Annotated in this window: 21 protein-coding genes, 3 tRNA genes and 1 pseudogene (1 of these 25 only partly in view); 15 read left to right on the top strand and 10 right to left on the bottom strand. The window is 63.2% G+C overall.

The window, feature by feature from the left end:
• From IEX85_RS20545 to cfa, 5 genes and pseudogenes are all read right to left on the bottom strand, one after another.
• Positions 1 to 27132, bottom strand: a pseudogene (locus IEX85_RS20545) (LEPR-XLL domain-containing protein); its annotated part reaches 5520 nt to the left of the window's first position; the annotation flags it as partial.
• 226 nt (positions 27133 to 27358) lie between these two features.
• On the bottom strand, positions 27359 to 28135 hold the full coding sequence (locus IEX85_RS20540; RefSeq protein ID WP_188862506.1) for a SapC family protein: 777 nt from the start codon (positions 28133 to 28135) through the stop codon (positions 27359 to 27361).
• Between the two features lie 391 nt (positions 28136 to 28526).
• A complete protein-coding gene (locus IEX85_RS20535; protein WP_229722036.1) occupies positions 28527 to 29291 on the bottom strand; it encodes a M90 family metallopeptidase in 765 nt (254 codons plus the stop codon).
• A gap of 26 nt (positions 29292 to 29317) precedes the next feature.
• The gene (locus tag IEX85_RS20530; RefSeq protein WP_188862505.1) at positions 29318 to 29575 is read right to left on the bottom strand and encodes a DUF2164 domain-containing protein; all 258 of its coding nucleotides are present in this window, start codon (positions 29573 to 29575) and stop codon (positions 29318 to 29320) included.
• A gap of 440 nt (positions 29576 to 30015) precedes the next feature.
• Positions 30016 to 31182, bottom strand: coding sequence for a cyclopropane fatty acyl phospholipid synthase (gene cfa / locus IEX85_RS20525; protein WP_188862504.1), 1167 nt, complete (start codon positions 31180 to 31182; stop codon positions 30016 to 30018).
• Positions 31183 to 31436: 254 nt separating this feature from the next.
• Here cfa and hmuQ point away from each other — a divergent pair, with 254 nt between their 5' ends.
• Positions 31437 to 31739 (top strand): heme-degrading protein HmuQ, encoded by a 303-nt coding sequence (gene hmuQ, locus IEX85_RS20520; RefSeq protein WP_188862503.1) that lies wholly within the window; start codon positions 31437 to 31439, stop codon positions 31737 to 31739.
• Between the two features lie 241 nt (positions 31740 to 31980).
• Here hmuQ and IEX85_RS20515 read toward each other — a convergent pair.
• The 4 genes from IEX85_RS20515 to gltX all read right to left on the bottom strand — a co-directional run bounded on the left by IEX85_RS20515 (position 31981) and on the right by gltX (position 34327).
• Positions 31981 to 32056: transfer RNA gene (locus IEX85_RS20515), tRNA-Ala, on the bottom strand.
• Between the two features lie 31 nt (positions 32057 to 32087).
• A tRNA-Glu gene (locus IEX85_RS20510) sits at positions 32088 to 32163 on the bottom strand.
• A gap of 22 nt (positions 32164 to 32185) precedes the next feature.
• Positions 32186 to 32261 (bottom strand) — tRNA-Ala (locus IEX85_RS20505).
• Between the two features lie 572 nt (positions 32262 to 32833).
• Complete coding sequence (gltX, locus tag IEX85_RS20500) at positions 32834 to 34327, bottom strand: glutamate--tRNA ligase (RefSeq protein ID WP_188862502.1); 1494 nt, start codon at positions 34325 to 34327, stop codon at positions 32834 to 32836.
• A 378-nt stretch (positions 34328 to 34705) separates the two neighbouring features.
• Between gltX and IEX85_RS20495 the strand changes: the two genes are divergently transcribed.
• The 9 genes from IEX85_RS20495 to IEX85_RS20455 all read left to right on the top strand — a co-directional run bounded on the left by IEX85_RS20495 (position 34706) and on the right by IEX85_RS20455 (position 50157).
• Positions 34706 to 36124: a CmpA/NrtA family ABC transporter substrate-binding protein gene (locus IEX85_RS20495; protein ID WP_188862501.1), complete on the top strand. Its 1419-nt coding sequence runs from the start codon at positions 34706 to 34708 to the stop codon at positions 36122 to 36124.
• A 117-nt stretch (positions 36125 to 36241) separates the two neighbouring features.
• On the top strand, positions 36242 to 37159 hold the full coding sequence (locus tag IEX85_RS20490; RefSeq protein ID WP_229722040.1) for an ABC transporter permease: 918 nt from the start codon (positions 36242 to 36244) through the stop codon (positions 37157 to 37159).
• A 10-nt stretch (positions 37160 to 37169) separates the two neighbouring features.
• The gene (locus IEX85_RS20485) at positions 37170 to 38051 is read left to right on the top strand and encodes an ABC transporter ATP-binding protein (RefSeq protein ID WP_188862499.1); all 882 of its coding nucleotides are present in this window, start codon (positions 37170 to 37172) and stop codon (positions 38049 to 38051) included.
• 171 nt (positions 38052 to 38222) lie between these two features.
• Positions 38223 to 39692 carry a NarK family nitrate/nitrite MFS transporter gene (locus IEX85_RS20480; RefSeq protein ID WP_188862498.1) on the top strand — a complete coding sequence of 490 codons (1470 nt, stop codon included), beginning with the start codon at positions 38223 to 38225 and terminating at the stop codon, positions 39690 to 39692.
• 138 nt (positions 39693 to 39830) lie between these two features.
• Positions 39831 to 41564 carry a bifunctional protein-serine/threonine kinase/phosphatase gene (locus IEX85_RS20475; RefSeq protein WP_188862497.1) on the top strand — a complete coding sequence of 578 codons (1734 nt, stop codon included), beginning with the start codon at positions 39831 to 39833 and terminating at the stop codon, positions 41562 to 41564.
• Positions 41565 to 42145: 581 nt separating this feature from the next.
• On the top strand, positions 42146 to 43402 hold the full coding sequence (locus tag IEX85_RS20470) for an NAD(P)/FAD-dependent oxidoreductase (protein ID WP_188862496.1): 1257 nt from the start codon (positions 42146 to 42148) through the stop codon (positions 43400 to 43402).
• 64 nt (positions 43403 to 43466) lie between these two features.
• Entirely contained in the window at positions 43467 to 46013 is a 2547-nt protein-coding gene (gene nirB, locus IEX85_RS20465; RefSeq protein ID WP_188862495.1) for a nitrite reductase large subunit NirB, read from the top strand.
• A gap of 12 nt (positions 46014 to 46025) precedes the next feature.
• The gene (nirD, locus tag IEX85_RS20460) at positions 46026 to 46370 is read left to right on the top strand and encodes a nitrite reductase small subunit NirD (protein ID WP_188862494.1); all 345 of its coding nucleotides are present in this window, start codon (positions 46026 to 46028) and stop codon (positions 46368 to 46370) included.
• 1132 nt (positions 46371 to 47502) lie between these two features.
• Positions 47503 to 50157, top strand: a complete 2655-nt coding sequence (locus IEX85_RS20455; RefSeq protein ID WP_188862493.1) for a nitrate reductase — start codon at positions 47503 to 47505, stop codon at positions 50155 to 50157.
• A gap of 345 nt (positions 50158 to 50502) precedes the next feature.
• Here the strand turns inward: IEX85_RS20455 and IEX85_RS20450 are convergent, their stop codons facing one another.
• Positions 50503 to 53151: a bifunctional diguanylate cyclase/phosphodiesterase gene (locus IEX85_RS20450; protein ID WP_188862492.1), complete on the bottom strand. Its 2649-nt coding sequence runs from the start codon at positions 53149 to 53151 to the stop codon at positions 50503 to 50505.
• 331 nt (positions 53152 to 53482) lie between these two features.
• Between IEX85_RS20450 and IEX85_RS20445 the strand changes: the two genes are divergently transcribed.
• The 5 genes from IEX85_RS20445 (at position 53483) to IEX85_RS20425 (ending at position 57231) form a co-directional block, all read left to right on the top strand.
• Positions 53483 to 54394: a DMT family transporter gene (locus IEX85_RS20445; protein ID WP_188862491.1), complete on the top strand. Its 912-nt coding sequence runs from the start codon at positions 53483 to 53485 to the stop codon at positions 54392 to 54394.
• A gap of 3 nt (positions 54395 to 54397) precedes the next feature.
• The gene (locus IEX85_RS20440; RefSeq protein WP_188862490.1) at positions 54398 to 55417 is read left to right on the top strand and encodes a CobW family GTP-binding protein; all 1020 of its coding nucleotides are present in this window, start codon (positions 54398 to 54400) and stop codon (positions 55415 to 55417) included.
• Between the two features lie 72 nt (positions 55418 to 55489).
• Complete coding sequence (locus IEX85_RS20435; RefSeq protein WP_188862489.1) at positions 55490 to 55957, top strand: hypothetical protein; 468 nt, start codon at positions 55490 to 55492, stop codon at positions 55955 to 55957.
• Positions 55954 to 56559, top strand: coding sequence for an SCO family protein (locus IEX85_RS20430; RefSeq protein ID WP_188862488.1), 606 nt, complete (start codon positions 55954 to 55956; stop codon positions 56557 to 56559). The genes IEX85_RS20435 and IEX85_RS20430 overlap by 4 nt, the downstream gene beginning before the upstream one ends.
• A 192-nt stretch (positions 56560 to 56751) precedes the next feature.
• Positions 56752 to 57231 (top strand): copper chaperone PCu(A)C, encoded by a 480-nt coding sequence (locus IEX85_RS20425; protein WP_188862487.1) that lies wholly within the window; start codon positions 56752 to 56754, stop codon positions 57229 to 57231.
• Positions 57232 to 57671 lie beyond the last annotated feature (440 nt).

Raw genomic sequence — 57671 nt, 5'->3', positions numbered from 1 at the left:
CACCGTATAGGTGCCATCATTGTGGACGCTGCCGCTGACGGTGATAACGTCGCCGGCCAGGAAGCCGTCCAGGATCCAGCTACCGTCCATGTCGAAGCGGGTGATGCCGTCCGGCGAGTCGTAGATGGGGTCGTCGCTAGTGAAGCTGTGCTGGATGCGCACGATCTGGCTGTTGGCCGCCAGGTTATTTTCGACCGCACGAATCGTCAGCGTGACCCAGTCGTCCCAGTTGCCGACGTTGAAGGTCAGCGAGGTCACTTCGACACCGTCCTTGTCGAACAGCGCCAGCTGGCTCGAATCGAAGTCGAACTCGACCGTCACATCGGCGGTCGGCAGAGTGGAGAGGCGCACCCGGTAGGTATCGCTGATGGCGCTATTGGCGATGAGGTTGCCGTCGCCGTCGTAGATATCGACGCCTTCGAGCACCTGGGTGAAATTGTCGACCTTGCCTTCGGCGTTGAGCTGCTCGATCAGCAGGGTGCCGAGGTCATCGTCGATCACCTGCACTTCGACGTTGGAGATGGCGACCGAGTCGAAGGCGTCGATATCGGCCTGGCTGTCGCTCTGCACCTTCAGGCTGTGGCTGATCATCACCTTGCGCTCGCCTTCGATGGCGTCATCGTGAAGGGCGCGTACCAGCACCCGCTGCGGGGTATCCCAGGTCGCTGCGGTGAAGGTCAGCACGCCGGCGGCCTGCCAGGTAAGTCCGCCGTCGAGGGAGATCTCGATGGACTCGGCGACGTGGGGAGCGGTGCCCTCCGGACCCGGGTCGTCACCGACGAACGGGCGCGTCGGCAGGCGTCGGTCGTAGCTCGACGACTGCGCCGCCGAGATCGTCAGGTACGCCACGGTGCTGCTGTCGAGATCACCCGGATCGAACAGCGAGATCCAGTACTCGTCGAAGTCGCCGACGCGGTCCTCGGTGACGCGGGTGAAGCCCGGCGATTCGGTGCCGCGGGAGCCGTTTTCGTCCTGATCGATGATCACTTTGCCCTGGGACGCGGTGGCGATGGTGATCGGAATGCCGTCGACCAGCAGGTTGTCGTAGTCGCTGTCGGGCGCGCTGTTGGCGCCGTGGTTGATCACCGCGCTGACGCCGTCGAGGTTCTGGCTGATAACATCCTCGATAACGTCGCCGCCGACGATGAAGCTGTCGCTGCCCAGGCCCCCGATCACGGTGGTGATGACATCGTCGCGGGTGCCCTGGATATAGAAGATGTCGTCGCCCTCGAGACCGTCGACCTCGATGGCCTCCTCGACGCCGTCGACGTTGACGCTAAGCCCGGCGCCGAAGACCCCGTCTTCGTTGATGATGAAAACGTCCTGCCGCTCGGTGCCGATGACCACCACGGTATCGAAGCCGAGGCCGCCGTTGATGCTGACCGGGGCGTTGATGTTGTACTCGAAGTAGTCGTCGTCACCGCCGCCGTCGAGGATGATGTCGTCCTCGGCGATAAAGGCCCGGATCACGAAGGTGTCGTTGCCCGATTCGCCCTCCATCCGCAGCACCGCCTTGTTGCTGTAGACATTGAAGGTATCGCTGTCTTCGCCGCCGTAGGCGGTCAGTGCCTGGGTAATGCCGCGGCTGAGGAAGCCGCGGGTGATCTGCAGCAGCTCGATATCGTCGCGGTCCGAGGTCAGATCGATATTCTGGATATCGGTGGCGACGCTGCGCCCGTAGACCCTCGTCTCTACGGTGCCATTGTCAAATACCTCGTAGAAACCCTTATCGTCTGTCCCGGACTCTCCGGTCGGCAGGCCGATATCGAGCTCGGTGGTACCGACATAGTGCTGGACGCTAGCGGCATCGTAGTAGTAGCCGTTGGGGTTGTTGCCGAACACCTGTCCGGTCTGGAACAGATCGTTGCCGGTACCGCCGTCCAGGGTGGTGATGGCGCTGTTGTCGTCGATATAGAACTGGTCGTCACCGTCACCGGCGCTGATCAGCAGGCGGCCGTTGATCGAACTGTCGTAGTTGATGCGTTCGTAGTTGTCGTCGAAGGTGAGGAAGCCGTCGTCTTCGCCGGTCTGCGTCAGGTAGGCAACGAAGTTGCGCCGCAGCAGGAAGATATCGTCGGTATCCGGATCGCTGCCCGCCCCATCGCCGGACAGCCGGTTCGAGACCTGCGGATGCGTCCAGTCGAACGGATCGGTTCCGACTTCGTTCAGGGTGAAGATGCCAAGCGTATCGGCGCCATCGTTGGGCGCGCCGGTATCCTTGACGTTAACCAGGTAACTGGTGGCATCACCGCTGATATTGACGACGTAGCGGTCGCTGCCGCCGACGCCGTCAAGATCGATGGTATCCCGTACCGCCCCGTCGGTGCCGTCGGCCAGCAGATGGTCCGGCCGGTCGTGCGTGCTGGTGATACTGGGCAGATGATCGAGCACGAACAGATCCGAATCGCTCGCGCTGCCGGTGCGGTCCCCGATCACCCTGGTATGGCCGCTCAGGGACGTGGGGCTCAGATAGAAGGTGTCGTCGTCGCCCTCGCCGGTAATCTCCAGCGTGGTGGTCGAGACGGCGCCGAGCAGGTCGAGCCGCGCGCCGGTATTGAAGGCGTTGCCACCGGCGCCAAAGCCGACGTTGTCGTCGGCATCACCGTAGTCGATACGCAGCCGGATGCTGTCGTCCACACCGGTGACGCCGTCGGCATCGGTGGTGAGCAGCGAGCCCTGCTTGAGAATCAGATCGTCGCCGGCCAGCAGCGTGATTCTCAGCGCGCCCTTGATGGTGGCGTTGTTTTCGACCGTCAGGTCTTCGTCGGCATCGCTGCCATCGAGCGCCGATACCGCATCGCTGTCATCCGGCTGCGGCAACAGGGTCATCGCCGCCGAGTCGATGGTGCGCAGCGTGACACGGTCGTCACTGGACTCGACATCTTCCCGTACCCGCATAAAGCCTGTGGTGGTGACGCGGATGGTTTCCTTGGCGAACAGCCCGAGCAGCGCCGTATTGAGCGCCTGGCCCTCGAACGCCGGCGCCACCAGCCCGGCGATGCCAGTGACGATCGATGTCAGATCCGGCATGCCGATAATGAGGCCGTTCTGGTCATCGATAAAGATATTCCCTCCGCTGGCCACGGCCTCGAGGTAATCGACGTCGGTTTCGATCTCGTCCGAGTTGAGACCGATATCGTCCGCCGCCCGCAGTTGCAGCCTGGCGGCGCGGACCTCGACGTCGCTGTCGCCATTGTCGAGAATGCTGCCGCTGGAGGATTTCACATCGGCCTGGGTGGTGGTGGTCAGGTAGCTGAGAAGAATGTCGTCGGTGGCATCGAGATCGATAAAGCCATCGGTGGCGTCGATATAGGAGCCGTCGGCCATCTCGATGCCGCCACCCGAGGCGCCGTCATAGTCCGCCACCAGCATCACGCTCGCCCCGCCGCTCTCGGTATCGATGTAGCCGTTTGCGGTGAACTCGATATCCTCATCGGCGTGCAGCACTACGTAGCCGCCGCCGCTCAGGATGCCGTTGTTGACGATGATGTCCTCGTCGGCGTCAAGCAGCACCGGGCCACCGGCGCTGTCGATCAGCTCGTCCACGGTCAGGTCGCTGAAGACCGAGATATCGACGGTGCCGAGGGCGCCGATGCCGACGTAGGCGGCGCTGATATTGCCGATACTCATATCGCCCTTGTTGTCGAGCCAGATACCGCCGCCCGGAATGCTGGCCTCGAGTCGCGAGACCTGCGTATCGAAGGGGTTGGCGGCGCTGCCGATGCCAAGGCCCGCGATCAGCAGCGCGCCGGTGGCGATGATGTTCGGCGTGGTGTCGTTGCGCCGATCGACGATGCTGTCGCTGGCATCGATGGTGACCAGGCCGTCGGAGAGCGAACCGACGGGATCGGCACTGCCGTCGCCGAGCGCCGTAATCACGCCGATATAGGCAATACCCTCGACATCCAGGGTGACGTTGCCGTCCTGCGACAGGATGGTGCCGACCCGCAGGTCATCGATGCTGTTGATGAACGCATTCAGCGCGACATCGACGTTGAGGTCCCCTTTCAGGATCTCGACATCGAGATAGTTGTCCGCCCTGCCGATATTGCCGTTGGTGGTTTCGAGGTAGACGTTACCGGTCGCCGGATCGGTCAGATCGCCGGTGAAGATATTGACCACCGGCTTGGCGCTGTCGTTGTAGAAGTCGAAAATATCGCTCTCGGCGCGCAGATCGACCGACTGCGCCGACGTCACGTAGCCGACTTCGAGGTCACCCTTCTCGACGGTGATCTTGACCACCCCGCCCGCCTCGACGCGATAGGCGATCAGGTCGTCGATAGCGTCGGTACTGCTGCTGGTGACCAGGCTGCTGAAATCCGAGCTCACCGACAGGGCGTCGTCGACCTGCATCAGGTAGATATCCCCGGCCACATCGACGCTCAGCTGGCTGCCGTCGGCCAGCTGCACCCGCAGCGGCGAGTCGCTGGCGTTGTTGTCGGCCTCGATCGAGCCGCCGACGCTCATGATCAGGTCGCCGAAGGTGCTGATGGCCGCTTCACTGTCGAGGCCGAGGTCATAGACGCTGCCCGCGGCCTTGAGGCGGATGTCGCCGTCGACCTTGATATGGTCGATGAGGAAATCGCCGTCGGTGCCGATCACCACCGTATTGCCGGCATCGATCGACAGCGAGGTATCGGCCTCGATATCGAGGTCGTCGAACAGCTGCAGCGTCAGGCGAACCACCGCGCGCTTGTTGGCGACGATATCGCCGTTGGCCAGCGTCGCGGCCTGGTTGTCGTCGGTGGCGTGATCGGCCAGGATCAGCTCCCAGCGGGTGCTGTCGCGGAAATCCTCACCGCTCAGATCAAGTGCGTTGTCGTCGTCGCCGAGGTAGCGATAGAGACCATAGCTGTTGGCGTTGTACTGCAGCAGCACCGTATCGCCGTTGTCGATATCGATTTCCTGCGGACTATTGCGGTCGAGATTGGAGATGAAGTCGACCGCGATGCGCTCCCAGTCCGAAGTGTCGAAGTCCAGGTCGGAGAGATCGACGCCGTTCTGCAGGCTTCCCTTGTAGCGATAGAGCTCGTAGAGCACGCCGATAATATCCTCTGCGGTGGCGCTCGACAGCGCCTCCTTCTCTGCGGGGCTCAGCAGCATCCAGTCCTGCGTCAGATCCAGCGAGAGCCGGTCGGACAGGCGACCGATACCGCCCGAGGCGCCGCCGGCGATCAGGGTCACCTCGGCGCCGATGACGTTCGGAGTCTCGGCAGCCGAGGTGATCTGGGTCAGGCCCAGGAAGTCGGTGTGCGGGAAGAGCACCCGCATCAGCCCCGGAGACACCGGATACTGGGCGGCGTCGAGCGAGAACTCGTTATTGTCGTAGGCCGCTTTCAGCTCGGCGGACAGGTCATCGTAGGTCAGGGTGATACCGGCGTCGCCCGGCCGGAACAGTTCGACGATGCCATCCAGGATCGAGCCGTTGGTGGTCTGCAGCCAGACGTTACCGTCGGTCGACTCGACCGCGGCATTGCCGTTCCAGAACTTCGGCGCGGCCAGCTTGAGGTTCCCGGCCGTATCGGTGTCGTTGGTCTCGCTAATATAGATATCGCCATAAGCGAGCGCCGCCAGGCCGCCGGTTTTGGCGATACCGTCGATATCGCTGTCGACGTTCAGCTTGAGGGCAGCGCTGCCGATGTAGCCGTCCGAGGCGTACAGCTCGACCCGCTCGCCGGTGATCTGGGACGAAGCGCCCGCGGCGTAGATACCGTCAGGCGCGTTGATCAGCACATCGCCGTGGCCGGAATCCACCTCGGCGATCTTGAGCCGGCTGCTGGCGTTGTCGAGCGAGATGGCGTTGATGGTGATATCGCCGCCAGCAATCGCGATCAGCCCGGCGTCGGCGAGCTTGAGCCAGTTGCGACGGTCGCTGAAATCCTGTTCGCTCAGCTTGAGCTCCAGTCCGGCGATACCGACTTCGGCGTCATCTCCATTGGTGTCGACGACGGTACCATTGCCGGTAAAGCGGTAGAGGCCGTCGTTGCGCTCGACCAGCTCGCCCTTCTTCAGGGTGACCAGGTCGTCGGTCTTGCTGTGATCGGCATCCTCGGCGAGTTTGTTGCCCTCGACGTTGATCCAGATGATGTCGTCGCTGCCGGAGCCCGCGTGCACCTCTGGCGTGGCACCGTAGATGGCGACGCCCTCGGACGCGGTCACCGAGCCCGTGTACGACTGCAGGTAGATGGTGCCGTGCTCCGGCGATTCCATGTCGCCCTCGAGGATCAGGTTGCCCTGGGTGCGGATATCGATGCTCGGCGTCGCGACATCCTCGATGAAGTCGATGCCGATCGGATAGTCGCCCTTGAGGGTGTGGGTGTAGAGATCGAGCAGGCCGACGATCTCGGTGATCTGGGTGTGCACCGTCTTCTCGCGCAGCCAGCCGCCGCCGGTGGTCCAGGTCTCGCCCTCGACCGAGCGGTTGACGAAGCTGTCCGGGTACTGGTTCAGGGCATAGTTCAGCACCCCGAGGCCGTCGTCCGAGGTATCCACGGTGACCGAGCCAAAGTACTCCTCCCAGTCCGGATTGCCCAGGGGGTTGCCGTCTCCGTCCTCGGGGCCGTCGTAATCGACGCCTGGCAGGTAGATCTTGGCGCCGTCGGTACCCTTGTAGAGATACCATTTGCCGCCCTGACCTGCATTCGCCCCGGTCTCGGTACCGCCGACGTACACCTTGGTGACATCGGTGCGCGCCTCGATCTCGACCTCCTGCACCTGCCGGTAATAGATGGTGTAGGCATCGCCGGTCGCATAGCTCGGCACACCGCCGCCGCTCTCGATCTCCAGGGTTTCGGATTCGAGCAGCGGCTGGGCGTCGGTATAGAAGGTTTCCTGGTCGACCCAGCTGTCGTCACGCACCAGCAGGTCGGCGAAGGCGTTGTCGCCGAACAGGTTGAAGCTGTTGTCCTCGTAGTTGGTGATGGTGGTTTCCGTCAGTGACTGGCCCTCGACCCAGACATAGTGCAGCCCGCTGCGGGTCGCGTACATCAGCTCCACGCCGGCCGTTATCGGTACCCCGACGAGATCAGACAGGCCAGACTGGAAGGTGTAGTCAATTGCCGAGACGGTGCCGTCCTCGGCGATAGGGTCATCCGCCTCGGTACCGAAATAGACGCTGTGGATCACCATGCCGGCCGAGACCTCATAGACGTCCTTGCGCAGCGTTGCGGTGTCGATGATGGTGATCTGGCCCTTGCGGTCGGTGGTGGTGTCGATGCGCTCGAGAATCAGGTCGTAACCGCTGTGGTTGTCGATATCGACGCTGGTGTAGCCGTTGGCCACGCGCAGGCGGCCGTTACCGGTGCTCAGCACCTGGCCGGCCAGCACGATCTGGCCGCCCTGGGGAATGATCTCCTCGATCACGATGGCCTGGCGCGCGGCGTCGAAGTAGCCGTCGACCGGCACGTCGTCGGCCCCGAAGGTGATGCCGGCGAGGGTGATGCCGTTGCTGTCGGTGAAGCTGGTGGTCTGGTTGCCCGGATTGAAGCTCGAGGCGATATCGACGGTGATGGTATCGACGCCGCTCTGGATCAGGCCGTTGATATTGAGGAAGCGTGCCGTGATGGTCACGGTGCCCTGCGCCAGAATGCGGGAGTTGTCGGTTTCGATAGCGGTTGTCAGCTCGTTGAATGCCGACGGCTCGTCCGCAGTGCTGTTGGTGTACTCGACGAGGGTGTTGGTAATGGCCAGCGCACGCTGGGCGTCCAGGTCGATGTACTGGCGCGGGTCCTTGTTGGTGTGGTACCAGCCCTCGGTATTGAGGCTGAAATCCTGTCCGGCGACGATATCGATGAACTCGGCCCGCAACTCGCCGGAAACGATGATGCTGCCCTCGATGTTCTCGATCTTAAGGCCACCGTTCTCGTTGATGACGTCACCGACGATATACATGTCCTGGGACAGGCCATCGAGAATGCTGGCCAGGTTGGCCGGCTCCGACGGCAGGTCGTACTGGCTGGCCGACAGCGAGTCCTGGGTGATCTTGATATAGGGCGGGTCCGTATCCGCGGCGTTGGTGGAGGCCTGCTGCGAGTTGAACCAGACGTTGCCCGGCTCGAATACCGTGTAGACACCGTCGATGACCTCGACCTTCTTGTTGTCCAGGATGATGGCGTCGTTGATCACCGAGGTGAACGGCGTATCGTTGACGATATCGATCTGGGCGCCGGAACGGGCGATCAGGTTCCAACTGTCCACCAGATCCTCATAGTCCCCCAGCGCATCGGCTTCGGTGGTCGGATCAAGGCTATCGCGCTCGATAAAGATCGAGCCGGGCGAGGCGTAGATATCGGGGATATTGAGGAACAGCGAATCCAGTTCCTGGCTGATCACCAGCTGGCCGTTGGTGTTGTCGCTGGCGATGCCGCCGGTCTGATCCGTTGAGACTTCCCAATCGCTGTCAGTCGCGAAGTTTACCTCGGTGAGGATTATGCCGTCGTTTGGCCCGAGATAGTCGTAGCGAATTCCGGTGGCGACATCGTGCACCTTGTCGCCCGTGCTGACCTGGGTGTAGTACTGCGTCAGCCCGAGATCCTCGAGCGTCTGATCCAGGTCATCGAGCTGCACCTGGTAGCGGGCCAGCGCCTCTTCGTCGCCGGCGTGGCTGACGATCCAGTCGAGCAGCTGCTCGCGCTGTTCGATCAGCAGATTGCCGACATTGACGTAGGACAGCGTCGGCACTTCGAGCTCGACCGGCTTGATGACGTAGAACTTGCCGTCGAGCGCCATGGCGAAGTTGGCGGTGGTATCGCTGTCGTAGACGGTGCGATCGGCGTCGTCGGCCGGGACGCTGGTGCCGAGATCCTCCCAGATGCTGCCCAGGGTGAAATCCTGCTGCTCCAGGATGATCGAGTCGCTGCCATCACTGGTGTTCGGCCGGTACTTGTAGTAGTGGCCGGCGGTGCCGTCGGCGAAGTAGCCGGTGACCGCGCGGATAATGGTGCCCTGCGAGATCGAGAAGGCCACGGTATCGACACTCAGGTACTCGTATTCGTACTTGAGCCCGGCCGGCAGCGTCTTGGTGCTCATATTGCCGTCGGCATCCTCGATTTCCAGCTCGATCAGCGCCAGTTCGGCATCGGTAAGCATGCGCGAAGACTCGCTGCCGTCGAGCCGGTCGGTCAGGTCGCCGTTCAGAAGGTCGGTGCCTTCAACCCCGCCGATCGATACCGGCAGTATCCGCAGCACGCTGATATTGTTGAGGCCCGCCTCGATAATGACGCTGCTGTCGATATTGACCCGGTTGTCCGAGCTGTCGCTGGCGCCGTCCGGCACCTCCATGCCGTACGGAATCAGCGAGATGTTCAGCACCAGCCCGTCGGTGCGGGCCCGCTCGGACCCAAGGCCGGTATGGGTCAGCAGGTTGACGTCCTTGAGCGCCTGGATATGGGTGCCGGTATTCAGATCGATGGTATTGTTCTCGTCGACCTCGGCGGTGACGACGGGCACCGAGATGCCCACCAGCGAGGCGGTGGTGATTTCGGCGTTGGAGGTCGATTCCAGCAGGTTGCTGACACCGGTGGTGTTGCGACCGGCCTGGATATTGACCGTGCTGCCCTTGATGAAGCTGTCGTCGATGTCGATGGTATTGTCGGCGCGGTTGTCGGCTTCGACATCGGCACCGGCGCCGGTGATGGCGCCGGAAGCGAACAGGTTGGCGCTCGGGCGCAGCTCGGAGTTGATGGTCGCGGCCAGGGTGACGTCGCCGGAGCGGTTCTCCAGCGTGGCGCCGTCGATGTTGATTTCGCTGTCGCCGTCGAAGTCGATCCGCGACAGGCCGGCGGAGATGCCGAAGCCGGACACGCTTTCGACCCGCACGGCGTCGTAGGCGGTGCCGGAAATGACGGTTTCGATCTCGATGGTGCCGGGCGCGCTGTTGCTGCCGATGGCCGTGATGCTGGTGCCGGCCCCGATATCGATGATGGCGTCGGCGTAGATATCGGTACCGCTCTCCAGCACCGTGATATTGACGCCGCCGGCCGAGCCCGAATCGAGGTTGTAACCGTTCTGCCCGTAAGCGCTCTTCTGGAAGGTATTGACCGCCTTGATGAAGATGCTGTCCGCTGTCAGGGTCGTCGCTGCACCGCTGCCCAGACCAATATCGACGTCGGCGGCGCTGTCGACCATGTTGATCGCCGCCGCGCCGGTACCGGCGATCAGGCCAAAGGTCACGGCGTCGGCCTGGGAGTCGAAATCATGACTGTTTACCGCGTTCACCGACAGCGTTCCGACCTCGATCACCACCCCCTCGCCGATCGACGCCAGCGAGGCATTGTCGCTGATGACCGCGGAGTCCGCGCCGGCAAGGGCGACGAGACCGCCGGTGGCGGCGATGGTCTCGGCCCGCAGTGTGCTGTTGCCGAAGGCGTTGAGGGTGGCAGCGCCCGCGGTCACGCTGGAATCGTCGCCGATGGCCGCCGTTACCTCGTAGACGCTGCTCTGCTCGAGCAGGTCGCGACCGATATAGACCAGGCCGATCATGGCACCGGACGCCACCGCGCCCAGGGCGCCGCCCGCGGCAAAGGTGGTCGCGCTGAGGGTGGAGCTGGCGTCGACCAGCAGGCTGCCGCTGAGCACGACCTCGGTATTCTCGATATGGGCATCGACCCGGGTGCCGATGGTGGCGTAGGCGTTGTTGCCCAGGGTCGTGATCAGGGAGGCGGCAACGCCCGCCGAGGCGGTCACCGGAATCTCGGAGGTGGCGCTGGCCAGCACCGAGAGATTCGCCGCTTCGATCAGGGAGCCGTTGCCGACATCGTCATCGATATAGGCGGCGATATCGCTGATGATGGCGTGCGAGAGATTGGACAGGCCGACGGCTATCCCCAGGCCCAGCGCCAGGGTAACGTTGGCCGCGTCACCCTCGATATAGGCGGTTTCGCAGGCTTCGACGGTCACGTCGCCGAGCGCCAGCAGCTGCACCGCGCCGCTGATATGAGCGTCGATATCGTTGTTGATGGTGCTGACGAGCTCCAGGCCGCCACCACTGACGGCCACCAGGCCCGCCGACACCGCCGCGGTCGTGGCCTGGACGTCGAGAATGTCGGCGTCGGCGCAGGCTTCGACGTCGATATCGCCACCGGCCACCAGCACATCTCCTCTGCTGCCCCCGATATAGGCCTGCACCTGATTGGTGATGCTGGTGGTGACCTCGGAGGTCGCAATCGCCAGGCTCACCAGGCTCACGGATACCGACGCACCGGTGGCCGAGGCGCTCGTCAGCTCGCTGTCGGACACCGCGCTGACCTCGATGTCGCCGAAGGTGGTGACATCGGAGTTGTCGATATAGGCCCAGGTGTCGGTGCTGAAACTGTTCTCCAGGGTGACACCGGCCCCGGCCACGGCACCGCCGATACCGATCGCCAGCGCCACGGAACCGGCGAAGGCGTCGGCCTCCATGGTTTCACTCGAGTCGGCCAGGACCCGGACGTCGCCCGCAGAGGTGACGTCGGAATTATCGATATAGGCGACCGCCTTGTTCTCGAAGGTATTGAGTGCGAAGTCGAAGGACAAGTCCGACAGGTCGAGGGTGAAGGACCAGACCGAGTAGTCGCCGATCTGGTTGCTGGACAGCGTCAGCCCCACGGCGCCCGCCACCGCCACGGCGCCGCCGGCGGCGGCCGCGGCGATGGCGCCGACCAGCGAGGTGATCTCCGAGTCGTTGTTGGCCTCGACGATGATATCGGGGCTGTCCAGCACCCAGCGATTGGCGTTGCCGTAATTCTGAGTGCTGAGGTTGACGCCCGTGGAGTCGTTGCCGACGAAGCGGTAGATATCACCGGCCTCGCCTCCCGTCGCGCCTTCGACCAGCTGTACCCGGTCGCCGGTGGCGAGATCCACCGAGGTCTGGCTGGACAGCACCAGCACCCGGCGCCACAGGGTGTCATCGAGGTAGTCCTGACCGCGCAGACCGACCGGCGAGGTCGCAGACCCCGTGGTGCTGCCGATGTACTCGTAGATCTCGCCGGCGGTGGCGCTGTTGAGGTCGCCGCTGGCGCCCTCGACCAGCAATACCCGGTCGCCCTGGGTCAGCACATCGATCTGCTGGTCGGACAGGTGATCGAAGGGGCTGGCGGTTTCCGCCAGGCTGTCTTCGATGTAGGCCGTGACGGCGTTGGCAATGATGTTGTCGACATCGGAACCGGCGCCGCTCAGGGCCACGCCGACGAAGCCGATGGCCACGGAGAGCGACGCGGCGACCGCGGTCGCGTCGATGCTGGCGCTTTCGTCGGCCACCACCCGTATCTCGCCGGTGGTGGCGGTGACCCCGGTATCGGCATTGTCGATGTAGGCCGACACCTGGTTGGTGATGATGTTGTCGGCAACCGCGGCGCCGATCGACACCGACACCGCGGCTACGCCGCCGAACGCCGCCGCCAGCGACGCGGCGCCCGCGAACGCCTCTATCGTCGAACTGTCCTCGGCGTGCAGGCCAATGCCGTAGGCCTCGATACCGGTGGCGCCGTCGCCGTCGATAAAGGCCTCGATCCGGGTCGCGATGCGGTTGCTGGCGCCGACACCGGCACCGCTGACGCCGACGCCGGCCACGCCGCCGCCACTCACCGCAGCGGAACCGGCAAAGATAAAGGCGTTGATGGTCTGGGACGCATCGGCGTCGATGATCAGTGAACCGCCGGCCAGGATGCTCGAGTCGAGCACATAGGCACGGACCTGTGCCGGAGACTCGATCAGGTTGATCTGGCGCCAGAGGCCGTCGTCGCCGTAATCCTGCTCGGCCAGGTAGCTGGAGCCCACATACTCCCAGTTGTCGTCGTCAAGGAAGTCCTGTTGACTCAGGTTGACGTTGCTGGCGCCATCGCCGACATACTTGTAGAGGCCGCCGATCTTGGCGTTGGGGTCGTCATCGTCGTCGTTGCTGTCATAGTCGTAGCTGCTGGTGATCAGCACGATCTGATGGTCGCTGGCATCCTCGTCGTAGGCCGTCAGCGTCACCGTCTGGTTCGAGCGGTAGTCGGGATCGATGGTGTCGCCGATGTACTCGTAGACGTCGCCGGCGCGGGCGCCGGAATCGATGCGCACCCGGTCGCCGCTGGTCAGCGGGTCGCTGTCGGAGAAGCTGGCCGGCAGGAACAGATCATCGGTGGCGAAGTCGATATCGGCAATCGGCGACGGATCCGTATCCCAGCCGATGTAGTTGCGCGCCAGCGCCACACCGATCGAGGCACCGACCCCGGCCACACCGCCAACGCCCAGTGCTGCCGAGGCCGAGACGATCACCGCGTCGATGCTGGCGGTATTGGCCGCATCGAGGATGACGTTACCCAGCGTCGCCTCGACCGAGCTTGCCTCGATGAAGGCGTTGACGTCCGACAGGATCAGGTTGTAGGCGTCGGCACCGGCGCCGCTGAGGGCGATACCGGCGGTGCCGGCCACCGCGCCGCCCACCGAAGCGGCCACCGCCAGCGCGGTAATCGACGACACCTCGGCCCAGTAGGTCTCGTCGCTGTAGTCTTCGCTCGAAAGCGTGCGGGTGATTTGCCGCCAGAGGCTGGTGTCCCTGTAGTCCTGGATACTGAGGTCGAAGTCGTCGGTATCGCTGCCAAGGTATTCGTAGAAGGTGCCGCCGACGCCGAACTCGTCCACGCTCGGTCCGCCCTCTTCCCAGTTGCCGCTGCTGGCGTAGTCGATGGTGCCGAGGTCGACACCGGTCAGATTGCTGTTGCCGATAAAGCGGTAGGTCATGCCACCGACGGCATCGTAAGTATCGAGATCGAAGTCGTCCGAGATCCGCACGTAGTAGGTTTCGCCGGCGTCCAGGTCGACGCCGGTTTCGTCGCTGCTGAAAATGCGGGTGTAACCGCGTACGACCTCGACGATATCGCCGTCCTCGATATCGACCTCACCGGCGGAGGAGTCGTAGACGTCGAACTCCTCGACCAGCTCCCAGTCGTTATCGGTGGCGTAATTCACATCCGTGAGGTCGAGCGCATTATCGTCGTCATCCGCATCCACCGGCGCATCGATATCGGGCCCGGTATAGCGGTAGATGGCGCCGACGGTACCGCCGTTGTTGTCGTCCTCGACGACCTCGACCGTATCGCCGTTCTGCAGGTAGACCTCGCCGGCCGAGGACTGGTAGGTGGCGCGCACCTTCTCGCCTTCGCCTAGGAAACGATACACCGTGCCGCCGCTGGAGACGGTATCGCCTTTTCTCAGCGCCACGGTGCCGGTATCGCTGTAATCGCTGGTGACGCCGGAGGGCGCCTCCTCGACGTTCGCGCGCACCTCGATATCGCCGCTGCGCGCCCGTACGCTCGCCGCATCCTTGATATAGGCGGCGACATTGCCGCGGATTTCGTTACGCGCCAGCGAAACCCCGATCGACAGCGAAACAGCGGCCGTACCGGCAAAGGAGACGGCAAGCGAGGCGGCGACGGCGTCGGCCAGGATCAGCGAGGCGTTGTCGGCCTCGAGGCTGATGCTGTCGGCGAGAATACCGGTCCTGGCGGCATCGCTGTCGTTGTCGTCATCATCAATAAAGGCTTCGGCGTCAAGGTTGATGCTGTTGACCGCACTGACGCCGGCGCCGCTGAGTCCTATACCTGCGGTGCCGCCCCCGGCGATGGCGGCCGAGGCGGCCACCACCAGCGCCTTGATCGCCTGGTCGCTGTCGGCGGTCAGCGTCAGGGCGCCGCCCTTGGCATTGACGGTCGAATTCTCGATATAGGCGCGGACCTGGCTGGCATCATCGAGCTCGCCGATCGCGTTGTCCGCGATCGAGACGCCGATCGAGGCGCCGACGCCCGCGGTGCCGCCGCCGGCCGCCGCCAGGCTGGCCGCGACGATGATGGCGTTGATGGTGGCGCCGTTGACCGCATCGATATCGACGAAGGTGTGACTCTCGACCTCGCTGTTAAGGATATAGGCGTTGACGTCGGTCTGGATGCTGTTGCTGGCCCAGGCACCAGCCCCGCTCACCGCCACCCCGGCGCTGCCGCCGACGCCGGCCGCCAACGATGCGGCGGCCGACAGTGCATTGATGACCGCGGTTTCGGAGGCCTTGATGGTGATGCCGCCGCCCGTGGTGATGACACCGTCGTCGGCATTGGTGATGTAGGCCGAGACCTGGTTGCCGATTTCGTTGATCGCCAGCGACAGGCCTATCGAAACGCTGACGCCGACGTTGCCGCCGAGCCCGGCGGCGAGCGAGGCCGCCGCGGCGTCGGCCGTGACGGTCGAGGTATCCAGCGCCTGCAGGCTGAGGCTAGCGCCGGTGATGCCGAAGCTGCCGTCACCGTCGATATAGGCCTCAACGTAAGCGCCGATTCGGTTTTCCGTGAAGACGCCGGCGCCGCTGACGCCCACGCCGGTCTTGCCACCGCCGGATATCGCCATGGAACCGGCCACCACCAGTGCATCGATGGTCTGGCTGGCGACCGCATCGAGGGTGATGGCGCCACTGGCGTTGATGCTGCTGTCGTCGATATAGGCCTCGATCCTCGAGGCCGACAAATCGATATTGGTCTGTTTCCACAACAGCGGGTTGGCATAGTCGAGACTGGCAAGATCGATGCTGACCAATTCCCAGTCGTCGGTGTCGCTGTAGTCCTCGGCGCTGAGATCGACATTGTCGCGATCGCTGCCGAGATACTTGTAGATGGCACCGATATTGACGTCGTCGCCGTCGTAGTCGTCGGTGATGAAGACGTAGTCGCCCTTGTCGAGGTTGAAGCTGGTATTCGACGAGTCGGCATCCTGCGTCGGCTGCGTCAGGTCATCGCCGAGATACTCGAACACGCCGCCCGCGAGCGCGCCGTCGCTGACCCGCACGCTTTGACCGTTCTCCAGCGCCTCGCCCTGGGCCAGTCCTGTGGCGGTGTCGTAATCGCCGGTGGCGCTGTCATCCACCGACGAGCCGATAAAGTTGCGTGCGACCGCAATGCCGAGCCCCACGGCCACACCGGTGGTGCCGCCGAAGCTGATGCTGCCGGACACCGCCAGCACGGTCGCCTCGATATCGGCGGTGCTGCTGGCGTCGATGTCGACCAGGCCGACCTTGTTGGTACCCGCCGAGTTGCCGAGTGCGCTGTCCTGGATATAGGCGCTGGTGGTGCTGAGTATGCTGTTGGTCGCAACCGCCGCGCCGCCGCTGAAGGCAAACCCCGACTTGCCGGCAGCGGCCGACACCGCAACGGCAACGGACTGCGCATGGATCTCGGTGGTATCACCGCTGACGGGATCCTCGTCGGTCGCCAGCAGAATGACGTCGCCGCCGGCGGTGAGGACGTCGGCTTCCTTGATGTAGGCCGCCACGTCGTTGTCCACCCGGTTGTCGGCCACCGAGACACCGACCGAAATGGCGCCTGCGGTCTTGCCGCTGAGGCTCGCGGTTACCGCAACCGCCTGGGCATCGGCGCTGATGACGCTGGTATCGATCGCGGTGAGTTCGACATCACCGCCGGTGGTGTTGATCGAGGCTTGGCTGCCGTCGCCGTCGATATAGGCCTTGACGTCGGTCGAGACCTTGTTGATGGTGACCAGCCCGCCGGCGGTCAGGCCGCCCGCGTTCTCGGTCGAGGCCGCGACGGCCACCGAGGTGGCTTCGACGGTCGCGTCGATGGCGGCGTTGGCAAGCGCGCTGATGCCGAGACCGCCGTCCGCGGTGATCTCCGAGTCCGACGCGTAGGCCTGCACGCTCAGGCGCTCTTCGGTGCCGAGGTCACTCCAGCCGATCAGGTTGGCGGCAAAGGAGATACCGATGGCCGCGGCGGTGGCGCTGCCGCCACCGGAGAGCGCCACCGATACGGCGATGGCACCGACCTTAGAGTCGATGCTCGAAACGTTGCTGGCGCCGATCTCAGCCGTACCGCTTGCCTCGACGATGGCGCCGTCGAGATAGGCATCCGAGGTGCCGAGAATCACGTTCAGCGCGCTGGCGCCGCCGGCGCTGAACGCCAGGGCGTCGTTGTTAAGACTGGCCGCGACGCCGACCGCCGACGCCGTGGAGCTCGAGTCGATGCCCGCCATCTCGACCGCACTGATGACCAGGTTGCCGTTCAGCGCCTCGACCGGGTTGCTCGTGGTACCGGCGTTCCTGATATAGGCCGCCATGGCGTTGCGGATCTCGTTCTGCGACAGGCTGATGCCGACCGGGATCGAGCGGGTCTTGTTGTTGCCAAGATCCACCGAGACCGCCAGGCTGCTGGCGGCGACATCGGCGAAGATAGTCGACGCATCGGTCGCAACGAGGCTGATATCGCCATCCCGGGCGCGCACGATCGAACTGGCAGCATTGCTGTTGTCGATATACGCCTCTACCCGGGTGGAGATCTTGTTCATCGCCACCACGCCCGCGACCGAGATGGTGCCGGTGGCCTCGTCGCCATCGCCGATGGTCGCGGTGATCGAGTTGGCGGCATTGCCGATGACCGCATCGATATCGGCATCCGACGTCGCCGCGAGGTCGATGGCACCGGCCGCCCTGATCACCGAGTCGTCGATATGGGCGAGCGTCGCGGCCGGCTGCTCGTCGGCGATATCGACGCCGGCGATGGCGTCGATGGTGCTGAAGAGGAAGTTCTGCGGCTTGATGCCGATGGTGTTGAACGCCAGCACGATGCCGATCGAGGTGCCGTTGGAGTCGATCTTGCTGTCGATCGTCGCGGTGATGGTGGAGCTGTTCTCGGCCTGCACGCTCACCGCACCGGTCACCTGCGCCCAACGCTCGGCGTTGCTGTAGGTTTCCGCGGCAAGATCGATGGTATCGCCGCCGGCGCTGTCGAGCGTTTCACCCAGGTAGCGATAGATGTTGCCGCCGCTCGTTCTGACCCGATCCCCGGCCTCGAGCGTCGCCGGGTTGGTGAAGGGATTGTCCGTCAGGTCATATTCGAAGCTCGCGACCTCGACCCAGCGTGTGTCGTCGCTGTAATCCTCGTTGGCCAGCTCGATGGTGTCGTTGTTGGCGTCCAGCGCCGGCCCGACGTAGCGGTAGATACTGTTGGCGTCGGTCATCACAAGGTCGCCCGGATCCAGCGTCGCGGGATCGGTGAAGGCCTGATCGGTCAGGTCGTGATCGAAGCTGCGATCGTTGAAGCCTTCGGTATTGACGCTGCTGTCGCCGATAAAGGCGTCGGCGCTGCTCAGCACCAGGTTGGTGGCGATAACGCCGCCGACCGCGAGCGAGGAGCCGCCGCCGAAGGTGCTGCCGCCGCTGGAGCTGACCGCGCTGCTGTCATTGGCGATGATGGTGGCGGTCTCCAGCGCCTGCACCTGAACATCGCCGTCGGCGGACAAATTGGCCTTTTCGATCGAGGCCAACACCTCGCTGCGCACGTCGTTGCGCACCACCATGCCGCCGAACGCCGCCGAATCGGAGTCGGTGAGATTGAAGCTGACCCCCGGGATGATGTTTCGCACGTCGGTGGTTTCGAGAATTTCACGCCAGCGGTTGGTGTCGGTGAAGTCCTCGGTATTGAGGTCCACGTCGGTATCCGCCGGCAGGTCGAAATCCAGCGCCGCCGGGTCGAAATTGTCGGAGTCGGGATCGATATCGAACAGGCCGACGAACTGGTAGATGCCGCCGGCCGTGGCGGTGATCTGCCGCCACAGGGTGTCGTCGTCGTAGTCCTGTGCCGCCAGGTCGATGCCCGAGGCGTTGTTGGTCTCGAGCGGGTTGTCGCCGATATATTCGTAGACCTCGCCGCTCGAGGCCGAGCCGTCGGTCACGGTGGCATCGATCTCGATGCGGTCGCCTTTGGCAACGATCATCGTCGGCGAGCCGGCGATGCTGTAGTCGACGTCATCGATCCGAACCTGACTGCCAAGATAGATATCCTGCACGCCGGAGCGGTCGGTGAACTGGTACTCGCTGAGGATGGTGTCGGCGAAGTTGGTCAGCAGCGTCAGGCCGCCGTCATTGACCGTCGAGGACACTGCGCTGAGGCTGGTATCGGCGGTGATACCGGCACCGTCCTGCGCCCAGACGCTGACGCCGCCGCCTTTGGCGGTGATGGTGCGGTTGGCGCCGGTCGAGTCGATATAGGCGCGCGCGGCGCTGTTGACCATGTTGCTGGTCAGCACCGCGCCGACGGCCCAGCCGGAAGCGCCCTTCTCGCCGGTGGTCGGGTCGGTCATGCCGAACGACGAGGCCGCCGATTCGGTGTCGTTGGTCAGGATCGCATCGAGCTGCGCCTTTGAGAGCGCCGTCACCTCGATGGCGCGCCCGGCGACCAGGGTCGAGTCGATGACGTAAGCCTCGACCAGCGCCGGCAGGTTGTTGTCGAACAGATCAGAAAAGTCGGGCTCGCCGCCGATCAGCGTATCGATGGCGTTGAACAGGATGTTCTGGGTTTTCCAGCCGATGCTGTTGAACGCCAGCGTCACGCCGACGCCCTGGCCACCGGTCGAGGTGGCGGACAGGGTCTTGGCCTGGATGCGGGAGCTGTTCTCGGCGTGCACCCGGACATCGCCGCTGGTGGTCTCGATGCGGCTGTCGTCGATATGCGCCCTGGCATCGGTCAGCAGCGCGTTGGTGGCGATGGTGCCATTGATGGCAAGCGAGTCGCCCTGCCCCGTGAAGGAGCTGCCGCCGGACGAGGTCACCTCGCTCTCGGCGACGGCGCTGATGATGGCGTTTTCCAGCGCCTCGACTTCGACCGATTCCGCCAGCACGTCGGCGTTGAGGATCTGCGCCTCGGTGCCGGTGCGCAGATCGTTGTAGACCACCAGCCCGCCGACGGCGTTGGAGTCGGAATTATCCAGGTTGACCCCTTCCGGGAACAACTGGGTCTCGAGCACCTCCTTCCAGTAACCGGCGTCGCTGTAGTCCTGCAGGCTCAGGTCGATGCCGCGACCGTCGGCATCCGAACCCATGAATTCGTAGACGCTGCCGGCGTTGCCGCCGTTGCCGTAGTCCGCCGACAGGCGCACGCGCTCGCCGTGGTCGACGTTGACGTGGGTCTCGTCGGTGCTGAAATCGGCGTCGATGGCATCGTCGATCAGCCCGGTGATCACGCTGGCGCCGCCGGTATTGGTGGTGACCGACGACGACACCATCTTCACGTTGGCGTAGAACTCGGCGTTGTCGGAGGCGAGCACGCTCAGAGCCCCGGCGGCACGCACATCCTCGCTGCCGATGGGGCTCGTGACATTGCCGGCGCCCTGGTTGTCGATCCAGGCGTCGGCACTGCTGGCCACCTTGTTCATCGAGATCAGGAAGCCGACGGCCTTGCCGGAGGCGTCGAAGAACGCCGAGGCGGCGGAGTCGGCGGCGTTGCTGACGGTGGCGTTGAGGCGCACGGCGTTGTCGGCCAGCACCGCGATGCTGCCTGCGGCGTCGACGGTGGTGCCGTCGATCCAGGCGTTGGCGCGCGCCCGGTCGATGTTGTTCTCGTCGTAGATTTCCGTGGCAGTCTCGTCGGCGAACAGCGAATCGCCGGCGATGGCGTCGAGGGCGTTGAACAGCACGTTCTGCGCCTTCCAGCCGACGGTGTTGAACGCCAGGGTGACGCCGACCGCCGTTTCGCCCGAGTCAACCGAGGTCTCGACGGTGGCGTCGATACCGCTGGTGTTGTACGCCTCGACGACAACGTCGCCGCTGGTCACGGCATTGGTCGTGGTGACGGTGCTGTCCTCGATATAGGCGTCGGCGTGGCTCAGCACCAGGTTTGTGGATACCAGGAAGGCGAAGGAGGTGACCGAGCCCTCGCCGAAGGACTTGGCGATGCTGCCACCGGACGCCGTGACGTTGCTCGCGCTGCTTGCGATCAGCGAGGCGTTCTCCGCCGCCCTGACCTGCACGGAACCGGCGGTGACGTCGGCATCGGCGATATGGGCGTCGACCTCGGCGCGTACGTCGTTGAGCACGATCAGCCCGGCGAAGGCCCGCGCCGGCGAGGCGCTGAGGTTGCCCGCGGTGTCGAAGAAGTTGGTGTCGTCCTTGCCGAGGGTGACCTTTTCCCAGACCCTCAAGCCCCCAACCGTACGATCGAAGTTCTCGTTCGCCAGATCCAGGTTCAGGTCGAGCAGGCCGACGTACTCGTAGACTGCGCCGCCGTCGCCGCCGTTGGCGTAGTTCTCGCCGAGGCGTACCCGCAGGTTGTCGGTCAAATCGCTGAGCAATACGTTGATCGTGCCCGACGCCGTGGTGTAGTCGTAGTCGTAAGCGCCGAGCGCCTCGGCAATATCGTAGAGCGCCGACAGGGTATTGGTGTTGACCGCCTCGACGATGACCGAGGTGTCGGACTCGATCCAGGCCTCGTCGCTCGCCGCAACCTCGAGCTCGCCGCCGGCCACGATGTCGGTTGCGCCGCTGTTGCCGAGGTAGGCGGTGCTGTAATCGATCCACGCCTTTGCCTCGGTGCTGACCTTGTTCGACGCCAGCAACCCGCCGGCGGCGTTGGCCTTGGCGTTGCCGTAGGCCTTGTTGATCAGGAAGGAGTTGGTCGGGGTGGCGTTCTGCTCGTTGCCGGTGGTGGCGTTCAGCGTCGCGCTGTTATCGGCCAGCACCCGAAGATCGCCGTCGGCCTCGACGGTCGAATCCCGGAGATAGGCGTAGGTAAAGATCGGCTGCTCACCGGTCAGCAGGTCCTGGCCGAGGATGGTGTCGAGCGCCTGGAACAGCAGGTTGGAGGCTTCCCAGCCCAGACTGTTGAACGACGCGACTATGCCCACCACATCGGCGCCGCCGGTGCTGCCGGTCAGCGAAGTCGAGTCGAGCACCGCGGTGTTTTCCGCCACCACCTGTACATCACCGCCGGGCAGCAGGGTCCAGCGGCCTGCGTCGCTGTAGTCCTCGTCCAGCAGCGCGATGGTATCGTTGTTGGCGGTATCGAGCGCGGTGCCGGCATAGCTGTAGATCTCGCCATCCAGGGCCCGTACCCGGTCGCCGGGGTCAAGGGTCGATGGATCGCTGAAGCCGGCATCGGTCAGGTCGTGATCGAAGTCGCCACTGCCATCCCGGGTGCGGATATCGCTGTCGACGATATAGGCCTCGGCGCTGCCGCGCAGCTGGTTGTTGACCAGCACGCCGCCGAAGTTCGACGTTTTGCCGGCAACGACGCTGTTGTCGCTGGCGACCAGGGTGGCGGCCTCGATCGCCTCGACCGTCAAGCTCTCGGGCCCGCCGGTCGTCGTGTCCGGATCCCGCACGCTGGCGTTCTCGATATAGGCCTCGACGGTGCTGTCGAGGTCGGTGCGCGCCAGCACGCCGTAGAAGCTCTTGGCCTTGCCGGTATCGAGACCGAGGCTCTTGAGCAGCGAGGTCGAGACATCGGCCGGCACCAGGTTGGTCTCGCTCAGCTCCTTCCAGTACTCGTAATCGCTGAAGTCCTCGACGCCAAGATCGGTCGCGCTACCGCTGCTGGTCGTGCCCATATAGCGGTAAACGCTGCCCGGCGTGCCCTTGACCTCGCGCCATTCGGTGATGTCGCTGAAGTCGATCAGGGTGTCGTCGGTGAAATCGACCTTGCCCAGCGGACCGGATCCGGTGATATCGCTGCTGCCGATGTACTCGTACACCTGCCCTTCGGTGCCGTTGCCGACATCGGACGACAACTCGACCCAGTCGCCCGCGGTGATGGTGTCGGTGGAGTCGGCGGTGTTGTAGTCGACATCGTCCAGCCGCACCTGGGTGCCGAACAGGAGATCCTGCACACCGGAATTGGTGGTGAAGTCGTAGTGGCCGGTGATGGTGTTGACGAAGTCGTTGACCATGCCAAGGCCGAGATCGTTCTGCTTGCTCGACGCCGCCGACATGTTGGTTCTGGCGTCGATCCCCGCCTCGTCCCGCGCCGATACCGTCACGGCACCGTCGACATCGACCTCTCCCTGGGTATTGCCGGTGTACTTGACGTACGCCTTGGCCGTGCTGCTGACCTTGTTGCTCGCCAGCACGCCGGCCACCGACATCGACGAGGCGCCGAACAGCGCCGATGCGGCGGCCGAAGCGCTGTTGCTGGCGACCGCCTCGAGCTGGGCCTGCTGCCAGGCGGTGACCGAGAGGTCGCCGGCGGCGTCGATGGTCGAGTCCTCGATATAGGCCTTGACCTCGATCGGGTTCTCGTTGCCGAACGCCGGGGTCACCAGCACCCAGTCGGTCGACGGGATATAGGTCTCGTCCTTAAGATCGATGTCGTCGCCGTTTTCGACATCGAGGTCCGCCCCGACATAACGGTAGATTTCGTTGCTGGCCACCTTGACCCGGTCGTTCTCGGTCAAGGTGTCCGGATCGCTGAAATCGCTGTCGGTGATGTCGTAGTCGTACTCGGTGGGTGCGAGCCCGGCGAGGGCGTCGAAGGTGTCGAACAGCAGGTTCTGGGCGTCGTAGCCCATGGTGTTGAACGCCAGCAGCAGGTTGACCGCGTGCGCGCCCGAGTCCATCACGCTGTTGTTCTCGGCGCCGAGGGACGCGCTGTTGCGGGCGTTGACCTGGACATCGCCGCTGTCGGTGGTGATATCGCTGTTGCTGATATGGGCATCGGCCGTGCTCAGCACCACGTTGACCGCGATCACGGCCTGCCCCGCGATCGACTGTCCGGTACCGAAGGAGCTGCCGCCGGACGATTCCGCCGTCGCATCGGCGATCGCACGCAGGATGGCCTCCTCCTGTGCCTCGACGATCAGGCTGCCGGCCGTGACCTCGGAATTGTCGATATAGGCCTCGGCCCCGGCCTTGACCTGGTTGCGCACCACCATGCCGCCGACCGCGACCGAATTCGAGCTCGACAGGTTGAGCCCGTCGTTCTGGATCTCGGTGGCCAGGATCTCCTGCCAGATATCGAGGTTGTTGTAGTCCTCGTTGAACAGGTCGGTGGAGTAGCCGTCGGTGCCCAGGTATCGGTAGGTGCGGCCGGGCTCGCCCAGGCTGCTGTCGAAATCGAACGGCAGCGATACCAGGTCGCCGAAATCCAGGTTCCAGGGGCCGGCGGTCGGATTCATCAGCGCCAGCGAATAGTCAGCCAACCCGAGACCCGGAATCAGCGAAATGGCGTCGTTCAGCGCGCTTACGCCGCCGGTATTGGTGGTGACCTGGGAGGTCACGATCTTGCTGTTGGAGAAGATGCCGGTGCTGTCCGTGGCGCGGACGCTGACCTCGCCGCCGGCGCTCAGGGCGTCCTGATCGTTGTTATTGTCGTTGTTGAGATCCTGCAGCCAGGCACTGGCCTCGCTGCTGACGCGGTTGCTGGCGACGATGCCGCCCACGCCAAGGCCGTTGGCGCTCAGCAGCGGCCCCCCAAAACCGAGCCCCTCGCCGGTGGACTTGGATACGTTGGTGACGGTGGCATTGAGCTGCTGCGCCGATTCGGCGCTGACACTGACGCTGTCGCCGGCATCGACATCGGTGCCGTCGATGTACGCATGGGTCAGTGCCGCCTGCTCGGTGATACCGCTGAGCACGGTATCAAGACCGATCAGCGCATCCAGGGTTGCGGTGCCCGCGTTGTCGATATCCCAGCCGATGGCGTTGAAGGCGACCGCGGCGGCGAAGGTTACGCTGGTGCCACCGGTGGCAATGCTGGTGGCCTCGGCGAAGGCGTCGACGGTCGTGCTGTTGCACGCCTCGACGACCAGATCGCCGTCGTTCTCGTCCACCGTAACGCTGCAGTCGTCGAGGTAGGCTTCGGTGACACCGAGGATCTCGTTATAGGCGAAGGTGCCGCCAATCGCGGCGGTGAATACCTGGAAGAAGTCATCCGGGAGAATAGACGAGCCATCGGTGATGGCGGTGGTCACCGCCTCGCTTTCGACCTCCATCTGGCTCAGTGCCAAGATTCGCAGATCGCCATCGGTGACGTCGAAGCTGCTGCCGCTGTTACCGTAGGCGCGGGTGTTCCTGTCGATATTGTTGATCGACGAGGATGCACCGATCTGCAGGTTGTCCAGCCATGTGGGGGAAGTCGCCAGCTCGGTGACCAGTTCCTGGGTAAAATCGAAGGTCGGTGCCGGAGCCCCGACCGCGCGGATCACGGAGTTGTCGGTAGCGCTGATCAGCACCCCGGCGTCGGTATCCGACGGCGGCGCGGCATTGATGGCGCTGTCGCTGATATAGGCCTGCGTCGAGCCGCTGATGTCGTTTTCGGTGATCTTGCCCTCGGCGACGTAGCTCGAGGCGCTCTCGGCGGTCAGTTGCAGCTCTTCGAGATCCAGATCCGCATCGCTGATCGTGGCAGACACATCGTCCGCCGCGGTGATATTGCTGCTGTCGAACAGCAGCGAACTGGCACTGCCGAACACACCGCCGTTACTGCCGTCCTGGCTCAGCGCCCGCACCTTGACCAGACCCGTATCGCCGCCTGACAGCCCTTCCAGCGTCAGGGTGCTGCCGCTGTCGTCACCAAGACTGACCCGGGTATCGCGGCTGATATCCATGGTGGTGTTGAGGTAGCCGATGTTGAAAAAATCAGTTACCGCGTTGGCGACGATGGTGGCCTGGATATCGGTGGTGTCCACCGCCTCGATCACCACACTGGCGCCGTCACTGTCGTTCGCCACTGTGCCGGTGCCCACGTTCAGGGTTGCGCCCCCGGCAACGCTGACTGTGGTGGTCTGGGAAAAGGTCGCATCGTCGCCGACAACGATGGAGTTGAAGACACCGTCGGTATGATCGAGCGCGATATCGGTGTCGGTGCGGGCGCTGAGCTTGAGACTCGCCGCGGTGATGCTGGCGGCAGCGCCGACCGAGACCGTGGCCGAGGTGGTCGCGTCGACCGTCAGGCCGCTCAGGGTATTGGAGCTGTCGATATCGAGGCTGTTGCTGACCGCGGCCTCGATCACCACATCGCCGCTGGCATCGATTTCCCCCAGCACCGAGATAGCGGCGGTCAGCGTCACGTCGGTATCGCTGGTCGAACCGCTGACAATGCTGCTGTCCGAAGCGCTGAAGGTGACGTCGTCCACGTTGGAGAGCACAGCACCCGCGTCGACGGTTATGCTCTCGGCATAGATTTCGAGGGAACCACCCCCGAAGTCGAGCGCACCGCTCAGGGTCACCGCATCGGGGCCGGCACCGCCATCGATAACGAGCGTCTGAGCACTTGTCAGATTGACCGTCTCGGCGGGGCCGGTATTGAAGGTGCTGTCAATCGTGATACCCGTACCGCCGGTCAGGGTGATCGTATCCAGAAGCGATGCATCACTACCGTCGGCGCCGGAAAATGTATAGGTGCCGATATTGCCACTGAAATTGATCGGCTCCATGCCATCGAACACCAGGTCGAGGCCATCCAGCGTGATGATGCCGGAGTCACTGCCGGTGGCGACATAGCCGACGCTGTCGTAGTCGCCGCTCAGCACCACGCTGTCGAAGCCGCCGTCGCCGCCCTCGACATAACCGTCGAGCCCGCCGTTCTGGCCGAACACGAAGGTATCCTGGTTGTCGGCACCACCTTCGAGAATCTCGAAACCGGAAAAGGAAACGCCAGCGACTTCGCCGGCGTTCTGTGACGTGATGCTCCAGGTATAATCGGCGTCGGACGCGCCCTTGAGGGTATCGTAGCCCTGGCCGCCGATGATGCGCTGAATGCTGCTGATGCCGTCGCCGCCGACCCCGGCCAGGTTCCAGTTTTCCAGCTCGAAGGTCAGGGGATCGGTCCAGGACGACAGATCCAGGCTGTTATAGCCCCCGCCACCGTCCAGTCCGCCGCTGAGTCCAGCGCCGTCAACGATGATGAAGTGATCATCCCCCTCCCCGCCCTGCAGGTGCTCGATGCCACTGAAGTTGATGCCGTTGACGGAGCCTGCGTCCATCGCGTTCAGTGTCCAGTCGGTTTTCGGCGCCACGACGCTCAGGCTGTCTTCGTCGCGGGAGGACTCGTCGACGATGGAAATCGACAGTTCGGCAGATTCGTCGAGCCCCTCGAGATCCACGGTGAAGCGGTCATCCTGATGCGACCCGGTCAGCGTAACGCTGTCGGTCTGAGCCAGCTCCTGACTGCGTACCACGATCTCGCCGCCCGTCGCGTTATCGTCGGCCAGCACGATCTGGACGTGCTGGACCTGATCGACATCCTGCAACCGCACCGTCAGGTCGCTGGCGGTCAGCGCAGTAAACGACAGGTCCGCCGATAACAGCAGACGGGGTTCGAGGGGCTCGAACAGTACTCTGCGCCTTGGCTGTAAGGGCCTTGGACGCCGGCGCGGGCGCAGCCCGGGTACCGATCTCAAGCCCCGGTACATCCTGCGCATCAGGGTACTGATAGGGGGAAAGGCCTTTTCCGTGGTTGCATGTTGCTCCCTGCCGCTGAATGGGAATGCCATGATTGCTCCCTTGCTGCAGTCGCCATGCGCCGAATCGCCTTGCGGAAATTACTGCCGGCTATGCCGATTCATCTTTCGAGTGACAAATGGACTCATCCTGCATCTGTCCTCATAGTCGTCTTGTTGAGTTCACCCGGCGCCGGCGTCAGGCATTGCCGGCGGGCTCGACGTCCGCCAGCGAAATGTCCCGGTCAGTGGCCATCGCCTGAGCGACCCGCTCCATCATCTCGGTAAAGTGACTCATCGAGTAAAGGTGTATGTAGATCAGTTCCAGCGCGCCACTGCGCGCAAGCTCCGAAAGGGTTTGCGGCTCGAGCGCGTTCAGCTTTTCACGACTGACCGAACGAAAACCGCTCAGCGAAAGCTGCTTGCCCGACTTCAGCTTGATCTGCGCCTGCATTGGCTCCAGCAGATCCAGCTCCACCAGTTTGTCGCACAACAGACGGGTGCGGTTGTATTCGCTCTGGTATTCCTTGAGAAACCGGAGTACGCCGTTGAGGTATTCGCTGCGCCCGCCATCCTCGTTGAACAGACGGTTGCCCCTGGCGTCGGCATTGACTCCGGCATAATCCTCGTCAATGCACAGCGTGAAGGTTTTGCCATCATCCGCGCTGGAGAACACGAACGGGTAGCGTCGCACGAACGCAGGAATGTAGCGGGCCGTCCACTTACCCTCGGCATCAACGTAAACATTTGTTTCATTCTTGATACCGAGCACCGCGGCCGGCATTACGGTCTTGCCGTCACCGGCGAAGATAATGGCGTATTCGCCCGCCGCTCTGGCAAACTCGACCGCCATCAGCGGCACGGAATTGGTATGGCTCGCGAACCCGAAGCCACCGCTGTTCTCGACACCCCAGTCGCGATGTCGCTGCAGCGTCACCGGGGACGCCGATGAATAGAAAAGAAGTTGTGTACTCACGTCTGTTGCTCCCTGTGATACCACTTCCCCCGCCCGTCCACTTGATCAAACACGGGCGTGAAAGGTGCGACTAGCAGGCTGTTCCCGCCTTAAACTCAACGACAAAGCCCGACCACCGAGGACTGCGCTTCGGTGGTCGGGGAGTACAGCGGATGAATCAAGCCTAACCGATGAAAGAGAGATACAAGATACGAGCCAACAGCCTAAGCCATTGATAAATATGATTATTCCCTATCAAAAAGGCGTCAAAACTGTAACAGACAAGTTACAGCAATTGACAAAGCCAATGCCAGGCCATTGAAATTTCGGAAAAAACGGCAATGCGACTACTGTAACGAACATGCAACGTCGCTGTTTGCATACAGCCTCAGCGCCGCAGCCAATACCCCACTCAAAGTCGCCGCAGCGGATCCTGGCGGTAGAACATTGACAGCTGTCCATACACCTCGGGATAGGCGCCGGCCAGAACCGCCGGAATTTCGAAAAAGGCTTCGCTGAGCACTGCAAAGCACTCCGCCGGACTCTCGGTGGCATAGCCATCGACCGGTATTTCCTCACCACGATCAAAACGCTCGCAAAGATCCAGATACGCCGACTGAAATACCCGCGCCCACTCTTTGGGCTGCATCTGGGCATGCAGCGGAGGCAGGCCATCCGCCACACCGTTGAGCATGTCGAGTTTGTGGGCGAATTCGTGGATGACGAGATTGACGCCGTCGTTCTCGGACTCCGACAGCAACTCATCGGCCGACAGGATTACGGGCCCCTGCTCCCAGGCCTCGCCCGAGAGTTCGGCAACCACCGAATGCACGACACCGGCCTCGTCCTGGTACTCGTGGCGCACCCGGAATCCGGCGGGGTAGACCAGAACGGTTTCGAAACCGCGATAACCATCCAACCCCAGCTCCAGTATCAACAGACAGGCCTGCGCCGCGATCCGCAGGCGCATCCCGTCGCTGACCTCGACTCCCTGCACCCCATGGATCGTCTTTTCGTGCAGAAACAGCCAGGCCAGCTGCCCCAGTCGGTCGCGCTCGTCGGCGCTAAGCCCCGCCATGACCGGCAACCTATCCAGTACCTGCCGCCACTCGCGCTCAGGCAAGCCTCCCGCCTGCAACAGGCGCTTGCGCCGCCAGGCCCGATAACTCCAGATCAACGGCCACTCCTCTTCGACAGTGAGGCTCAGAACTTGCTGAACTCGGTTGGCTTTTCGATTTCACCTATCGCCTCGGCGATACTGTCCAGACGCTTCTCGAGCACCGCCTGAGCATCGTAGAGCCCGCGATTATAGAAATATGCACCCAGCTCCTCGGCGAAAAAATCCAGCAGAAACTCGGCGTCGAACTGGCCGATATCCTGCTCCAGCTCTTCACGAAAATAAAGCTGGATACGGCGCACGATCAGCGCTTTCTCTTCCCTGGAAAATTCGATCATCGCCATGGCTGCCCCCTCCCCTTCCAGATTCCCGAGTCGGGCCCGACGCGAGACATTCGGGTACTGTCGTGACGATACCGGCGTTCACGCCATTATAGGGAACCCACAGGGTCAGGGCTGCAACAGTTTGCCCCGGAAACCGGCCACAGGGATCCCGGTGCCCCGGGCGCGTGCGTCAGGCATCAGGGCTGTGCAGATTAATCGGCTTTAAGAAGGTTCATTGCGCTTTAGCGGGAAAAATGTCAATCGCATCTAGCCGACTCATTGATGGGATGCGCCGCGTCAACCTCGCTGAAAGCGTTAAACCCTGTGCCAATGCGGCTCCACCCTTCCCACTTTTGGCTCCCGGATCCATGCCAACCTGCAAAGAATCCGAAGAAAAAAGCAAGCAACGGGGACGGCAGAGCGCCGGCCAGCGTCATCTGTGGCCGGCGATACGAAAGCGACTAGCGGACCGACCGGTAGGCCTCGGCCCGATTCACCGGCGCCAGCACCATTTGCCAGAGCTGACCGCGGCGGGAACGGAAAAAAGCGGCGCAACTGAGAAGGTAGTAGCGCCACATACGCGCAAAACGCTCGTCGTAGCGCGACGAGAGTTTCGGCCAGGCCAGCTGGAAGTTCTGCCACCAGGCCAGCAACGTACGCTCGTAGTCCGGCCCGAAGTTGTGCAGGTCTTCGATCACCATTCCGTCCGGCAGCGCAGCCGTCAAACGCGGCATCGACGGCAGCTCGCCATTGGGGAAGATATAGCGGTCTATCCAGGGGTCGAGACCCGAAGCGGAATGCTCGGTGCCAATGGTATGCAGCAGAAACAGACCATCGGGCGCCAGGCAATCCGACAGGGACGAAAAGTAGGTTCGATAGTTCTTGTGCCCCACATGCTCGAACATGCCGACCGATACGATGCGGTCGTAACGGCCCCGAACCTCACGGTAATCGACCAGTTCGATAGCCACCTTGAGGCCTGCGCAACGCTCTGCCGCCATCTCGGCCTGCTCCCTGGAGACCGTAATGCCATGGACCTCCACCTCATAACGACTCGCCATGAAATGCGCCAGACTGCCCCAGCCGCAGCCCACTTCCAGAACCTTCATCCCCGGCTCGAGCTGCAGTTTGCGACAGATCAGATCCAGCTTGGCCTCCTGGGCGGCATCCAGGTGGTCGGCCTGGCTCCAGTACCCGCAGCTGTAACACCAGTGCGCATCGAGCATCGCGGCATAGAGGTCATTACCGATATCGTAGTGCCGCTCGCCGACATGAAATGCCCGCCGCACCGACTGCAGGTTGCAGACACGGTTGCGCAACTCATGAAAGCCATGAAATACGCGTGCCAGTCCCCTGGGCGCCTCGTCCAGCCGGGCGTTCAGCAGCCGGGTCATCAACCCGGCCAGGTCGGAACACTCCCAGTGGCCATCGACGTAGGACTCGCCGAAGCCAAGACTCCCCTTCAACAGCACTGCCCTGAATACGCGCGCGTCCCGAACCTGAATATCCCAGGGATGCGGCCCGTTAATCCGCACATCCGCCCGCGCCAGCAGCTCTTGCAACACCTTTGGCGTCGATATGTCGCTGGTCGCGCCGTTGTAATCGAATTCCAGTTCTCTTCCCGGCATGGTCCACCCCCTTCTGTCGCGACCTCGATCGAAACGCCGCTGTCGCGTTAGCTATTGCTGATCATTGTTTGATTAACCGCGTGATTGAGTTTGTTTATGATTGAACAGAGAACGCACCACGCTGGCACCGAACCAGGACCCAGGCACAGGGTCTTGGCATCGATGCCATCGACGGCGTACGTTGTTTATATTCATGCGATTAGCGTGCCAGGTGCTTACCGGGCAACCAGCAACGAGCAAAGGAAGTCGATCAGATGTATGTAGCCATGAATCGTTTTCGGATAGCCAAAGGTAAAGAAGAGGCGTTTATCGAAATCTGGAAGAACCGCGACAGTCACCTCGGGGGCGTGCCGGGATTCCGCAGCTTCAACCTGCTTCAGGGACCGGTCAACGACGAATTCACCCTGTTCGCCTCCCACAGCCTGTGGGACTCGGAGCAGGACTTCGTCAACTGGACCAAATCGGAGGCCTTCCGCAAGGCGCACGCCAACGCAAAGCCGGCAACCGATATCTACCTGGGACCGCCGCAGTTCGAGGGTTTCAGCGCCGTATTATAATCAGCGTCCCGGCGCAGTTCGCTGCGCTCAGTGCGCCCTGCGAACAATGGCGATCCCACAGGGCTCGTTGGGTGAAAACACCTCCCTGGACGGCGGAAAGCCTGGCATTGCAGAACGTAGGGCACCTTGAGTGTAACGAAACGTGCCAAAAGTAAGCGATAAGCGGTAAAAAGCTTGTGCTCGACGGCTGTTACTGTCAACGCAACACTGCTAACTGTACGCTTGATGCGCTATTTGGAAGTGGTGGAGCCTGGGGGGATCGAACCCCCGACCTCGACGCTGCCAGCGTCGCGCTCTCCCAGCTGAGCTAAGGCCCCACAATGGTGCTCGCGTTGGCGAGTCTTGAAATGGCGTCCCATAGGGGGTTCGAACCCCTGTTACCGCCGTGAAAGGGCGGTGTCCTAGGCCACTAGACGAATGGGACGCTTAGGACTGTCTTCCGGATTTGGTGGAGCCTGGGGGGATCGAACCCCCGACCTCGACGCTGCCAGCGTCGCGCTCTCCCAGCTGAGCTAAGGCCCCCTGCAGAAGACGAGGCGTATATTAATGATCGCCTCCTGGGGTGTCAACTACCTTTTTCACAAAAACTTAAAAAAACTTCTTTTACTTTCAACTGGTTAAAGAACCGACAACCGTAGGTTGGGTCTAGCGATGCCATGGCGGGCGCTGTAACGAATCCTGCATGTTAAGGGCATCGCGTAACCCAACATAGACGCCGCAGGTGCCTTGGCCTCGCTTGGCACGGAAACAACGCGCCATGCGACCGGAAACCAATCGATCTGCAATCCGATCGATTTGAAGATTACGGCGCGCCCAGCGGGTAGGTTGGGTGCAGTGGCGCAGCCACGTAACCCAACAGCGCGCTGTGCGACCGGAAACCTACGATCTGCAATGCGATCGATTTGAAGATTACGGCGCGCCCAGCGGGTAGGTTGGGTGCAGTGGCGCAGCCACGTAACCCAACAGCGCGCCATGCGGCCGGAAACCAATCGATCTGTACCGCGATCGATAGGATGGGTTACGGCGCGCCCAACCAGTCGAGGTCCGTTTATACCCTGCTCTGCGCGCCTTCACCCACCCTTCAGGCTGTCGGGTCAGGCGCCGGCAGTCAGCGCCGCGTATTCCTTCTCCCAGCGCTTGCCTTCTTTCTTCGACGGGGCGCCGAACAGGTTCAGGGCGTGGCGCACCCGGGCGCGGCTGATGTCCGGGCCGAGGATCGCCATGGCGTCCATGACCGATACGGTCTGGCTGGTACCGGCGATGGCGACGAAAAGCGGGAACAGGAAGTCACGAATCTTGTAGCCCATGCCATCGGCCAGCGCCTTGCAGCCGGCGAACAACCGGTCCTTGTTCCATTCGCGCTCGCCGTCGAGCTGCCAGGAGGCAAACTGCAGGATCTTGCGGATATCCTCGGTCTGCAGTGACTTGTGGGCAAACTTCGACTCGTCCAGCTCGATCATGCCGGAAAGGAAGAACCCGGCCAGCGGCGCGACGTCGGAGAACTTCTCCACCCGCTGCTGGATCAGCGGCACGATCTGCATCAGGTACTCGGGGTTCAGCGCCCAGGCCTGGAATCGGGCCGCAAACTCTTCGGCGCTGAGGTTCTCGCGCAGCCAGAGGCCATTCAGCCAGCTGAGCTTTTCCTGGTCGAACACCGGGCCGCCCAGGGATACGCGCTGGATATCGAAATGGCTGAACATCTCGCTGCGGGAGAACTTCTCGCGCTCATCCGGCATCGACCAGCCCATGCGGCCGAGGTAGTTCAACAATGCTTCGGGCATGTAACCCATGCGCTGGTAATAAAGGATGCTGGTCGGATTCTTGCGCTTGGACAGCTTGGACTTGTCCGGGTTACGCAGCAGCGGCATGTGACAGAGCACCGGCATGTCCCAGCCGAAGTATTCGTACAGCAGCTTGTGCTTGGGCGCCGAGTTGATCCACTCTTCACCGCGGATCACGTGGGTGATCTGCATCAGATGATCATCGACCACATTCGCCAGGTGATAGGTCGGCATGCCATCCGACTTGAGCAGGATCTGGGCATCGACCATGCCCCAGTCCAGCTCGATGGTACCGCGCAGCAGGTCTTCGACCTCGCAGGCCCCCTCCTCCTCCGGCACCACCATGCGGATGACATAGGGCATGCCGGCGGCGCGACGGCGCTCGACCTCGTCGGCCGGCAGCATCAGGTCGCTCTGCTTCAGCGCCGAATGCCCGCCGGCGGCACGGCGCGCCTCGCGCAACTCGTTGAGCTCCTCCGGCGTGCGGTAGCAGACAAAGGCCTTGCCCTTCTCCACCAGCTCCATCGCATAGTCACGGTAGATGTCACCGCGTTCGCTCTGGCGATAGGGGCCATGGGGGCCGCCAACATCCGGGCCCTCATCCCACTCTAGGCCCAGCCAGCGCAGCGAATCGAGAATCATCTGCTCCGACTCCGGCGTACTGCGGACCTGGTCGGTGTCCTCGATGCGCAGAATGAACTGGCCTCCGTGCTGACGCGCGAAAGCCAGGTTGAAGAGCGCGATATAGGCGGTGCCGACGTGGGGATCGCCGGTCGGCGAAGGAGCAATACGGGTACGGACTGTCATCGTCATCCTGAAAATCAGATCGGGTGAGTTGAGCGGTATAACACCGGGCCTGGGGCCGAAAAATGCAGCGCATTATAACGCTCCTCCAGGGCTTGCGACAGTCGGGTGCCACGCCGCCATCAGCAACGAAATTGAGCAAAAAGAGTGCAGACCGACGCCGATCCGGCATTGTGCTGGTGCAACAGGATCGCCTGAGCGGAAAACGCTAAAAAATATTAATCATTAAAAACAATAAGTTATAAACATGGCACAAGAACTGCTTTGTTCCGCTTAGCAAAAAAACTGACAACTTGATTCAGGCAAAGGCGCCTCTGACCCGCGACAACCAGTCCACGGGTCGGGGCGCCTTTTTCGTTTGCAGTTCACAGGGGACTCAAGATGATTCGCAAGCACCACAGCAAGCCAAACTTCCATGCCTCGCGCCGCAGCGCACTGCGACGCGCACTGGTCGCTGCCGGTATCCTCGGCCTCGCGGGCCTGGTCGGCACCGCACCGGCCCGCGCCGAGATTGGCGCTCCGGAGAAGGAGGATCTCAAGTTCGGCTTTATAAAGCTCACCGATATGGCGCCGCTGGCGATTGCCTACGAAAAGGGCTATTTCGAGGACGAGGGGCTCTATGTGACGCTCGAAGCCCAGGCCAACTGGAAGGTGCTGCTCGATCGCGTCATCGACGGCCAGCTCGACGGCGCCCACATGCTCGCCGGCCAGCCGCTGGGCGCCACCATCGGCTTCGGCACCCAGGCGCACATCATCACCGCCTTCTCGATGGACCTGAACGGCAACGGCATCACCGTATCCAACGACATCTGGGAACGCATGAAACCGCACGTGCCGAAGGGCGAAGACGGCAAGCCGGTACATCCGATAAAGGCCGACTATCTCAAGCCCGTGATCGACGAGTTCAAGGCCGAGGGCAAGCCCTTCAACATGGGGATGGTGTTCCCGGTTTCCACCCACAACTACGAGCTGCGCTACTGGCTCGCCGCAGGCGGCATTCACCCGGGCTATTACGCCCCGCACAACGGCGACATCAGCGGCCAGCTCAACGCCGATGCCCTGCTGTCCGTAACACCGCCGCCGCAGATGCCGGCCACCATGGAAGCCGGCACCATCCACGGCTACTGCGTCGGCGAGCCCTGGAACCAGCAGGCGGTGTTCAAGGGCATCGGCGTGCCGGTGATTACCGACTACGAGATCTGGAAGGACAACCCGGAAAAGGTGTTCGGCGTCTCCAAGACCTGGGCCGACGAGAACCCCAACACCCACCTGCGTGTGGTCAAGGCGATGCTGCGCGCCGCCAAGTGGCTGGACGAAAACGACAACGCCAACCGCCCCGAGGCGGTCGAGATCCTGTCGCGTTCCGAGTACGTTGGCGCCGACGCCGAGGTCATCGCCAACTCCATGACCGGCACCTTCGAGTACGAGAAGGGCGACAAGCGTGATGTGCCGGACTTCAACGTGTTCTTTCGCTACAACGCCACCTATCCGTACTACTCCGACGCCATCTGGTACCTGACACAGATGCGCCGCTGGGGCCAGATCGACGAAGCCCGGCCGGACAGCTGGTATATGGATATCGCCAAGAAGGTCTACCGCCCCGATATCTACGCCCAGGCCGCCCAGGCACTCATCGACGAAGGCAAGATGTCGGCCGACGAGTTCCCGGACTTTGCCAGCGAAGACGGCTTTCGCGCACCCCAGACCCACTTTATCGACGGCGTCACCTACGACGGCCACCAGCCCAATGCCTACCTGCAGCAGTTCGAGATCGGCCTCAAGGGCGACGACAGGATCTGATGCCCGCGGCGCGGCTGCCCCCGCGCCGCTCAACCGCACGGAGATAAGACAATGAGTACGCTGAACCTGAGTGGACGGCTACCGGCACGGGACGAACTCCCTGCCCTGCTCGCCGACATGGCGCGAACACTGATGGTGCCGCTGATCGGCCTGCTGGTCTTCCTGTTCGCCTGGCATATCGCCGCGCGCAACATCGACACTTCCCTGGGCCAGTTCCCGGGCCCTGTGCAGGTCTACGAGCAATCGGTCAACCTGGTCGCCGAACATAATCGTGAACGCGCCAAGGAGGCCGCTTTCATCGAGCGCCAGGAAAAGCGCAACGCCGAAAAACTGGCCAAGGACCCGACAGCCGAGGTGCGCATTCGCGACTATACCGGCAAGCCGACCTTCTTCGACCAGATCGGCACCAGCCTGGTCACCGTGATGTCAGGCTTCGTGCTGGCCTCGCTGCTGGCGATACCGGTCGGCATTCTGATCGGGCTCAACGCTACCCTGCACGCGGCGCTGAACCCGCTGGTGCAGCTGTTCAAGCCCGTGTCGCCGCTGGCCTGGCTGCCGCTGGTCACCATGGTCGTCAGCGCCCTCTACGTCAGCGACGACCCGCTGTTCGCCAAGTCCTTCCTGACCTCGCTGTTCACCGTGACCCTGTGCTGTCTGTGGCCGACCCTGATCAACACCGCGGTGGGCGTTTCCGGCATCAGTCAGGACCTGAAGAACGTGAGCCAGGTGCTGCGCCTGTCGTTCCTGACCCATGTGGTGAAGATCGCCATTCCGGCGGCGCTCCCGGCGATGTTCACAGGTCTCAGGCTGTCGCTCGGCATCGCCTGGATGGTACTGATCGCCGCCGAAATGCTGGCGCAAAACCCCGGCCTCGGCAAATTCGTCTGGGACGAGTTCCAGAACGGCAGCTCCGAGTCGCTCGGTCGCATCATGGTGGCCGTGCTGGTGATCGGCCTGATCGGATTCCTGCTCGACCGCGCCATGCTGGTACTGCAGAAATCCATTTCCTGGGACAAGAATGCCGTACTGCGGTGAGGAAACAGTCATGACACATCTGGAACTGACCGGCGTCAGCATCGACTTCCCGACGCCGAAGGGGGCCTTCCGGGCCCTGGATAACGTCAATCTCAAAATCGCCAGGGGCGAGTTCATCTCGCTGATCGGCCATTCCGGCTGCGGCAAGTCGACGGTGCTGAACATCGTCGCCGGACTCTACCAGGCCAGCACAGGCGGCGTGGTGCTGGACGGCAGGGAGGTACGGGAACCGGGACCGGAACGCGCCGTGGTATTTCAGAACCACTCGCTGCTGCCCTGGCTCAGCGCCTACCAGAACGTCGAACTGGCGGTTAAACAGGTATTTCGCGGTACCAGGTCGAAAGCCGAAATGAAGGACTGGATCGAGCACAACCTGGCCCTGGTACACATGGATCATGCCATGCACAAGCGCCCGGACGAGATCTCCGGCGGCATGAAACAGCGCGTCGGTATCGCCCGGGCACTGGCGATGGAGCCCAAGGTGCTGCTGATGGATGAGCCTTTCGGCGCCCTCGACGCCCTGACCCGCGCGCATCTGCAGGACTCGCTGATGGAGATCCAGGCCACGCTGAACAACACCGTGATCATGATCACCCACGACGTCGACGAGGCGGTACTGCTGTCGGACCGCATCGTGATGATGACCAACGGCCCGGCCGCGACCGTCGGCGAGATACTGCCGATCGAACTGGAGCGCCCGCGCGACCGTATCGCCCTGGCCGACGACGCCCGCTACAACCACTATCGCCACGAAGTGCTGAGCTTCCTCTACGAGAAGCAGCGCCATCCGGTCGAAAGCGGAACCTCCGAGGCAAAAAAGTCGAAAGTGGCACAAGATCTGCAGGGTAACAAGACAACGGAAGCCGACGACAAGGCCGCGAGAGCGGCCTGACCCGGTGTTCGGGCGAGAGGAGGGCCCCGGCCCCAGCTGATCGCACCAGAACAGGGCCGGGCAAAAACCAAAACGCACCAGTATCGAACAATGGCGTTCAACTGGCACTCCCTCCCCGGAGTGCCGTTGTGCGCCATTTTTTTTGCCATTTGGAAGTACGGGACCCAAACCATGACTGACAATGCAAAACTCAACCTTTTGTCGTTCACCGGCAAGATGAAGATCCTGCACCTGAGCTGGATCGCCTTTTTCCTCACCTTCTTCGTCTGGTTCAACCATGCCCCGCTGCTCGGCGCCATCGCCGACAGTCTTGGCCTTGGCAAAGACGAGATCAAGACACTGCTGATACTCAACGTCGCCCTCACCATCCCTGCGCGGGTGCTGATCGGCATGCTCACCGACAAATACGGCCCTCGCCTGGTTTATGCCCTGCTGCTGGCCGGCTGCAGCCTGCCCTGCTTCATGTTCGCGCTGGCCGACGACTTTACCCAGGCGGCGATTGCCCGCTTCCTCATCGGCTTCATCGGTGCCGGCTTCGTCATCGGTATCCGCATGGTCAGCGAATGGTTCCCGGCCCATGAACTCGGCACCGCCGAAGGCATCTACGGCGGCTGGGGCAACTTCGGCTCGGCCGCCGGCGCCATGCTGCTGCCGACCCTGGCACTGCTGCTGGGCGGCGACGAGGGCTGGCGCTGCGCCATCGGCGTCACCGGCACTCTGTGCCTGATCTTCAGCGTGATCTGGTACCTCAACGTTTCCGACACGCCCAAGGGCTCGACCTACTTCAAGCCCAAGCGTATCGGCGGCCTGGAAGTGACCAGCAAAGGCGATTTCGTCTTTCTGCTGATCATGAAGGTCCCGCTGTACGCCGCCCTGGCGCTGCTGTGCTGGAAACTTTCGCCGGCCGGCGTCAGCCTGCTCGGCGACACGGCTTCGACGCTGATCTATATCGGTCTGGTCGGCTTCTTCCTCTACGACTGCTACGGCGCCTGGCGCGTCAACCGTGACATTTTCGTCAAGCCGGTGCCGGAAATGCACCGCTACAAGTTCAAGCAGGTCGCGGTGCTCAACATGCTTTACTTCGCCACCTTCGGCTCGGAGCTTGCGGTGATCTCGATGCTGCCGCTGTTCTTCGCCGAAGTGTTCGAGCTGGAGCCGGTATACGCCGGCCTGCTGGCCTCGGGTTATGCCTTCATGAATCTGATGTCCCGCCCGGCCGGTGGCCTGATCTCCGACCGCTGCGGCCGCAAGTCGACACTGCTGGTGCTGACCGCAGGCCTGGCGCTGGGCTACGCCCTGATGTCGGTCATCGATGCCAGCTGGCCGCTGGCGCTGGCGGTGATCGCCGCGATGGCCTGCTCCTTCTTCGTCCAGGCCGGAGAAGGCGCGGTGTTCGCCGTGGTGCCGCTGATCAAGCGTCGCCTCACCGGCCAGGTCGCCGGCATGACCGGGGCCTACGGCAACGTCGGTGCGGTGTTCTACCTTACCGTGTTGTCGCTGGTCAGTTACCAGACCTTTTTCCTGGTCATCGCCGGTACTGCGGTGCTGGGCTTCGTGACGCTACTGCTGCTCGAGGAACCGAAGGGACACATGGCCGAAGTCAACGCCGACGGCAGTGTCGAGCTGATCAGCGTATCCTGAAGGATGCCAGGCGCGATCTGTAGGAGCCCGGTCTCCGGGCGAATCTGGTGCCACGCCCCAGCCCAATTCGCCCGCTCCGCGGGCTCCTGCAGACGACGGCAATAGATCCATCGATGGAGGCACCCTTGTAGGCACCTAATGAAGCAATCGGAATACACCCCCGCCGCGGCGGGGCTCGGAGTCCGCTTTGGCGGACAGTCGCGTGGCGGTGTGAAGCCGGTCAACCAGGACGCCTTCGCCGCCCACAACCCGGACGACGCCAGCGCCCGGCTCAAGGGGGCCGTGGCCGTGGTCGCCGACGGTGTCAGCAGTTGCGCCGACTCCCATATCGCCAGTCAGACCGCCGTTACCAGCTTTATCTCCGACTACCTCAGCACGCCGGACAGCTGGAGTACGCGCCATGCCGCTGCACGGGTCATCTCCAGCCTCAACAGCTGGCTGTACCAGCAGAACGCCGCCCGTCAGGGTCGCGATGACAGCATGCTCTGCACCTTCTCGGCCGCCGTCATCAAATCCACCACGCTGCACTGCTTCCATGTCGGCGACAGCCGTATCTGGCACCTGCGCGACGGCGAACTCGAGCAGCTGACGCGGGACCATGTCCACGTCGAGCACGGCCGCAACTTCCTGTCGCGCGCTTTCGGAGCCGATCAGCACCTGGAGGTCGACTACCGGCAGCAGGAGCTGCAGGTCGGCGACCGCATCCTGCTGACCACCGACGGCGTTCACCAGCACCTGGACCGGCACAGCATAGCCTCATTGCTGAATAACAACCCTGATCCCGTCGGGGCCTGCGCGGCAATGCTCGACGCGGCGCTTGCCGGCGGCAGCGACGACAACCTCACGGCACTGCTGATCGAAGTGGACGCCCTGCCGCTGGAAACCCCGGACGAGAACTACCGTCGCCTGACCGCGCTGCCCATCCCGCCGGTTCTGGAAATCGGCAACCGCATCGACGACTACGAGGTACTGGAGGTCATTTTCAGCGGCACCCGCAGCCACATGTATCGCGTCAAGGACCTGTATGGCGACCGCCAGTACGTGCTCAAGGCACCGTCCGAAAATTTCGCCGAGGACAGCGTCTACCTCGACGGTTTCATGCGCGAAGAGTGGGTCGGTCGCCGTCTTGATCACCCCAATGTGATGAAAACCTACGCCCCGCCCCGTCCCAAGCGCTTCATGTATTACCTTGGCGAGCATATCGAAGGCCAGAACCTGCGTCAGTGGATGCAGGACCATCCCCGGCCGCCGCTCGCTCAGGTGCGCGATCTGCTGCGCCAGATCGTCGCCGGCCTGCGGGCCTTTCAACGTGCCGAGATGGTGCACCAGGACCTTAAGCCGGAAAACATCATGCTCGACCGGGACGGCCGCATCCGCATTCTCGATTTCGGCACTGTGCGCATCGCCGGTATAGAGGAGATGGTATCGCCGCTGGACAAGTCCATTCCCCAGGGATCGGTCAACTACGTGGCGCCCGAGTATCTGCTGGGACAGCCCGGCAGCTTTCGCTCCGACCTCTATTCGCTGGCGGTAATCGCCTACGAGATGCTCACCGGCGAACTCCCCTATCGCGAGCCTTCGGTGAAGCGCCATCGCATCGGTCACTACGGCGAATTGAAATACATTCCGGCTCTGCGCTACCGCAGTGACCTGCCGCTGTGGATGGAAGGCTGTCTGCGCAAGGCGCTGCAACCCAACCCGGTACACCGCTACGACGCCTACTCCGAGTTTCTTCAGGATCTCGGCACGCCAAACCCGAGACTCGAGGCACAGATCCGCGATCAGCCGCTGCTGACCCGCAATCCTTTGCTCACCTGGCAGTTGCTCGCGGCGCTGCTGTTGCTGCTCAACCTGTTGCAGCTGCTTTTGTAGGATGGGTCTGGCGACGTAGTCGCGTGACCGCCATGGACGGCGGGAATACTGGAATTGCAGGAGCAAATTCAAGTGAACCCAACGAGCGCTCTGCCGACAGAAACCAATCGATCTGCACTACGATCGATATTGCGGGTTACGCGGTGCACAGAGCGCCAGAGCAGCTGTAAGCGAGCGCCGTTGCACCGCTAGACCCACCCTCCAGTCCGTGCATGCGATACGCGATATGCCAGCCGCATGGGTGAAACGGCTCCCCCGTCACCCGTCACCCGTCACCCGTCACCCGTCACCCGTCACCCGTCACCCGTCACCCGTCACCCGTCACCAACAATGCACCAATCCCATGCACCGATGCACCCCGATTACCCCATTCGGTGCAGAGAGCCCCTGTCAGAACACAGCAAAATCGCATTAAGCATCTGATTTAAAATCGATTATTAAAACTGGCACGCACCCTGCTTTAGTCTGAGCATACAAATCGTTGCCCCTTCTGGGGCCCCTGAACAAAGGCGTTCATCCCCGTGCCCTAGGGCACGGTCGATGAGCGCCTTTTTTCGTTTTGACCAATCGGGAGTCGCCTGATGGAACGACAAAAGCTCATCATCATCGGTAACGGCATGGCCACCAGCCGACTGCTGGACGAGCTGTTGCGCCAGGGCTCCGGCCACTTCGACATCAGCGTGTTTGGCGAAGAAGCCGGCGGCGCCTACAACCGCATTCAGCTGTCGCCGCTGCTCGCCGGCGAAACCGATCGCGAAGCGATCCAGCTGAAAAGCGCCGACTGGTACCGCGACAACGGTATCCGGCTGTACAGCGGCGACGCCGTCGTGCGCATCGACCGGGTCGCCCGCCGCGTCATCAGCCACGCCGGCGTGCGCTGCGACTACGATCATCTGGTGCTGGCCACAGGTTCGCGCCCGGCGCGGATACCAGCGCAGAATCAGGGCCTGGACGGCATCTTCGACTTTCGCACCTGCCGGGATGTCGAGCACATTCTCGATCGCAGCGAGCAGAGCCGCGACGCGGTCGTCGTCGGCGGAGGCCTGCTGGGCCTCGAGGCCGCCCACGCGCTCAACAAGCGCGGTCTGAACGTCACCCTGGTACACCGCGCCGACTGGCTGATGAACCGACAGCTGGACCGCTATGCCGGCCGTCTGCTCCGCAGCGCGCTCGAAGCCCGCGGCATCCGTTTCCGGCTCGGCGACGAAGTCGTCGCCTTCGAAGGCGAGACCCGGGTGACCGGGGCGCAGCTGAAAGGCGGCGAGCGCCTTGCAGCCGACTGTGCCGTAATCGCCACCGGCATTACCCCCAATATCGCGCTGGCGCAGGATGCCGGGCTCAAGTGCGGCCACGGCCTGCTGGTCGATGACCTGCTGCGCAGCGAAGACCCGGCGATCAGCGCGCTGGGCGAATGTATCGAGCACCGTGGTCGGACCTTCGGGCTGGTTGCGCCGATCTTCGAGCAGGCACGCCTGCTCGCGGAGCGGCTGGTCCGGGGTCTGACCACTCCTTATCGCGCCGCGCCGGTACCGACCCAGCTAAAGGTCTCGGGTATCAATCTGTACTCGGCCGGCGAGCACCTCGAGGCGCCCGGCCTGGAAACACTGACCCTCAGCGATCCCGGGGCCGGCGTCTACCGCAAGCTGCTGCTGCGGGACAACCGCCTGGCCGGCGTCGTGCTGTACGGCGACACCCGCGACGGCCCCTGGTATTTCGAGCTGCTGCAACAACAGGCCCCACTCGACGACCTGATTCCGATGTTGCCGTTCGGCCGCGCTTACTGCGATGCCGACAACGGCGTGGACTTTGCCGAACCGCCGCGCGACATCGCGGTATGACAACTGACACAGGAATCGGCGCGCCGCGCCGCTTCCGATAACGAATTCGTAACCGGAGAGACCCATGAACAAGACCAAACTGATCCTTATCGGCAACGGCATGGTCGGTCACCAGTTCCTGCAGAGCCTGGCGGAAAGTGGTGAAAGCGCCCGCTTCGACGTCACGGTGTTCTGCGAGGAGCCGCGCCTGGCATACGACCGTGTTCACCTGAGCGAATACTTCGCCGGCAAGAGCGCCGGGGATCTGGCGATGGGCCAGCCGGCGCAGTATGCCGAATGGGGTTTCAGGGTGCTGCTCAATGAAAAGGCCGTCGCCATCGACCGCGAACGCCAGGTCGTCACCAGCGACAAGGGCACTGAGTTGCCCTACGACCGCATCGTGCTGGCCACCGGCTCTTATCCGTTCGTGCCGCCGGTGCCGGGTCACGATCGCGAGCACTGCCTGGTCTACCGCACCATCGAAGACCTCGAGGCGATCAAGGCCAGCGCCGCCAACGGCAAAACCGGCGTCGTCGTCGGCGGCGGCCTGCTGGGGCTCGAAGCGGCGAAAGCGCTGCGCGATCTCGGCCTTCAGACTCACGTGGTCGAGTTCGCGCCGCGCCTGATGGCGGTACAGCTGGACGATGCCGGCGGCAAGGTACTGCGCGACAAGATCGAGGAGCTGGGCGTGCAGGTGCACACCGGCAAGAACACCCAACAGATCGTCGACGGCGAGAACGCCGTGCACCGCATGGAGTTCGCCGACGGCGAATCGCTGGAAACCGACCTGATCCTGTTCTCCGCCGGCATACGTCCGCGTGACGAGCTGGCTCGCAGCGCAAAACTGGAGATCGGCGAGCGCGGCGGCATCGTCATCGACAACGACTGCCTGACCTCCGACAAGAACATCTTCGCCATCGGCGAGTGCGCGCTCTGGTGCGGCCGCATCTTCGGCCTGGTCGCACCGGGCTACAGCATGGCCAAGGTCGCGGTCGCCAAGCTGCTGGGCGAAGACAGCCAGTTCCTCGGCGCCGACATGAGCACCAAGCTCAAACTGATGGGCGTCGACGTTGCCAGCATCGGCGATGCCCACGCCCACACCACCGGCTCGCGCAGTTACACCTACCTCGACGAAGCCTGCGGCGTCTACAAGAAAATCGTCGTCAACGAAAGCGGCAAGCAGCTACTCGGCGCCATACTGGTCGGCGACGCCGAGGACTACGGCACCCTGCTGCAGTACGCCCTCAACGGTATCGAACTGCCGGAGTTCCCGGACAGTCTGATCCTGCCGCAGCGCGGTGGTGACGCCAAGCCGGGGCTCGGCGTCTCGGCCTTGCCGGAAAGCGCACAGATCTGTTCCTGCCACGATGTCAGCAAGGGCGCCATCTGCCAGGCGATCGACAACGGCTGCAGCGACGTTGCCGGCGTCAAGGGCGAAACCCGGGCAGCCACCGGCTGCGGCGGCTGTGCGGCACTGCTGACCAACGTCGTCAACCACGAACTGGAATCGCGCGGCGTTGCGGTGAGCACCGATATCTGCGAGCACTTTCCCTACACCCGCCAGGAGCTCTACCACCTGGTGCGCGTCGATCAGATCAAGAGCTTCGACGAGTTGCTGCACAAGCATGGCAAGGGCAAAGGCTGCGATATCTGTAAACCAACCATTGGCTCTATCCTCGCTTCGTGCTGGAACGAGTACGTGCTCAAGAAACCCCATGTCGGTCTGCAGGACACCAACGACACCTATCTGGCCAACATGCAGAAGGACGGTACCTATTCGGTGGTGCCGCGGGTCGCGGGCGGCGAGATCACTCCGGACAAGCTGATCGTGCTCGGCCAGGTGGCGAAGAAATACAACCTCTACACCAAGATCACCGGCGGCCAGCGTGTCGACCTGTTCGGCGCCCGCCTCGAACAACTGCCGCTGATCTGGCAGGAACTGGTCGACGCCGGCTTCGAGACCGGCCACGCCTACGGCAAGTCGGTCCGTACCGTCAAATCCTGCGTCGGCAGCACCTGGTGCCGCTACGGCGTCGACGACAGCGTCGGCCTCGCGATCGATATCGAGAACCGCTACAAGGGCCTGCGCGCGCCGCACAAGCTCAAGTTCGCGGTCTCCGGCTGCACCCGCGAGTGCGCCGAAGCCCAGAGCAAGGATGTCGGCATCATCGCCACCGAAAACGGCTGGAACCTCTACCTGTGCGGCAACGGCGGCATGAAACCGCGCCACGCCGACCTTTTCGCTACCGATCTCGATCGCGAGACGCTGATCCGCTATATCGACCGTTTCCTGATGTTCTACATCAAGACCGGGGATCGGCTGCAGCGCACCTCGGTGTGGATGGACAACCTCGAGGGCGGCCTCGACTACCTGCGCGAGGTGATCATCGAGGACTCGCTGGGCCTCGGCGACGAACTCGAGGCACAGATGCAGCAGATCATCGGCACCTACGAATGCGAATGGAAGAAGACCCTGGAAGACCCGGAAGCCCTCAAGCGCTTCCGCCCGTTCGTCAACGCCGATGCCAGCGACGACAACGTGGTCTTCGTCATGGAACGCGACCAGATCCGGCCGGCCACGGCCGCCGAAAAGACCGCCGACAAGGCAGAACCGATCAAGCTTGTCAGCTGAGGACTAGAGACGATGAATACCAAATCCAACTGGACGCCGCTGTGCGGCATAAACGACCTGGTGGCTGGCAGCGGCGTCTGCGCCCTGGTCGAAGGACGCCAGGTCGCCCTCTTCTACCTGCCCGAGGATGACCGGGTCTATGCCATCGACAACCACGACCCGATCGGCGGCGCCAACGTGCTGTCCCGCGGCATCGTCGGCTCCATCGCCGACGAACCGGTGGTGGCCTCGCCGCTGTACAAGCAGCACTTCAGCCTGGTCGACGGCCGCTGCCTGGAAGACGACGGTATCCGTCTGTCGGTATGGCAGGTCGCTCTCGACGACGATGTGGTGCTGATGGACCCGACGCCCCGTTAACGCGCAATGCCCCGGCGCTGTGCGCCAAACTGTCCCACCCGGAGCCGGTTGTCAGCCCCCAGCGACCGCCGGCTCTGTCAGCCAGCCCCTGACGTTACGGATGATGCAGGGGAAAAACAAAGAATAATAAAAGTTGGCACGCTATTGGCTTACTTCCTTGTATCGGAAGGCCGCGACCCTGTGGTCGGCGCCTTCAGGGGAAGTTTGGCAATGGCGTCATCCCCGTCTGTCACGTGACGGGGATGACGTTTTTTTTGAATCTGCAGAGCGCTTGCGAGCTGTTCCGGCCGCATCAATAGCGGCATCGCCGGTCGAGAAACATCGAAAGACTATAAAGCACCGGCAGACAGCAACAGATCGCAACCGACAGGACCGCCGGCTCAGTGCCCAGGTGAAGGCGGCCTTGAAACAACAAAGGGCACCTATCTGCGGGGACAAAACAACAAGCCGGACAGGAAGCCCGCCCGGCACAGGGCCGATGAGAGCAGGCCAGGGGACAGTTTTGGCAATGGCACCATCTTCCGCCAACCGGCGGGAGGTGGTGTTTTTTTATGTACAGGATGTACGGTCACCATTTTTTGCTCCTGCAAAAATGGTACTTCCGCCATCCTTGGCGGTCATGCCGCGGGCGCATGGATGCGCAGGAGCGGCGATCATGGACGTATTTCCCTGAAATCCGCTCCTGCGATTTCAGGCCTTCCACCATCCCTGGCGGTCATCCCGCGAGCACAGGAGGTGCTGGAGCGGGGTTTATGTATTGCGGCTCCGTAACACGCCCCATCGGAGTGCAGAAACCCATCGCTACGCACCAAAGCGCCCCCGAACACCCGAAGCAGGAGCGACGCCAGCGCGCCCGGAAGCCGCGAAACCTCAGCCATACCGCCAACCGGCGCTGCTTTACCATAATTGGCACGCCATTCGCATATAAAGACTTATCGAAAGACACCAAAGAGTGTCAAGGCTCGAAGGGGAAGTTGGCAATGGCGCCACCTCCCGCCACCCGGCGGAAGGTGGCGTTTTTTTATGTACGGTATGCCGCAGGCGCATGGATGCGCATGAGTTGGGCTACGCCACTGCCACAGAAGATGCCGGAGCCGGGCCGCAACACGATCAAGATAGCGGAAGTAAAACCATGAACCGAACCGAATGCACCACGAGCACTACCTGCCCCTACTGCGGCGTCGGCTGCGGTGTCGAGGCGAAGGTCGAGCAGCGAGAGCTGATCGCCGTCAGCGGCGACAGGCATCATCCGGCCAACGCAGGCCGACTCTGCGTCAAGGGCTCGGCACTGCACGAAACCACGGGCCATGAGGGCCGCCTGCTGCGCCCAAGGGTAAAGGGTCGGGACGTATCCTGGGACAGCGCGCTGGACGAGGTCGCCGGCCGATTCACCCGGTTGATCGAGGAGCACGGCCCGGATTCCGTCGCTTTCTACCTTTCCGGCCAGATCCTGACCGAGGACTACTACGTCGCCAACAAGCTGATGAAGGGCTTTATCGGCAGCGCCAACGTCGACACCAACTCCCGACTGTGCATGTCGTCGGCGGTCGCGGCGCAAAAACGCGCCTTCGGCAGTGACAGCGTTCCCGCCTGCTACGAAGATCTCGAACTGGCAGACCTGGTAGTGCTGGTCGGCTCGAACGCCGCCTGGGCGCACCCGATTCTGTATCAGCGCCTGGCCCGCGCCAGGGAACGCCGACCCGGCATGAAGGTCGTGGTGCTGGATCCGCGCCGCACCGCCACCTGCGATCTGGCCGATCGGCACCTGGCGTTGAAGCCGGGCAGCGACGGCTATCTGTTCAACGGTCTGCTGACCTATCTGGCGGACCGCAATGCACTGGACCAGACCTATATCGAGCGCCACTGCGAGGGTTTCGACGAAGCGCTGGCCGCCGCCCGCGAGCAGTGTCCAGACATCGCCACCACCGCGGCGCTCTGCGGGCTGCCGGCCGCCGAGCTCGAGTGGCTATACCAGCGCTTCGCGGCGACCGAGCGCAGCCTGACGCTTTACTCCCAGGGCATCAACCAGTCCTCGTCCGGTACCGATAAGGCCAACGCCATCATCAACTGCCACCTGGCCACCGGGCGGGTCGGCAAGCCCGGCGCCAGTCCGTTTTCGCTCACCGGGCAACCCAACGCCATGGGAGGACGCGAGGTCGGAGGGCTGGCCAACCAGTTGGCCGCGCACATGGATTTCGCCAACCCCGATCACCTCGACGCGGTGCGCACCTTCTGGCAGGCGCCGCGGCTCGCGCAAAACGAAGGTCTCAAGGCTGTCGACCTGTTCCGCGCCGTTGAGGCGGGCGACGTCAAGGCAGTCTGGATCATCGGCACCAATCCGGCGTTCAGCCTGCCGGACGCGGCCCGGGTCAGGCGTGCGCTCGAGCGCTGCGAGCTGGTGGTGGTCAGCGACTGCGTCGCCGATACCGATACCACCCGGCTGGCGGACATACTGCTGCCGGCCACCACCTGGGCCGAGAAAAACGGTACCGTGACCAACTCCGAACGGCGCATTTCGCGCCAGCGCTCGCTGCTGCCGCCGCCTGGCGAAGCCCGCCACGACTGGCAGATTCTGTGCGACGTCGCCACGCGGATGGGCTTTGGCGAGGCCTTCGCCTACCGGCATCCGGCGGAGATCTTTCGCGAACACGCCGCCCTCTCCGGATTTCGCAACAACGGCAGCCGCGACTTCGACATCTCGGCGCTGGCGCAGCTGAGCCAGGCCCAGTACGACGCCCTGGCGCCGATCCAGTGGCCGGTGACCGATCGTTGCCCCGAAGGCACCGCACGCCTGTTCGGCGACGGCGGCTTCTACACGCCCTCCGGCCGCGCCCGCCTGCTGCCGGTATGGGCACGCCCGCCGGCCACGCCATGCCGGATGGACGAACTGGTGCTCAATACCGGACGCGTCCGCGACCAGTGGCACAGCATGACCCGGACGGCCCGCAGCCCTCGACTGCTGGAGCACTGCGACGAACCCTACGTCGAGATCCACGCACAGGACGCCTCGCGCCGCGGTATCGCCAACGGCGACCTGGTTCGCCTTCATGCCCGCGAGCAAAGCTACATCGGTCGTGCACGCATCAGCGACGGCCAGCGCCCCGGTTCGCTGTTCGCGCCGATGCACTGGAACGACCGCTATACCGCGGCCGGCTGCGTCGATGCGCTGGTTGCACCCGTGACCGACCCCGTCTCCGGCCAGCCGGAGTCCAAACAAAGCCCCGTGCGCCTGGAGGTTGTCGAACAGCACTGGCGGGGGCTGCTGCTGAGCCTCGAGCCAATAGACGCACTCCCCTGCGACTACTGGAGCCGGGCAAGCCTGCCCCGCGGCGAACGCTACCGGCTGGCTGGCTTTACCGCAGTCGAGGACTGGCGTGTCTGGCTGGAGGCCTGGCTGCCGGCCGGCAACGACCGCATCGAGCTGCTCGACAGCCGCAACCGCCACTACCGCGCGGCATCCTTTCGGGACGGTCGCCTGCAGTGGGTGTTCATCGGCGCCTGCGACGGCGAGCTACCGTCACACGGCTGGCTCGGCGACCAGCTCGGAAAAACGCTGGATGCCGGCGAGCGCGCCCGGCTGCTGGCAGGCCGGCCCTGCAACGGCGAGGCCGCCGATCAGGGCGCTATCGTCTGCGCCTGCCTGCAGGTTGGCGAAAAGCGCATCCTCAAGGCGCTCGGCGAAAAGACGCACTCGGTGGAAAGCCTTGGCCGGGAACTCGGCTGCGGTACCAACTGCGGCTCTTGCATTCCGGAACTGAAAGCGCTGATTGGCGAAAAGCGAGGCTGACCGGTCAGGCAGGATTGCCGTAGGACCGGCGCCTCGCCGGGCACAGTCGCCAGGAATTGCACCGAGGCCCAGTTCGCCGCTGGGCGCGCCTCCTACGCGTCATCCGAAGCACCGTAGGACCGACGCCCCGTCGGGAACAGGCCTGGGATTGCACGGCGGTTGGCTTCACCGCGGGACGAGGTTTGTATCGGGTGGCACTCTGCCTGTCGCAGGCGCCCACTCCGTGGGACGGACTGGCACCGTGCTTGATCGCTCACGGAGTGAGCTCCTACAACGGTATCAGCTAGCCGCGCGCTATGATTTGAACCGTGGGAGTGACGCCCCGCCGCGAATGGAACGGCTCCATCAGCTCTGCTCACTGGCCGGCTGCAGCAGCGGGATATTGGCGGTGGTTTCCAGCAGGACACAGACGTCCTCGAGGGGGATGGGCCGCGAGAACAGGTAACCCTGGCCGATATCGCAGCCGAACCGACGCAGCATGCGCCACTGGGACTCATCCTCTATGCCCTCGGCCACCACCTTAAGCTCCAGCGCGTGGGCCATCTGGATAATGGTGCGGGCGACCGTCGCGTCATTGTGACTGGTGGCCATATCGTTGACGAAACACTTGTCGATCTTCAGCGTCGAAACCGGGAAACGGGTCAGGTAGGCCATCGAGCTGTAGCCGGTACCGAAGTCATCGATGGTCAGCGACAGACCCAGCGCGCGCAGCTTGTCCAGCCGCGGCATGATCACCTCGACGTTTTCAGCCAGCAGCGTTTCTGTGATCTCGAGCTCCAGGGTGGCGGGATCGATACCGGAGTATTCGATCGCCTCCCGTACGTGGCCGACTATGTCGTCACTGCCCAGCTGTCGCACCGACATGTTGATCGCCATCGTCAGCGGCTTGCCGCTGAGTTTCTGCAGTCGCGCCAGGTCTTCGCAGCCACGCATCAGCGCGAAACGCCCCATCGCCTCGATAAATCCGGTCTCTTCGGCAACCTCGATGAACTCGTCCGGACCGACCCGCCCGAGCACCTTGCAGTTCATGCGCATCAGCGCCTCGAAGCCCACCACTTCACCGGTACCGATGCGGTTCTTGGTCTGATAGACCATATAGAGCTCACCGGAGTTGAGCGCACTGGGCAGCTGGTTCTCGATCTCCAGCTTGCGCTTCATGCGCTTGTCCAGTTCGGCGTCGAAGAAGGTGAAGCGATTGCGGCCGCGACGCTTGGACTCGTACAGCGCGATATCGGCGTCGCGGATCAGGCCCTGAACGTCGGGACTGTCCACCGGGTAACGCGCGATACCGACACTGGTGGACATGTTGAGGTTCTTGCCCTGCAGCAACAGCGGTTCACGGAAAGCCGCAATGATGCTGGCGGCAACAGACTCGACCTCGGAAACCTCGTTGAAGCGAAAATGAATCAGGAATTCATCGCCGCTCATATGGGCCAGGTGGCCATAATCGTCGACGACCTTCTGCAGCCGGTCCGCCACCTGAATCAGCACCTGATCGCCGAACAGGTGACCGGAGGTATCGTTGATGGTCTTGAAGTTGTCGAGGTCCAGGTACAGCACCGCCAGCTGACCTTTCTGCGACCAGGCCTGATCCACCGAGCCGGAGATCACTTCGCTGGCACGACGGCGATTCGGCAGCCCGGTAAGGGAATCGAAGTTGGCCTGCTGGTACAGGCGCGCCTCGGCGCTCTTGCGCTCGCTGATATCCTGGGCGATGAGGATGAAACTGGACTCTTCAATTCCGGGGCTCTCGACCGCCGAGATCGAGAATTCGTACCACTGGTCGGTGCCCTCGCGCCGGCGCTCGCCGTACCAGCTGCCGGTCTCGGCAACCTTGTTCTGAATCTGCAGCAGGTCATGACGCAGCATGTCGTGGGGGGCGAAGTTGGTCACCGGCACGCCCTTGAGGCGGGATTCGTCCTGTTTGACGTCACCCTCGAAACGCCGGTTGGCGTACTCGATGCACCAGCTGCTGTCCGTTACCACCACGCTGTCCTGGCTCTGCTCGATCGCCTGAGAGAGCTTGGAAAGATTGCCCTCGGCCAGCTGACGCGCATTCTCCAGGCGTGTATTGGCGAGCGACACCAGCCGGTACACCAGAAACGAAATCAACAGGAACAGCGCCAGCAACAGACCCACCGACTGCACCTTGCCGGTCCAGAGCCAGAACTGCCGGCTCAGCGGCATGAAGGCAACCGACACGAACTGGTGCTGCGGCAACAGCTGCGCCTGCACCACCAGCGGTTCGCCACCGAGCGTCAGGCGAAAGACTTCGCCGCTGGGACCGTAGGCCCCGCGCTCCATCAGTTCGCCGAGTTCCAGCGCATCCAGTTTCCAGTCGATGATATTGCGCAGCAGGCCGCCGGTCATCGGGTGCGCAAAGCGGGCCCTGCCGTCGTCGCCAAGCAGCCAGAGCCCAGCTCCCTCGGGCGTGCGCAGCGAGCTCCAGATCGAATCGTCGCCGCTGATACGGTAACCCGCCACGACGAACGCCAGCAAACTGCCGGCGTCGTCATGCAAGGCCACGAAGGCGGGCAGCAGAGTTGGCTCCCGACTGTCCGAACGATATAGCGAGCCGAGTTTAAGCTGACCGGTATACCGGGCTTGGGTCAGCGCATCGGAGGAAAGTGAGGCCACGTTATCGGGCACATAGCCGCCGACCGAGAGCAGCAGTTCGCCGCGACGATCGAGCACGGCCAGCGACTGCAGCTCGGGAACCGCACCCGACAGTTTGTCGAGCGCAGCCTGAAGCTCCGATCGGCGAAGCTTGTTGTCGCGCACCAACGGCTGCATCGCCGACAGCAGCAGTTGCTCCTGATGGCGGAAAAAGGCTTCTGTCTGCTCGATGAAGTCGCTGTTCTGCTGATGCAGCTCCCGGGTGACATCCTGGCGAACGTCCTGCCAGCTGAACCAGCCAAAACCCAGGACCGACAACAGCATCAGCAATGACAGCAGAGCGATCAGCAGACGTAGCGGCTTGATACTATCGGTCATCTACCCCATCCAATCCCAGGCTACACTCGGCACCCGGTCCATAACGACTGGGTGGTCACAGTGACGGCCGACAACAACACGCCCGGTCGCCGGGATCCCTATGTTGTACCTAGAACTATAAGCGCTTCCCCGCCATCTTGCAGCCGCACAATAGCATTTTCGGGCCAAAAACTGGCAATCGGAACGGATCGGGACCTATTAATCCACCCGGCACCACGCAACTAATTCACCAAGTGCCAAGCAAGGACTGTACCTTGCCGTCACAGCACTTTACCCTTACGCCCTATTTTTCAAAACCCGCCACCAAGCGCCAGTCCCGACGGAGCCATCAATGCCTGGAAACCGACTCAAAGCCAACCTGATCCTGCTGCTGGTCGCAGCCATCTGGGGACTTGCTTTCGTCGCCCAGCGGGTCGGCATGGACCATCTGGGGCCTTTTGGATTCAATGCCGCCCGTTTCGCCCTCGGGGCCGTGTCGCTGCTGCCGCTGACACTGGTATTTCGTGCCCGGGCGGGCCAGGCCCGCCCCTGCGGTCTGCTGCGTGGAGGTCTGTTGGCAGGTTCGGTGCTTTTCTGCGGCGCCTCGCTGCAGCAGGTGGGGTTGCAGTTCACCACTGCGGGCAACGCAGGCTTCATTACCGGCCTCTATATCGTGCTGGTTCCGCTGGCCGCCTGGCTGATGGGCCAGGCGGTAAGCCGCGGCATCTGGGCCGGCTGCGTTCTGGCGCTTGGCGGGCTTTACCTGCTCAGTATCAACGAGGCCATGCAGATCAATCGTGGCGACCTGCTCGAGCTGGTCGGCGCCGCTTTCTGGGCGGCTCACGTGCTGGTCATCGGACGCCTGGCACCTAACCTGGACGGCCTGCGGCTGTCGATCGTGCAGTTTGGCGTCTGCGCCCTGCTCTGCCTGGTCTGCGCCCTGCTGTTCGAAGCCGACAGTTTCAACATCCACAACCTGATGCTGGCCTGGGAGCCGATCGCCTACGCCGGTCTGTTGTCGGTCGGCGTCGCCTATACACTGCAGGTCTACGCCCAGCGACATACGCCGGCGGCGCACGCTGCCATCATCATGAGTCTGGAAGCGGTTTTCGCGGTGCTGGGCGGCTGGCTGCTGCTGCAGGAAACACTGAGCCTGCGCAGCCTGCTCGGCTGCGCACTGATGCTCGCCGGCATGCTGCTGGCACAGCTGCCATCGCGCCGGCCGGCTCCAGAGCGCGCAGGCCACAGAACACAGGAGACTTGAACGATGCCGAACCGGATCCCCGTCAACATCATCACCGGCTTTCTCGGGGTCGGAAAGACCACCGCCATCAATGCGCTACTGAAGCAGAAGCCGGAATCCGAACGCTGGGCGGTACTGGTCAACGAGTTCGGCCAGATCGGCGTCGACCAGGCAGCCATGGCGGACTCTGACGACGTCCAGATCAAGGAGCTCGCCGGCGGCTGTATCTGCTGCGCCCTCGGACCGATGCTCAGGGCGGGACTTGCGACCCTGATCCGAACCGCCAAACCCGATCGCCTGATCATAGAGCCGACCGGCCTCGGTCACCCGGAGGGCATTATCGATACCCTCCAGGGCGACAGTTTTCGCGATGTGCTGGACCTGCGGGCGGTGATCTGCCTGCTTGATCCGCGCCTGCTGGACGACCCGCGAGTCACGGGTCACGAAACCTTCCAGGACCAGCTCAACCTCGCCGATATCGTGCTGCTGAACAAGCTCGATCTGGCCTCGCCGGACCAGGTCGGGCAGGCGCAGTCGGGACTGGCCGGGCTGTTCCCGCCCAAACAGCTGGTTGCGACCGCCGAGCAGGGCCGCTTCGACAGCGCACTGCTCGACCTGGTCCGCAACGACACCCTGGCCGCACAGTTCCCGGGCAGTCACGACGCCTTCGACAGCCCGGCGCCCGCCCAGAACCTGATGTTGCCGGAGCCCGGCAAGCCGGTGCGCAGAACCGGCGCCGGCGCCGATTTCGTCAGCTGCGGCTGGGTGTTCCATCGTGACGACGTGTTCGATTACGACCGCCTTGAAGCCTGCCTCAACGGACTCGATGGCGCGGTCCGCATCAAGGGCGCTTTTCGCATTGGCTATGTCTGGCTGTTCTACAACCGGGCGCTGGATGACGCCAGTATCGACAAGCTGGCCTGGCGCCGCGACTCGAGGCTGGAAATCATCAGCCGCGACGCCCGTGACTGGGACGCCATCGAAGCGCTGCTGCTCGACTGCCTCGAGGGCGATAGCCAACAGTCACCGACCGGCGCGGACTGAACGGCGGGTGCGACAATAGGACGCATTAACCGTCACCCGCCACTGATCTAGAATGTCGCGACGAGGTTGGATATGCCCCTGAAATCAATCGTGCAATGGCTGGCGATCCCCGCCCTGATCCTGGTGCTGATCGCCTCCGTCTGGCTGCTTCCGCGCTGGCTGCAGGCCCCCCCGCCCGCCGATCAGCTCAGGGCAGACCACTGCGATCTGGGCCTGGGGCCTTGCCGCGTGGAACTCGGGGCCCACAGCCTGGAACTCGAACTGGCACCGCGTCAGGTGCGCGCGCTTGAACCGCTGGAGTTTCGCGTGCGTACCACCGGAATGGATACCCAAGCCGTCAGCATCCGGCTGGAAGGAAAGGAAATGTACATGGGAATCAACGAAGTGCAGCTGCAACCTGTAACATCCGATCCGGGCCTCTGGCGCGGTACCGGAGAGCTGGCAATCTGCAGCACCGGCGAAATGGTCTGGCAGGCCCGGGTGCAGGTAACAGGCCAGAGCGACAGCCTCGACGTGCTTTTCGAGTTCAGCGCGCGATGAAAGGCAGTCCGCTCAAGACGTTGCGCATCCTGCTGGTACTCACCGCCTTTCTGATGGCAGGCATGACCGCCGCCTTTCTGCTGCGCCCCGGCAGCGCCGACGCCCCGTCGCTCGGCGCTGTGCGCCTGGGGGGCGACTTCCAGTTGCAGTCGAGCTCGGGCCCCGTGTCGCTGGCCGACTTTCGCGGTCACCCGGTGGTGATGTACATCGGCTATGCCTCCTGTCCCGATGTCTGCCCCACCTCGCTGGCGGTCATGACACAGGGCTTCCGGCGACTCTCGGACGACGAACAGGCCCGCGTGCGCGGTATTTTCATCAGCGTCGACCCTGAACGGGACAGCCCCGAGAAACTGGCCGAATACAGCGCCTTCTTTCACCCCAACCTGGTGGGCCTGACCGGCACCCGCGAGCAGATAGACCAGGTCGTCCGTCAGTATGGCGCCTACTACCGCATTGCCGAACTGGACAACTCCGCACTCGGCTACGCCGTGGACCACAGCTCGAGACTGTACCTGATCGCGCCCGACGGCAGCCTCGCGGAAGTACTCAGTCACAACATCACCCCCGACGAGCTGAGCGCTAAACTTCGTCTGTTGCTATAGGAGCCTGTCTGACTGAACACTGATCTACTGCGGAACAGCTGATTTAGGCCATTTTTTGAGCGCATTCTTGTTAAATAGAACCACTATTTGCCGCAAACGCGCTCAAACACTGACTCAAAACAGACTTTCCCTCGCTACGACCGGCTAAGCCCGACAGGCTACTGGATAACACCCTGCGAAAAGGAACTCGATATGCCCAGTTTTTCACGTTTTGCCGCACCGTTGCTGGCGTCACTGCTGTGCGTAGCGGGCCCGGCCCTGGCCGAAGTAACGGTGAGCGATGCCTACGCGCGCGCCGTCCCCCCGGGGCAGTCGAACAGCGCGGCATTCCTGGTGATTCGCAACGATGCGGACGAAGCCGTCAGGCTGATCGACGCCGCATCCGATAGCGCCGGCGTCGTCGAGCTGCACACCCACAGCGAACAGGATGGCGTCCTGAAAATGCGCCGGATTGACGCCATCGAGATTCCGGGCCGCGGCGAGCACAGTCTGGCGCCGGGCGCCGATCATCTGATGCTGATCGGCCTGACACGGGTGCTCAGCGAGGGAGACAGCATCGGCCTGAGCCTCGAATTTTCCGACGGCCAGCGACTACAGCTGGATGTACCGGTGAAATCGATAATGGCGACGATGCAAGGCATGCAAAACGGTCATCAACACCACGCCGAGTAGGAGAGCACTTCATGTGCCCTACGAACCGGACAACCCAAGGCTTGTGTAGGCGCTCGCTACGCGTGCGATCGACCGCGGTGCCAAACCGGTTCGCCCACGGAGTGGGCTCCTACGGATCGTGCAGACCGCAGCTTGTGCAGGCGCTCGCTCCGCGTGCGATCGACCGCGGTGCCAGACCGGTTCGCCCACGGAGTGGGCTCCTACGGATCGTGCAGACCGCAGCTTGTGCAGGCGCTCGCTCCGCGAGCGACCGACCGCGGTGCAAAACCGGTTCGCCCACGGAGTGGGCTCCTACGTTCCCTGCAGCAACGACCTCCTTTTGTAGGAGCTCGCTCCGCGAGCGATCGACTGCGGTGCCAGACCGGTTCGCCCACGGAGTGGGCTCCTACGGATCGTGCAGACCGCAGCTTGTGCAGGCGCTCGCTCCGCGAGCGATCGAC

This window comes from Marinobacterium nitratireducens (assembly GCF_014645375.1).
In the GTDB taxonomy this organism is placed as follows: Bacteria; Pseudomonadota; Gammaproteobacteria; order Pseudomonadales; family Balneatricaceae; genus Marinobacterium_A; species Marinobacterium_A nitratireducens.
This window is presented reverse-complemented; position numbering and strand designations above follow the sequence as displayed.

Coding starts and splice junctions, on each gene's coding strand:
- nirD (WP_188862494.1), top strand. CDS start 46,026: ATGAATACCAAATCCAACTGGACGCCGCTGTGCGGCATAAACGACCTG.
- cfa (WP_188862504.1), bottom strand. CDS start 31,182: ATGCCGGGAAGAGAACTGGAATTCGATTACAACGGCGCGACCAGCGAC.
- IEX85_RS20425 (WP_188862487.1), top strand. CDS start 56,752: ATGCCCAGTTTTTCACGTTTTGCCGCACCGTTGCTGGCGTCACTGCTG.
- IEX85_RS20480 (WP_188862498.1), top strand. CDS start 38,223: ATGACTGACAATGCAAAACTCAACCTTTTGTCGTTCACCGGCAAGATG.
- IEX85_RS20495 (WP_188862501.1), top strand. CDS start 34,706: ATGATTCGCAAGCACCACAGCAAGCCAAACTTCCATGCCTCGCGCCGC.
- IEX85_RS20430 (WP_188862488.1), top strand. CDS start 55,954: ATGAAAGGCAGTCCGCTCAAGACGTTGCGCATCCTGCTGGTACTCACC.
- IEX85_RS20490 (WP_229722040.1), top strand. CDS start 36,242: ATGGCGCGAACACTGATGGTGCCGCTGATCGGCCTGCTGGTCTTCCTG.
- IEX85_RS20470 (WP_188862496.1), top strand. CDS start 42,146: ATGGAACGACAAAAGCTCATCATCATCGGTAACGGCATGGCCACCAGC.
- IEX85_RS20530 (WP_188862505.1), bottom strand. CDS start 29,575: ATGGCGATGATCGAATTTTCCAGGGAAGAGAAAGCGCTGATCGTGCGC.
- hmuQ (WP_188862503.1), top strand. CDS start 31,437: ATGTATGTAGCCATGAATCGTTTTCGGATAGCCAAAGGTAAAGAAGAG.
- IEX85_RS20485 (WP_188862499.1), top strand. CDS start 37,170: ATGACACATCTGGAACTGACCGGCGTCAGCATCGACTTCCCGACGCCG.
- IEX85_RS20450 (WP_188862492.1), bottom strand. CDS start 53,151: ATGACCGATAGTATCAAGCCGCTACGTCTGCTGATCGCTCTGCTGTCA.
- gltX (WP_188862502.1), bottom strand. CDS start 34,327: ATGACAGTCCGTACCCGTATTGCTCCTTCGCCGACCGGCGATCCCCAC.
- IEX85_RS20445 (WP_188862491.1), top strand. CDS start 53,483: ATGCCTGGAAACCGACTCAAAGCCAACCTGATCCTGCTGCTGGTCGCA.
- IEX85_RS20475 (WP_188862497.1), top strand. CDS start 39,831: ATGAAGCAATCGGAATACACCCCCGCCGCGGCGGGGCTCGGAGTCCGC.
- IEX85_RS20455 (WP_188862493.1), top strand. CDS start 47,503: ATGAACCGAACCGAATGCACCACGAGCACTACCTGCCCCTACTGCGGC.
- IEX85_RS20440 (WP_188862490.1), top strand. CDS start 54,398: ATGCCGAACCGGATCCCCGTCAACATCATCACCGGCTTTCTCGGGGTC.
- nirB (WP_188862495.1), top strand. CDS start 43,467: ATGAACAAGACCAAACTGATCCTTATCGGCAACGGCATGGTCGGTCAC.
- IEX85_RS20435 (WP_188862489.1), top strand. CDS start 55,490: ATGCCCCTGAAATCAATCGTGCAATGGCTGGCGATCCCCGCCCTGATC.